The 57,170-nt window shown below is 72.1% G+C and carries 53 protein-coding genes (2 of these 53 running past the window's edge); 32 read left to right on the top strand and 21 right to left on the bottom strand.

Going from position 1 to position 57,170, the window contains the following annotated elements; genetic code table 11:
- Positions 1–1,755, bottom strand: partial view of a M14 family zinc carboxypeptidase gene (locus tag F6W97_RS24700; protein ID WP_155372771.1) — the 5' portion only. Its footprint begins 90 nt before the window's first position; the window shows 1,755 of its 1,845 coding nt (coding positions 1–1,755); the start codon lies at positions 1,753–1,755; its stop codon lies off the left edge, out of view.
- Between the two features lie 180 nt (positions 1,756–1,935).
- On the opposite strand from F6W97_RS24700, the gene F6W97_RS24695 reads away from it, so the two are divergent.
- The 8 genes from F6W97_RS24695 (at position 1,936) to F6W97_RS24660 (ending at position 13,055) form a co-directional block, all read left to right on the top strand.
- On the top strand, positions 1,936–2,733 hold the full coding sequence (locus F6W97_RS24695; RefSeq protein ID WP_155372770.1) for an inositol monophosphatase family protein: 798 nt from the start codon (positions 1,936–1,938) through the stop codon (positions 2,731–2,733).
- Between the two features lie 66 nt (positions 2,734–2,799).
- Positions 2,800–3,069, top strand: a complete 270-nt coding sequence (locus F6W97_RS24690; RefSeq protein ID WP_155372769.1) for a Smr/MutS family protein — start codon at positions 2,800–2,802, stop codon at positions 3,067–3,069.
- Between the two features lie 88 nt (positions 3,070–3,157).
- Positions 3,158–3,631: a hypothetical protein gene (locus F6W97_RS24685; protein WP_155372768.1), complete on the top strand. Its 474-nt coding sequence runs from the start codon at positions 3,158–3,160 to the stop codon at positions 3,629–3,631.
- A 189-nt stretch (positions 3,632–3,820) separates the two neighbouring features.
- Entirely contained in the window at positions 3,821–5,824 is a 2,004-nt protein-coding gene (locus F6W97_RS24680; protein WP_155372767.1) for a tetratricopeptide repeat protein, read from the top strand.
- Positions 5,825–5,953: 129 nt separating this feature from the next.
- Positions 5,954–8,554 carry a fibronectin type III domain-containing protein gene (locus F6W97_RS24675; RefSeq protein WP_230686932.1) on the top strand — a complete coding sequence of 867 codons (2,601 nt, stop codon included), beginning with the start codon at positions 5,954–5,956 and terminating at the stop codon, positions 8,552–8,554.
- Positions 8,555–8,644: 90 nt separating this feature from the next.
- Complete coding sequence (locus F6W97_RS24670; RefSeq protein WP_155372766.1) at positions 8,645–9,667, top strand: AAA family ATPase; 1,023 nt, start codon at positions 8,645–8,647, stop codon at positions 9,665–9,667.
- The gene (locus tag F6W97_RS24665) at positions 9,664–10,845 is read left to right on the top strand and encodes a DUF58 domain-containing protein (RefSeq protein ID WP_155372765.1); all 1,182 of its coding nucleotides are present in this window, start codon (positions 9,664–9,666) and stop codon (positions 10,843–10,845) included. Before F6W97_RS24670 ends, F6W97_RS24665 begins: the two co-directional genes overlap by 4 nt.
- Complete coding sequence (locus F6W97_RS24660; RefSeq protein WP_230686931.1) at positions 10,839–13,055, top strand: transglutaminase TgpA family protein; 2,217 nt, start codon at positions 10,839–10,841, stop codon at positions 13,053–13,055. The genes F6W97_RS24665 and F6W97_RS24660 overlap by 7 nt, the downstream gene beginning before the upstream one ends.
- A 63-nt stretch (positions 13,056–13,118) precedes the next feature.
- On the opposite strand, the gene F6W97_RS24655 is transcribed toward F6W97_RS24660, so the two are convergent.
- The 3 genes from F6W97_RS24655 to F6W97_RS24645 form a co-directional block, all read right to left on the bottom strand.
- Positions 13,119–13,874, bottom strand: a complete 756-nt coding sequence (locus F6W97_RS24655) for a PLL family lectin (protein WP_155372763.1) — start codon at positions 13,872–13,874, stop codon at positions 13,119–13,121.
- Positions 13,875–14,101: 227 nt separating this feature from the next.
- On the bottom strand, positions 14,102–14,380 hold the full coding sequence (locus tag F6W97_RS24650) for a hypothetical protein (RefSeq protein WP_155372762.1): 279 nt from the start codon (positions 14,378–14,380) through the stop codon (positions 14,102–14,104).
- Positions 14,381–14,524: 144 nt separating this feature from the next.
- Positions 14,525–15,151 (bottom strand): hypothetical protein, encoded by a 627-nt coding sequence (locus F6W97_RS24645; protein WP_155372761.1) that lies wholly within the window; start codon positions 15,149–15,151, stop codon positions 14,525–14,527.
- Between the two features lie 130 nt (positions 15,152–15,281).
- Here F6W97_RS24645 and F6W97_RS24640 point away from each other — a divergent pair, with 130 nt between their 5' ends.
- Positions 15,282–15,980, top strand: a complete 699-nt coding sequence (locus tag F6W97_RS24640) for a Clp protease N-terminal domain-containing protein (RefSeq protein ID WP_155372760.1) — start codon at positions 15,282–15,284, stop codon at positions 15,978–15,980.
- A 71-nt stretch (positions 15,981–16,051) separates the two neighbouring features.
- Here the strand turns inward: F6W97_RS24640 and F6W97_RS24635 are convergent, their stop codons facing one another.
- The 5 genes from F6W97_RS24635 to F6W97_RS24615 form a co-directional block, all read right to left on the bottom strand.
- A complete protein-coding gene (locus F6W97_RS24635) occupies positions 16,052–16,804 on the bottom strand; it encodes a hypothetical protein (protein ID WP_155372759.1) in 753 nt (250 codons plus the stop codon).
- Between the two features lie 103 nt (positions 16,805–16,907).
- Positions 16,908–20,138: a lamin tail domain-containing protein gene (locus F6W97_RS24630; RefSeq protein ID WP_155372758.1), complete on the bottom strand. Its 3,231-nt coding sequence runs from the start codon at positions 20,136–20,138 to the stop codon at positions 16,908–16,910.
- A 112-nt stretch (positions 20,139–20,250) separates the two neighbouring features.
- Complete coding sequence (locus F6W97_RS24625; protein WP_155373109.1) at positions 20,251–20,898, bottom strand: DNA alkylation repair protein; 648 nt, start codon at positions 20,896–20,898, stop codon at positions 20,251–20,253.
- A 61-nt stretch (positions 20,899–20,959) separates the two neighbouring features.
- The gene (locus tag F6W97_RS24620) at positions 20,960–21,442 is read right to left on the bottom strand and encodes a hypothetical protein (protein ID WP_155372757.1); all 483 of its coding nucleotides are present in this window, start codon (positions 21,440–21,442) and stop codon (positions 20,960–20,962) included.
- A 68-nt stretch (positions 21,443–21,510) separates the two neighbouring features.
- Entirely contained in the window at positions 21,511–23,001 is a 1,491-nt protein-coding gene (locus tag F6W97_RS24615) for a peptidase M16 family protein (RefSeq protein ID WP_155372756.1), read from the bottom strand.
- Between the two features lie 178 nt (positions 23,002–23,179).
- Here F6W97_RS24615 and F6W97_RS24610 point away from each other — a divergent pair, with 178 nt between their 5' ends.
- Entirely contained in the window at positions 23,180–24,211 is a 1,032-nt protein-coding gene (locus F6W97_RS24610; RefSeq protein WP_155372755.1) for an LPXTG cell wall anchor domain-containing protein, read from the top strand.
- Positions 24,212–24,340: 129 nt separating this feature from the next.
- A complete protein-coding gene (locus F6W97_RS24605) occupies positions 24,341–24,931 on the top strand; it encodes a hypothetical protein (protein WP_155372754.1) in 591 nt (196 codons plus the stop codon).
- A gap of 13 nt (positions 24,932–24,944) precedes the next feature.
- Here F6W97_RS24605 and F6W97_RS24600 read toward each other — a convergent pair whose 3' ends face one another.
- Positions 24,945–25,775: an alpha/beta fold hydrolase gene (locus F6W97_RS24600; RefSeq protein WP_230686929.1), complete on the bottom strand. Its 831-nt coding sequence runs from the start codon at positions 25,773–25,775 to the stop codon at positions 24,945–24,947.
- A gap of 77 nt (positions 25,776–25,852) precedes the next feature.
- Here F6W97_RS24600 and F6W97_RS24595 point away from each other — a divergent pair, with 77 nt between their 5' ends.
- From F6W97_RS24595 to F6W97_RS24535, 14 genes are all read left to right on the top strand, one after another.
- On the top strand, positions 25,853–26,653 hold the full coding sequence (locus F6W97_RS24595; protein ID WP_155372753.1) for a TetR/AcrR family transcriptional regulator: 801 nt from the start codon (positions 25,853–25,855) through the stop codon (positions 26,651–26,653).
- A gap of 82 nt (positions 26,654–26,735) precedes the next feature.
- Positions 26,736–27,455, top strand: a complete 720-nt coding sequence (locus tag F6W97_RS24590) for a hypothetical protein (RefSeq protein ID WP_155372752.1) — start codon at positions 26,736–26,738, stop codon at positions 27,453–27,455.
- Between the two features lie 87 nt (positions 27,456–27,542).
- A complete protein-coding gene (locus F6W97_RS41560; RefSeq protein WP_407924605.1) occupies positions 27,543–27,620 on the top strand; it encodes a putative leader peptide in 78 nt (25 codons plus the stop codon).
- A gap of 161 nt (positions 27,621–27,781) precedes the next feature.
- Complete coding sequence (locus F6W97_RS24585; protein ID WP_155372751.1) at positions 27,782–29,197, top strand: sulfatase family protein; 1,416 nt, start codon at positions 27,782–27,784, stop codon at positions 29,195–29,197.
- A 58-nt stretch (positions 29,198–29,255) separates the two neighbouring features.
- The gene (locus tag F6W97_RS24580) at positions 29,256–30,221 is read left to right on the top strand and encodes a formylglycine-generating enzyme family protein (protein ID WP_155372750.1); all 966 of its coding nucleotides are present in this window, start codon (positions 29,256–29,258) and stop codon (positions 30,219–30,221) included.
- 97 nt (positions 30,222–30,318) lie between these two features.
- Positions 30,319–30,822 carry a potassium channel family protein gene (locus F6W97_RS24575; protein ID WP_155372749.1) on the top strand — a complete coding sequence of 168 codons (504 nt, stop codon included), beginning with the start codon at positions 30,319–30,321 and terminating at the stop codon, positions 30,820–30,822.
- A gap of 70 nt (positions 30,823–30,892) precedes the next feature.
- Positions 30,893–32,248: an MFS transporter gene (locus tag F6W97_RS24570; protein WP_155372748.1), complete on the top strand. Its 1,356-nt coding sequence runs from the start codon at positions 30,893–30,895 to the stop codon at positions 32,246–32,248.
- 82 nt (positions 32,249–32,330) lie between these two features.
- Positions 32,331–32,852 carry a SigE family RNA polymerase sigma factor gene (locus tag F6W97_RS24565; protein WP_155372747.1) on the top strand — a complete coding sequence of 174 codons (522 nt, stop codon included), beginning with the start codon at positions 32,331–32,333 and terminating at the stop codon, positions 32,850–32,852.
- Entirely contained in the window at positions 32,849–34,021 is a 1,173-nt protein-coding gene (locus F6W97_RS24560) for a hypothetical protein (protein WP_155372746.1), read from the top strand. The genes F6W97_RS24565 and F6W97_RS24560 overlap by 4 nt, the downstream gene beginning before the upstream one ends.
- A gap of 204 nt (positions 34,022–34,225) precedes the next feature.
- Positions 34,226–34,786 (top strand): septal ring lytic transglycosylase RlpA family protein, encoded by a 561-nt coding sequence (locus F6W97_RS24555; RefSeq protein ID WP_230686928.1) that lies wholly within the window; start codon positions 34,226–34,228, stop codon positions 34,784–34,786.
- A gap of 26 nt (positions 34,787–34,812) precedes the next feature.
- Complete coding sequence (locus tag F6W97_RS24550; RefSeq protein ID WP_155372744.1) at positions 34,813–35,454, top strand: hypothetical protein; 642 nt, start codon at positions 34,813–34,815, stop codon at positions 35,452–35,454.
- Between the two features lie 95 nt (positions 35,455–35,549).
- On the top strand, positions 35,550–37,250 hold the full coding sequence (locus F6W97_RS24545) for a proline--tRNA ligase (RefSeq protein ID WP_155372743.1): 1,701 nt from the start codon (positions 35,550–35,552) through the stop codon (positions 37,248–37,250).
- Positions 37,251–37,269: 19 nt separating this feature from the next.
- Positions 37,270–38,316 (top strand): GNAT family N-acetyltransferase, encoded by a 1,047-nt coding sequence (locus F6W97_RS24540; RefSeq protein ID WP_155372742.1) that lies wholly within the window; start codon positions 37,270–37,272, stop codon positions 38,314–38,316.
- A gap of 223 nt (positions 38,317–38,539) precedes the next feature.
- Positions 38,540–39,454 (top strand): SDR family oxidoreductase, encoded by a 915-nt coding sequence (locus tag F6W97_RS24535; protein WP_155372741.1) that lies wholly within the window; start codon positions 38,540–38,542, stop codon positions 39,452–39,454.
- Positions 39,455–39,468: 14 nt separating this feature from the next.
- Here the strand turns inward: F6W97_RS24535 and F6W97_RS24530 are convergent, their stop codons facing one another.
- Both F6W97_RS24530 and F6W97_RS24525 read right to left on the bottom strand, forming a co-directional pair.
- Positions 39,469–40,191 carry a hypothetical protein gene (locus tag F6W97_RS24530; RefSeq protein ID WP_155372740.1) on the bottom strand — a complete coding sequence of 241 codons (723 nt, stop codon included), beginning with the start codon at positions 40,189–40,191 and terminating at the stop codon, positions 39,469–39,471.
- Positions 40,192–40,224: 33 nt separating this feature from the next.
- The gene (locus tag F6W97_RS24525; RefSeq protein WP_155372739.1) at positions 40,225–41,388 is read right to left on the bottom strand and encodes an LCP family protein; all 1,164 of its coding nucleotides are present in this window, start codon (positions 41,386–41,388) and stop codon (positions 40,225–40,227) included.
- 176 nt (positions 41,389–41,564) lie between these two features.
- On the opposite strand from F6W97_RS24525, the gene F6W97_RS24520 reads away from it, so the two are divergent.
- Positions 41,565–42,536: a GNAT family N-acetyltransferase gene (locus F6W97_RS24520; RefSeq protein WP_230686927.1), complete on the top strand. Its 972-nt coding sequence runs from the start codon at positions 41,565–41,567 to the stop codon at positions 42,534–42,536.
- Positions 42,537–42,543: 7 nt separating this feature from the next.
- Here F6W97_RS24520 and F6W97_RS24515 read toward each other — a convergent pair whose 3' ends face one another.
- The gene (locus F6W97_RS24515) at positions 42,544–43,101 is read right to left on the bottom strand and encodes a TetR/AcrR family transcriptional regulator (protein ID WP_155372738.1); all 558 of its coding nucleotides are present in this window, start codon (positions 43,099–43,101) and stop codon (positions 42,544–42,546) included.
- A 101-nt stretch (positions 43,102–43,202) separates the two neighbouring features.
- On the opposite strand from F6W97_RS24515, the gene F6W97_RS24510 reads away from it, so the two are divergent.
- Complete coding sequence (locus F6W97_RS24510; protein WP_155372737.1) at positions 43,203–44,348, top strand: FAD-dependent oxidoreductase; 1,146 nt, start codon at positions 43,203–43,205, stop codon at positions 44,346–44,348.
- Between the two features lie 143 nt (positions 44,349–44,491).
- Here the strand turns inward: F6W97_RS24510 and F6W97_RS24505 are convergent, their stop codons facing one another.
- Entirely contained in the window at positions 44,492–45,193 is a 702-nt protein-coding gene (locus F6W97_RS24505) for an MBL fold metallo-hydrolase (RefSeq protein WP_230686926.1), read from the bottom strand.
- Between the two features lie 131 nt (positions 45,194–45,324).
- Here F6W97_RS24505 and F6W97_RS24500 point away from each other — a divergent pair, with 131 nt between their 5' ends.
- The gene (locus F6W97_RS24500; RefSeq protein ID WP_155372736.1) at positions 45,325–45,639 is read left to right on the top strand and encodes a hypothetical protein; all 315 of its coding nucleotides are present in this window, start codon (positions 45,325–45,327) and stop codon (positions 45,637–45,639) included.
- Positions 45,640–45,705: 66 nt separating this feature from the next.
- On the opposite strand, the gene F6W97_RS24495 is transcribed toward F6W97_RS24500, so the two are convergent.
- Positions 45,706–46,344, bottom strand: a complete 639-nt coding sequence (locus tag F6W97_RS24495) for a DUF47 domain-containing protein (RefSeq protein ID WP_230686925.1) — start codon at positions 46,342–46,344, stop codon at positions 45,706–45,708.
- Entirely contained in the window at positions 46,341–47,309 is a 969-nt protein-coding gene (locus F6W97_RS24490; protein WP_230686924.1) for an inorganic phosphate transporter, read from the bottom strand. Before F6W97_RS24490 ends, F6W97_RS24495 begins: the two co-directional genes overlap by 4 nt.
- 123 nt (positions 47,310–47,432) lie before the next feature.
- Between F6W97_RS24490 and F6W97_RS24485 the strand changes: the two genes are divergently transcribed.
- Positions 47,433–48,164 carry a DUF7873 family protein gene (locus F6W97_RS24485; protein WP_155372735.1) on the top strand — a complete coding sequence of 244 codons (732 nt, stop codon included), beginning with the start codon at positions 47,433–47,435 and terminating at the stop codon, positions 48,162–48,164.
- A 387-nt stretch (positions 48,165–48,551) separates the two neighbouring features.
- On the opposite strand, the gene F6W97_RS24480 is transcribed toward F6W97_RS24485, so the two are convergent.
- From F6W97_RS24480 to F6W97_RS24470, 3 genes are read right to left on the bottom strand one after another with little or no spacing between them, the layout of a single operon-like run.
- The gene (locus tag F6W97_RS24480) at positions 48,552–49,757 is read right to left on the bottom strand and encodes a right-handed parallel beta-helix repeat-containing protein (RefSeq protein WP_230686923.1); all 1,206 of its coding nucleotides are present in this window, start codon (positions 49,755–49,757) and stop codon (positions 48,552–48,554) included.
- On the bottom strand, positions 49,754–51,670 hold the full coding sequence (locus tag F6W97_RS24475; protein WP_155372734.1) for a right-handed parallel beta-helix repeat-containing protein: 1,917 nt from the start codon (positions 51,668–51,670) through the stop codon (positions 49,754–49,756). The genes F6W97_RS24480 and F6W97_RS24475 overlap by 4 nt, the downstream gene beginning before the upstream one ends.
- A complete protein-coding gene (locus tag F6W97_RS24470; RefSeq protein ID WP_155372733.1) occupies positions 51,670–52,971 on the bottom strand; it encodes a glycosyltransferase in 1,302 nt (433 codons plus the stop codon). Before F6W97_RS24470 ends, F6W97_RS24475 begins: the two co-directional genes overlap by 1 nt.
- Positions 52,972–53,154: 183 nt before the next feature.
- On the opposite strand from F6W97_RS24470, the gene F6W97_RS24465 reads away from it, so the two are divergent.
- The 3 genes from F6W97_RS24465 (at position 53,155) to F6W97_RS24455 (ending at position 55,200) form a co-directional block, all read left to right on the top strand.
- Positions 53,155–53,886 (top strand): hypothetical protein, encoded by a 732-nt coding sequence (locus tag F6W97_RS24465; protein ID WP_155372732.1) that lies wholly within the window; start codon positions 53,155–53,157, stop codon positions 53,884–53,886.
- Positions 53,883–54,329: an RDD family protein gene (locus F6W97_RS24460; protein WP_155372731.1), complete on the top strand. Its 447-nt coding sequence runs from the start codon at positions 53,883–53,885 to the stop codon at positions 54,327–54,329. Before F6W97_RS24465 ends, F6W97_RS24460 begins: the two co-directional genes overlap by 4 nt.
- A 190-nt stretch (positions 54,330–54,519) precedes the next feature.
- On the top strand, positions 54,520–55,200 hold the full coding sequence (locus tag F6W97_RS24455) for a M23 family metallopeptidase (protein WP_155372730.1): 681 nt from the start codon (positions 54,520–54,522) through the stop codon (positions 55,198–55,200).
- 115 nt (positions 55,201–55,315) lie between these two features.
- Here the strand turns inward: F6W97_RS24455 and F6W97_RS24450 are convergent, their stop codons facing one another.
- On the bottom strand, positions 55,316–56,827 hold the full coding sequence (locus tag F6W97_RS24450) for an MFS transporter (protein WP_155372729.1): 1,512 nt from the start codon (positions 56,825–56,827) through the stop codon (positions 55,316–55,318).
- Positions 56,828–56,854: 27 nt separating this feature from the next.
- Positions 56,855–57,170: the 3' portion of a TetR/AcrR family transcriptional regulator gene (locus tag F6W97_RS24445; RefSeq protein ID WP_155372728.1), read on the bottom strand. It continues 245 nt past the right edge of the window; the window shows 316 of its 561 coding nt (coding positions 246–561); its start codon lies beyond the right edge, outside the window; it ends in the stop codon at positions 56,855–56,857.

The following is a 57,170-nucleotide window of genomic DNA, read 5'->3' as shown; positions in this document are numbered from 1 at the left end:
CTGGCCCGCGTACGCGCTCAGGTTCGCCGTCGCACCGCCCCACGCGCCGTTGCGGTTGCTCGCCGCACCGGTGATCGTGGCCAGCACCGTGGTGCCGCCGCTGTGCACGATCGAGATCCGCAGGTAGTCGGCACTCGACGAGTTCGACCCGTGCGCCAGGTACCACTGCCAGTTCGCGCTGAGCGTGCCGGTGGCCGGCAGCGTGATGGCGGGCGAGCGGATCGAGCTGACGCCGCCGTCGAGGTCGAAGTCACCCGCGGCGGTGCCCGCCGACAGGCCCGTCGCCAGGTCGTTGGCGCCCGCGAACGGGGTCAGCTGCTTGGCGCCGCTGGAGTTGGTCGCCTGGGCCGCGCCGCGCGCCCACTGGCCGGCGGTCGCGGTGTCGGTGCTGCTCGGGTTGACGGTCCAGCCGGTCGCGGTCTCGAACGTGTCGGACCAGACCGTTGTGCCGCCACCGCCGGTGCCGCAGTACGTCGACTCCTTGCCGATCACCCGGTACGGGCAGTCGGCCTGCTGCAGCAGCATCAGCACCGCGGCCCGGTTGCGGGTCGTCTGCGCGGTGATGACCTCGTCGGGCGGGTAGAAGCCGCCGCCGGAGCCGGAGCTGCCCGGGTACATCTCGAAGGTGTACGCCCAGATCTTGTGGGTCCCCCACATCCAGTCGATGGACGTGCCGTCGGCGACGTAGAGGTCGCTGGACTGCTCCGGGGTGTAGCTGTTCGTCGCGGCCATCTGCTGGCCCAGGGTGGCGAACGTGTTGTACTCGTCGGCGCTCATGCCCGACGGGTTGTTGGCCGTCGTGTAGCCGAACGGCCACAGGATGAGCTGCGAGTACGTGTGGAAGTCGATGTTGGCCTTGATCTGCTGGACGCCGCCGACGACCCGGCTGTTGACGAAGTTGCGCAGGTTCGTCGACTCGGGCGCGGAGAACGCGGACGGGCCGCGGTACGTCTCGCTGCTGGTCGTGCCACTGGACCCGCCGCAGCAGCCCCACTGGTAGGACCAGTTGCGGTTGAGGTCGGTGCCGACGTTGCTCGACCCGCTGTTGGGCTGGCGGTTCTTGCGCCACGACCGGTAGCTGCCGGTGGCGATGTCGTACTCGCCGCCGTCGGGGTTCATGTCCGGCACGATCCAGATCTCGCGGCTGTTCACGATGTTCGTGATCGCCGAGTCGGAGCCGTAGCCGCTGGTGAACAGGTTCATCAGGTAGATGGCCATCTCGACCGTGAGGTGCTCACGGGCGTGCTGGTGGTGGTTGAACAGGACCTCGACCTCGTTCTCGTCGGTGGCGACGTTGTCCGAGATCTTGATCAGGGGCATGTTGCGGCCCTCGTAGGAGTTGCCGATCGTCGTCACCCGGAAGATCGACGGGTAGGACGCGGCCAGCGAGCTGATGACGCTGTTCATCTCGCTGTAGTCGTGGTAGTTGGAGTCCGCCGGCGGGAACGCCAGCGGCACCGGGCCCACCGGCTGGACCGGCGTGAGGACCCTGGTGACCGTGAAGCCGAGGGCCTTGATCGCGGCGGCCTCACCCGGGGTGGCGGTGACGTCCATGATGCCGTGGTCGAAGCCGTCGATGGCCGCGCCGGTGCCGGCGATGGCGTTGCGCTGGGCCAGGGTCTTGATGCCCTGGACCGTGTAGTGGCCCGACGAGCTGGTCTCGGGTGCGAGCGGGGCGCCTTCGGCCGGTCCGGTCAGGACCATGGTGCCGGCGAGCGCGAGGGTGGATACGAAGACGGTTAACCGTCGCCGCATGACTGCCTCCAAGCGGGGGTAAAGGAGGCTCACAGCAGACCACCAGGAACATGGTCATTGCAATATGTCAATCTAGCTATCACACGATGTTACGGCCGACCCTGCCGCATCGGATCCGCCGCCGCACTGGGGCAACCGGCCGAGTGGCGCGACCGAGCGCACGCCGATACCATTCGCTTCATGATCCACTCGCCCCCGTCCCGTGACGACGCCGAGGTCGCGGCAGCCGCGGCACACGCCGGCGCGGACGTGGTGCGCAAGATGTACGGCCGCCGGCTGACCCGCATCGACAAAGGCGCCGGGGACTTCGCCACCGCCGCGGACCTGGCCGCGGAGCAGACGATCCTCGATGTCATCCGGGCCGCTCGCCCGGACGACACGATCGTCGGCGAGGAAGGCGGGCGGCAGGGCGCGGCCGACGCCGCGCGCCGGTGGCTCGTGGACCCCCTGTGCGGCACGCTCAACTACGCCGTCGGCAACATGCTGGTGGCCGTCAACGTGGCGCTGCGCGACGGGCCGGCCGCGGTGGCCGACCCGTTCAGCGGCGAGGTGTTCGTCACCGACGGACGGACCGCCTGGGTACGCCAGGACGGCGCGGACACGCGACTGACCCCCACCCCCGCCACCCGGCTGGTGGACGTCAACCTGGACCCGCCGTTTCCGAGCGCCCCCGGATTCCGGGCCGTGGAGCTGCTGGCCCACCCCCGGTTCGGCGAGCACTTCCGGCCGCGCGTCGTGTCCACGACGCTCGCCCTGGCCTGGGTCGCAGCCGGCAAGCGGGCCGCGTACGTCACCGACGGCGGCGACCTGTCCGCAAGCGTGCACTTCGCCGCCGGCATCGCCCTGTGCCGGGCCGCCGGCTGCGTGATCACCGGAATCGACGGCGCCCCGGTCGGCCCCGCCGCCCGCGGGCTCCTGGCGGCCGCCGACACCGAGACCCACGCCCTGCTGCTGTCGATGATCCGCAGCCGGGGCTAGCCCGCGACCCCACCGGTCCGGTCGAGCGAGCCGCCCCACGACCCGGATCGGGTACGCTCGGCGCTGATGAAGCTCGTATTAGACCTGCATGACATCTACAACAAGGGCCGCGACATCGAGCGGGCCTTGAACGACATCATGGCCGAAGCCATCGCCAAGAAGGCTCCCATGATCGAGATCATCCCCGGCAAAGGCTCCGGCGCCCTGAAGAAGACAGTCCTGCGCTACCTCGACCAAAAAGAGGTGAAAGCCCTCTACCACCGCGTGGAGAAGGACTCCAAGAACTTCGGCCGCCTCTTCGTGCACTTCAAGCACGCCAAACCCGGCCGCCGCTGAGCCTCGCCCGCCGCCCGGCCCCGCCGCCGCCGTCGACGCGACCGGACACCGGGCGCGCGTCATGTTCAATGAGCCCATGCTGCGGTGGATGGGCCAGGTACGCGCAATGCAGTGGTGGAACATCGGCCCGATCATGACCATGGCGGTGTTCGGAGCGCTCTCCACCCCGATGCTCCTGGGCGCGGCAGAGATCTTTCTGACCGTCCACGTCGACGGCCTGAAGGGCACCGTGACGGTCGAGTCGTGCGAGCCGTTCATCGGCCGCGGCGGAGGCTCGGCGGGATGGAGGTGCAGCGGACCATTCCGTTCCGACGACGGCACGGTCTCGATCCCCCGAACCGAGATCGAGTCTCCGCTCAGGGACCGGCCGCTCGGACCGGTTCCGGCCATCGTCAGCGACCCGAAGGCCACCAGTGCGATCCTGCCGGACATGCCATGGGAACCGGCCCTGGGAGTGGGGATCACAGCGCTCGCCGTCGGCGCCTACCTGACCTCGCGCTGGTACCCCTGGTGGGCCAGACGCCAGACAACAGCCACCACGCACAGACCCGCCCCGTCCTAAATCTCCCGCACACCTCCCCGCGTAACTCCCCGCCCGGCACCACGCCCGCCCGGCCCATCAGCGATCTTGCGCGGCGCGTGGGGACGACACACTCGTACCGGACAAACCACCAACAGTTCGCGCAAGATCGTCGCGATCTTCGCCGCTGCGGGTGGCGGGAGGTCGGGGGGTGTGGGCAGGATGTGACCCGTGCCGTCACCGACCTCGCTGTCCGACATCCGAACTGAGGCCCTCGCGCGCCGTGACCGCGGCGATCTGAACAGCGCCCGCACGCTGCTGGAGCAGTCCCTCGAAGCGGCCGTCATGGCCGCCGGGGAAGACCACCCCGAGGTGCTGGTCACCGGCCACCTGCTCGCCACCATGCACCGGCAGTCCGGCGACCTGGGCGCCGCCCGCCGGGTGCTGGAGAACGCGCTGTACAACGGCGGCTACCGCTTCGGCGAGGAGCACCCGCTGCTGCTGTCGATGTCGTTCGACCTCGCGCAGATCGCCGACGAGCTAGGCAACCGCCACGAAGCACGCCGCCACTACACCAGGGTCGCCACGCACGGCCCGCAGGCGCCGGGCTTCGACCAGCAGGTCCAGGTCGCCCGCTCCTGGCTCGGCCCGGACGCCCCCGCGCCGGTCGCCCCGGCGCCGGTGACCCCGACGCCGCCGCCCGCACCGCAGCCGCCCGAGGACTCGACCGCGCTGCTCCCGCCGCCGTCGCGGCCGACCACCTACGTGTCGCAGTCCGCCCCGGCCACGCCGGAAGCCCAGGCCCCGGCCGCTCCGGCCACGCCGGAAGCCCGGACCTCGCCCGCCACGCCGGAAGCCCGGACCTCGCCCGCGACGCCGGAGGCCCAGCCGCAGACCGCGCCACCGGTCTGGCCGCTGCCCCCGTCGACCCCGCAGACCACGCCGACGCCGGACCCCGACGACCGCACTGCTCTCGTCATGTCCAGCACTCCGAACACGCAGCAGGCACCCACCGACCGGCCCTCGGTGCTCACACCGCCGAGCACCCCGGCCCCGCCGAACCCGGCCGACGACCGCACCTCGCTGCTCACGCCGCCCGCGCCCGCCACGCCGCAGCGGCCTGACGACCGGACGTCGCTGCTCACCCCGCCCGCACGCCCGAGCACCCCGGCAACGGCCGCCACCCCGGTGACGGCCGACCGGACCCCGCCCTCGCCGCCCGTCGCCCCCGCCAGGGACGCCGAGCCCGCGCACGAGGACGACCGGACCGCGCCGTACGGGCTGACGATTCCGCCGCGGCGCGACCCGTCCGCGACCCGGGCCATGCCCCTCGTGCCGACCCCGCCGGCCGTCCCGCTCCCGCCCGAGCGCACCCGGCCCGCCCAACCTGACCGGTTCCCGCCGGCGCAGACCCGCCAGGACGCGCCGCGCCACGACACCGCGCACCCGGACCAGTCCCGCCGGCAACCGCCCCACCAGGGCCAGCCCGGTCAGGAGCACCCCCACCAGCAACCGGCTCAGCATGAGCAAGCCCGCCAGCAGGCACCGCACCAGGGGCAACCACGCCAGGACCAGCCGCCGCAACAGGGTCACCCGCAACAAGGTCAGCCGTACCAGGGCCAGCCGTACCAGGACCAGCCGCGACGCGACCTGCCGCCCGTCGACCAGACCCGCACCACCGACGGACGCATCCCCGTCGCGCCGCCGCCGCAGACCCCCGCCCGCCACCTGCCGCAGCAGCCCCAACACGTCCCGACACCGACGGTCTTCGCCCCGCCCGCACCACCCGCCGCACCACCGCGCCGCAGCCGCGGCCCCGTCGTCGCCGCCATCGCCGCCGCGATCGTCGCCGTGCTCGCGGCCGTGGCCACCCTGCTCATCGTGATGTGGCCGAACAAGGACCAGGAACCGACCGGCCCGGCCGTCGAACCCCGGCCCGCCAGCGACGTCTTCGTCACCGGCGCACCCAACGGCGACATCACCGTCAGCTGGTTCGACCCGTCCGACGGCTACGCCGCGCAGGTGCTGCTCGGGGCACGCGAAGGAGAGCAGATCGCGACGATGGGCAAGCCCGCCAACGGTGAGACGCAGTACACCGTCACGGGTCTGAACCCCAACTGGGACTACTGCTTCGTCGTCATGAGCATCTACAGCCAGGTTGACCTGCTGCAATCCAAGCAGGTGTGCACCGACCGCTCGACATCGGCGACCGCGTCGCCCACCGTGACACCATGAGCGTCCTCACTCGACTTTCACCGTTGACCTGCAGCGCCTAGGATGACGTCGGCTTCTGGGGAGAACGCCAGTCGGCGAGCGGGGTGAACGCGACAAAAAGCACCCCGCGCTCATGGGGAGGGGCGATCCGTGGCGGATCTGTCACCGAGCGCGATCACACGCAAGGCACGGACCAAGGGTGGCGTCGTCACCATCGTCACGGTGCTGGCGATGCTGGCGGCCATAAGCCTGACCTGGTTCGGGATCAGCGCCAACGACCAGGTCTCGGCCAGCTTCGACAGCAGCTCCTGGCTGTGGAGCCTCAGCCGCGGCGAGATCGCCCGGGTCAACGGACTGACCGGCAAAGTGGACACCCGCTCGCAGGCCCTGGTGGCCTCGCAGGGCCACTACGTGCAGGTCAGCCAGTCCGACCGGTATCTGATCGTGCGCGACCAGCACACCGGCCGCATCAGCGCCCTCGACCCGGCGACGCTGCAGATCACCGCGTCACAGGAGTCGCAGGCAGGCCTGGGTGTGCAGGTGGCGCTGCACAACCAGGCGGCGTTCATCATCGACCCCGTGCAGGGCGTGGTGCGCCAGCTGGACCCGGCGACGCTCCAGCCGATCGGCGAGCCGCTGCGCTACCCGCCGGGCATCACCGGCGGGCACTTCGACGGCACGGGCCGGCTCTGGGTCGCCGTGCCCAGCCAGGGCACCGTTTCGGCGATCACCCCCGCGCCCCTGTCGCCGCCGTCGGGCGGCACCGGCGGCAGCGGCCCGTCGCTGGTGCGCACCGAGCCGGTCGCCGAGGCGTTCCACGACCTGGCACTGTCGGCCCTGGACGACGGCGTCGCGGTGCTGGACCAGACGAACGGCTCGCTGACCCTGCTGCGCGGCGACGACCTGAAGAAGGTCGAGATCGCCGGTGCGGCAGGCGGTGAGCTGCCGGAGCGTACGGCCGGGCAGGACCTCGCGGTGACGGTGGTCGACGGCCGCAAGGTGTATGTCATCTCCGGTGAAAAGGTGCACGAGTTCACGGTGCCCGGCGCCGGGGGGACGGTGCGCCCGGCGGTGGCCTGGGCGGGCTGGTTCTACGTGGCCGACGACGCCGCGGGCAAGGTGTACGCGCTCGACCGTGAGGGCAAGCTGGTCAACACGATCGAGGCGGGCAAGCCCGGTGGGCGGCTCGACCTGGAGGTGCGCGAGAACCAGCTGTTCATCAACGCGCCGGGCTCGTCGACGGCCCGGGTGGTCAACGACAAGCACCAGGTCAAGGTCGTCGACAAGTTCAACGACGACGTCGTGGGCGGCACCCCGCCGCCGGTGATCCCGCCGGCCCCGCCGAAGCCGCAGCCTGGCAAGCCGGGCGCGCCGCGCAACGTCACCGCCGCGTCGGGCGACACGAAGGTGCGGCTGAGCTGGGGCAAGGCTCCCGAGAACCTCTCGAAGATCACCAAGTACGTGGTGGAGGGCGACGGGCGGACCTGGACGGTCGGCGCGCGCAACCGCACGCTGGTGATCGACAAGCTGACCAACGGCAAGACGTACACGTTCACCGTGTACGCGGTCAACGGCAAGGGCAGCGGCCCGTCGCGCAAGAGCAATCCGGTGATGCCGACCGGTGAGGTGCCGGATCCGCCGACGAACCTGAAGGCGGTCGAGAAGCCCGACGGCACCGTCGAGGTGAGCTGGACCGCCGCCAACGGCCAGGGCCGCAAGATCACGAGGTACGAGGTCACCGCGATCAACGCGGGCAGCGGCGCCCTGATCGGCACCACGTCCGGCGCGACGAAGCTGGTCATCAAGGACGGCGAGCTGGACTACGGCACGCAGTACGCGTTCACGGCCGTCGCGGTCAACGACAAGGGCGCGGGCTCGGAGGTGTCGCAGCCGTCGGGTTCGGTGGTGCCGTTCACCAAGCCCGCGCAGGTGGGCAACCTGTCCGCGGCAACCGTCGGCACCGCCAAGGGCTCCATCCGGGTCGCCTGGCAGACCCCGGCCGACAACGGCCGCCCGATCTCCGGCTACAAGGTGACGGCGGGCGGCAAGACGCAGACCGTCACCGGCACGAACGTGACCCTGGACGGGTTCGCGGACGGCGAGATCGTGTCGGTCGACGTGGCAGCGGTCAACGAGGCCGGCACCGGCCCGAAGGACACCACCAGCGCGAAGACCATCACCGACGCGAAAGTGTCGAACGTGTCCGCCGGCGGCGCGACCTACAAGGGCTTCACGGTGAACTTCGCCTACGACGACGGCGGCGGCACCGCGACCTGCACGGTGTCCATCAACGGCGCGGACCGCACGGTCGGCTGCAACACCGGTGCGGGCGGCTACGACGTCAACGAGGTCGCGACCGACAGCGCGTTCACGATCACGGTGTCGGTGAAGAACGCGACCGGCACGACCGCGACGTCGGGTCCGGTGACGGTGCGCACCAGGCGGCTCAACGGCACGATCCGCTGCGTGGGCTGCTCCAGTGGCATCGGCATCTACAGCAACTCCCGCCAGCAGTCCAACGAAGCTGTCGGCGACGCCCAGAACGGCGACACGTTCAAGGCGTTCTGCTGGAAGCAGGGCACGGCCGGCAACCAGAGCGGTGACGCCGAGCTGTTCGCGGCCGGGGAGAACAGCAACAAGCGCAGCGACAAGTGGATCCAGATCACCTACCGCGGCAACCAGCGTTACGTCCCCTTCATCTGGCTCAACCTCGACGACGGCGACGACTACAACGACGTGCCGCAATGCTGATCCACTGAGCTTCCCCGGCACGAGCCTCACCGCGCGTGCCGGGGATTCTCCGTCTCCGCCCCTCTTTCGAGCACAAAGGACACTCCCGTCATGAACCAGCCCCTCCCACCGCTGTCCGCCGGTCAGGTCCGCGCGTTCGCCGACCTGACCGCGAAGCTGTCCGGCGCGATCTCGACCGTGGTGCTCGGCAAGCCGGAGGTGGTCCGGCTGGCGCTGGTCGCCATGTTCGCCCAGGGCCACGTGCTGCTGGAGGACGTGCCGGGCACCGGCAAGACGACCCTGGCGCGGGCGATCGCGGCGTCGGTGCAGGGCGCGTGGCGGCGCATCCAGTTCACCCCGGACCTGCTGCCCTCCGACGTCAGCGGCGTGACCATCTTCAACCAGGCCAGCCGCGGCTTCGAGTTCCACCCGGGGCCGATCTTCGCGAACATCGTCATCGCCGACGAGATCAACCGGGCGTCGCCGAAGACGCAGTCGGCGCTGCTGGAGGTCATGGAGGAGCGCTACGTCACCGTCGACGGCGTACGCCACGCGGTGCCGCGCCCGTTCCTGGTGGTGGCCACGCAGAACCCGGTCGAGATGGACGGCACCTACCGGCTGCCCGAGGCGCAGCTCGACCGGTTCCTGATGAAGCTGTCCGTCGGCTACCCCGACGAGGCCGTCGAGATCGAGGTGCTGCGCGGGCACACGCTGCGCTCCCCCGACGCGATCACCCCGGTCACCGACACCAAGACGATCGGCGAGGCCGTCGCGCTGGCGCACCGGGTGCACATCGCCGACCCGCTGTACGCGTACGCGGTGCGGCTGGCCGTGGCCACCCGCGAGCACAAACACGTCCGGGTCGGCGTCAGCCCCCGCGGTGTGATCGCGCTGACCCGCGCCGCGAGCGCGTACGCGCTGACCGAGGGCCGCGGCTACGTGCTGCCCGAGGACATGAAGGTGCTGATCGAGCCGGTGTTCGCGCACCGGGTGCTGCTGACCCCCGACGCGCAGCTGCGCGGGGTCACCGCGACCGAGGTGCTGCGCGACGCCGTCGAGGCGGTGCCGGTACCGCTGCCCGGCCAGGAGTCCCCGTCCGGCGAACCGGCCGCGGCGGCGCGGCACGCCGGATGATCGTCACGCTGCGGGGGGCGGGCCTGACCGCCGGCGGCGTGGCGCTGCTGGCCACCGGTTTCACCTTCGGCTACCCGGAACTCGCGGTGCTCGGCGCGACCGCCGTCATCGCCCAGCTGCACGCGCTCGTCCACGCGGCCCTGCGGCCGCGGCTGTCGGTGACCCGGTCCGTGGAACCCGACCGGGTCTCACGCGGCGAGGGCAGCACCGTGACCCTGACCGTACGCAACACCGGCCGCTTCGGCGCGGCCACGCTCGTCGCGCATGACCGGTGCGGCCGGGCCGGGCAGGACGGCGCGACCGTGCCCGTGCCGCTGCTGCGGCTGCGCCCCGGCCGTGACACCGACGTGTCCTACCCGGTGCCCACCGACCGCCGCGGCGTCGTCAACGTCGGCCCGTTGCAGGTCACCCGGCGTGACCCGCTCGGGCTGGTGTCGGTGTCGCGCAGCCACGGCGACACCGCCCGCATCTGGGTCTACCCGAAGACGCACCTCATCCAGGCCGTGCCCGCGGGCATCTCCCGCAGCCTCGACGGCCGCCTCGACCGGGTCCCGCACGGCGCGATCACGTTCGACACCCTGCGCGAATACGTCATCGGCGACGAGCTGCGCCACGTGCACTGGCGCACCAGCGCCAAGGTCGGCGAGCTGATGGTCCGCGAACACCTCGACACCAGCCTGCCGCAGCTGGTCGTGCTCCTCGACGACCGGGCCGCCTCGTGGGCCGACCGGACGGCGGCCGGATCGGTGTCGTTCGAGAGCGCCTGCGAGGCCGCCGCGTCGATCGTCGCCGCCGCGACCCGCGAGGACCTGCCCGTGACACTGCACCTGGTCAGCGGCCCCGCCGCGGGCGGCGGCCGGATCCGCGGCGCGGCCCGGGGACTGCTGGACCTGCTCGCCGAGACCGAGCCCGCGCCCGGCGGCGACGATCTGCTGGTCGACGCGACCAGCCGGCTGCGCCAGCACCGCCCCGGCGACACCCTGATCTACCTCACCGGCACCGCCGGGCTCGCCGACCTCGCGCTGGTGTCCGGGCTCAAGGGCCCGTTCCCGTCGGTCGCCGTCGGCGTGCTCGGCCCCCGCCTGGCAGAAGAGCCGCAGCCCGCCGGGGTGCTGCTGCTACGCGCCGAGGACGGCGAGGACTTCGCCGCGGTATGGGACGGAGTCGCGCGATGGTAGCCCGCGCACTGCGGATCCTGTTGCCACCGGCGCTGATCACGGCGATGCTCGTGCTCAGCGGCCTGGTCGCCGACCGCATCTACAACGGCACCCTGTTCACCGTCCTGATCGCGGGCGCGGCAGCCGGGTCGGTGGCGATCAGCCTGGCCATGACCCGGCTGCGGGCCTGGACCGTCGCACCGGTGTCCGTGCTCGGCCTGGCCGCATACCTGGCGTTCGCGCTGAACCTGTCCGCGCAGCGCGCCGGCATCACCGGGGACCTGCCGACGATCGCCACCGAGGCGCTGCGCGACGGCATCCCCCGGCTGCTGGCCGTGCTGGTGCCCGTCGAACCGCAACCGGACACGGTCGCCGTGCCCGTCATCGCGACCTGGCTGGCCGGGCTCATGGCGATGGAACTGACCGTGCGCACCCGGCGCACCCTGGTCGGGCTCACCCCGCCGGTGCTGCTGTTCGCCGGGGCGCTGTGGCTGGTCGGCCCGGCCGCGCCGCGTACACCCTGGCTCGCGCTGGGATTCGCGGCCCTGGCCGTGGCGGCGCTGGCGTTCACCGGCCGGGTCCGCACCCCCGACACCGGCCTGGACCCCGCCACCCGCAGGGCGCTGCGGCTGCGGGCCGCGCTCGCCGGCGGCACCGGCTTCGCGCTGATCCTGGCCCTGGTGGCCGGGGCCGCCCCGCCGGTGGCGCAGCAGGTCACCGCCGCGCCGTTCGACCCGCGCAGCCTCATCGACCCGCCGGTCCTCGACGCCCTCGACGAGAACCCGCTGATCCGGCTGTCCGGCTGGGCACTGCAGCCGCAGGAGAAGCTGCTCGACGCCGACGTCGCCGCCGACACCCGGATCCGGCTGGCCGTGCTGTCCGACTACGACGGCGTCACCTGGCGGGTCGGGGCGACCTACCGCCCGGCCGGGCGCAGCCTGCCCCGCCCGCCCGGCGAGGTCGCCACCACCCCGGTGCAGCAGCGCATCACCGTCGCCGGGCTCACCGGCAAGCTGCTGCCCGCCGCCGCCACCCCGGCCCACGTCGACGGCGTACGCGTCTCCTACGACCAGGCCACCGGCACCATGCTGCGCCCCGAAGGGCTCAGCGCGGGCATGACCTACACCGTCACGTCGCTGCACAGCGAACCCGACATCAACCTGCTGCCCGTCGCCGACGTGCCCGCGGGCATGGCCCGCTACATCACGCTGGGCCCGAACGTGCCGGACAACCTCAGCCGGCTCGCGCAGCAGCTCGGCGCGGACAACGGGGCCCCGTACCAGCGGGCCCTGGCGATCGAGCAGTTCCTGTCCGAGCACTACAAACTCGACCCGCAGGCGCCCAGCGGGCACGCGTACCCGAACCTGAACTTCTTCCTGTTCGGCCCGCCCGGCACGGGCGCGGGCAAGGGCACGTCGGAGCAGTTCGCGGCGTCGTTCGCGGTGCTGGCCCGGCTGCTGAACCTGCCCAGCCGGGTCGTCGTCGGGTTCACCGCCCGCGCCGGCAGCCACGCGGTCACCGCCGGCGACGCGCTGGCCTGGCCGGAGGTGTACTTCACGGACCTGGGCTGGGTGCCGTTCCATCCGTTGCCCGAACCCAACGCCGAGACCAAGCCCCTGGAAGACGAGTTCAAGCCGAAGCCGCCGCCGTCGGAACCGCCGCCGTCGGACGAGCCGATCCCGACCCTGGACCCGACCACCGACGCGTCCACCGCCGCACCTGCGGCCAGCGCAACGGCTGCTGGCGGCGCGAACGTGGCCTTGGTCGCCGGTGCGGGCGGCGGCGGGCTCGTTGTGCTGCTGCTGGCCGCGTTCGTGGTGTTCGTGCTGGTCGCCCGCGGTGCGCTGCGGCGGCGCAGGCTCGATGAGGGCAGCCCGGATTCGCGGATCGAGGGCGCGTGGCTGGAGGTCGGCGACGCGCTGCGGCTGGCCGGGCGGCGCGCGCCGGAGCATCTGAGCGCCGCCGAGGTCGCCGCGCACGCGGCCGAGGCCGCCGCGCCGGTACGCGGCAAGCATGAGGTGCGCCTGGCCGCGCCGACGCTGGACGAGCTGGCGGTCGCGGTCAACCAGACGGTGTTCGGGCCGGGCACGGCCGGTGACGCCGAAGCAGAGGCGGCCCGCGGCCGGGCGGTGGCATACATCGATGAGCTGAAGGCCCGCCGCTCGTGGTGGCGGCGGCTGCTGTGGACACTGCACCCGGGCCCGCTGCGCTGGCGGCGGCCCCGCCGCTAGCGCAGGAACCTGGTCTCGGGCCGGCACCGCGGCACCGCCGCCTGCCGGCCCGGGACCCGCTCGTCAGGCGGACGCGAACTGCCGGTAGATGCGGTCGTCGGTGCCCCGCACGAACAGCTCGATCGCGTTGCCGAAGACGGTGGCGCCCGGCCCGGACAGCGTCCTGCCGCCGCCCTCGACCTCCTGCCACCGGTCGGCGAACCCGCTACCGGCGGACCTGTTGCGGTAGATGCGGTCGTCGGTGCCCTGCACGAACAGGTGCAGCTGGTTGTTCAGGACGACGGCGCAGGGGCCGTCATGCGTGAGCCCGCCGCCTTCGACCTCCAGCCAGCCGCCGAACGTGCTGCCGTCGGCGCTGACGTTGCGGTAGATGCGGTTGTCCGTGCCGCGCACGAACAGATTGAGCCGGTTCTGGAACACCACCGCGCAGGGTGCGGACAGCGTCTTGCCGCCGATCTCCCGCCACCGGTTGCCGAAGGACCCGCCGGAGCTGCTGTTACGGTGGATTCCCTGGTCCGTCCCGCGCACGAACAGGTGCAGCCGGTTGCCGAAGACGACCGGCGCGGGTGCGGAGAAGGTGAGGCCCCCGCCCTCGACCTTGAGCCACGTGCCGAAGCCCGCACCGCCGGAGCGGTTGCGGAGGATGCGGTCGTCGGTGCCGCGCACGAACAGGTTCAACTCGCCGTTGAAGTTGACGGCGTTCGGGGTCGACTCGGTCTTGCCGTCGCCCTCGACCTTGGTCCAGGGCCCGAACGGGAAGTTGCCGGTCCGGTTGCGGTAGATGCGGCTGTCGGTGCCGCGCACGAAGAGTTCGAGCACGTTGGCGCCGGAGACCGTGACGCCCGGTCCGGCGATCGTGCGTCCCCCTCCTGGTACCTCAACCCACGTGCCTGCCCTGATTAGCTGATCTGTGTAGGACATCGCTTCCCCTTTGTCCGAGACCGAACGATTGCCCCTTCCTCCATATCGTCCTCGCCTCGGCCGCAGACCGCACCGGCTCGGGGCCTGCCCATTCCCACCACAGGCCCCATCACGCCGCAGCAGCCTCAGGCGAACCGTTCCCCGCGCATCACGGCCCGCGCCACCTCGCGCAGCTTCGCCTCGTCGGGCTGGAAGCCCTCGGCGATGTCGGGGTGCAGGCCCGCGCGGGCCTCGCGGAGGATCCAGTCCGCGACCTCGGCCTCGCCCTGCCCGTCGTACTGGTCGGCGACGCGGTTGGCGGCCTGCTCCAGCGCGGAGGTCAGCTGCGCCTCCAGGGGCACCTGGAGCTTGCGCTCCACGGCGTTGAGGTCGTCGCTGTCGAGCGACACGTGCATCTCGGGCATGGTCACATCCTTAGGTCGTCGGCCCTGCCCTACCCAGGACGCGGCTGCGCCTAGCATGGCGCACACCGGCCACCGGACGACCGTGGCGAGTGTCGTGTCCGGCACCGAAATGCCGTGGGCGGCGTCAGCGGCCGACGGGCCGGGTCACGGGCAGTCGGCCAGCTCGGTGCGGTAGAAATCGCCGTGCGGCGGAACCTGGACGCTGGCGCTGATGCCCCGGCCGAGCGGGGTGTCCGGGTGCGCGCAGACCGTGCTGAGGCCGACGCTGGTCGAGACGGTCTTCACGGACTGGCTGCCGGTGCCGTTGACGGTGACGTAGCGGACGATGTCGCCGGTGCCCACGCCGCCCGTCGGGTAGTTGAAGTCGACCCGGATGCGGACCGGCCCCGTGCCGGTGACGGTCGCGGTGAGCGTGGCGGTGAACTTCGAGCCGTTGACGGCGACCTGCAACGAGAGCGCCTTCAGCTTCGCCGTGGGCTTGGGGCTGGGCTTGGGGGTGGGCTTGGCCGCGGGCGTCTTCGACGGGCTCGGTGAGGGCTTGGCGGTCGGGCTCGACACGGCACTCGGGGTCGGACTCGGCGAGGAGTCGCCGGTCGGGCTCGGCGACACCGCGGCGACGGCCGCCGGGTCGGCGGCGGGGCTGCCGGCTCCGGTCACGGCCCACACGGCGTATCCGCCGCCCGCACCCGTGAGCAGGATCAGTAGTGCCGCGACGCCGATGAGCGTGTTGCGCAGGGCGGGAGCCACCGGTCGGCGGGCGGGGTCGGTCATCGAGAGCTCCCGGATAGGGCGGCGCGGTCGCCAAACCGTAAGCCGGTCGTCCACTCACCACAAGATCGGCCGAACGGCCACCGTCAACCCAAGGTTGACGCCCTAGGGACCGTCAACCTAAGGTTGACGCATGGCTGAGACACCTCGACTCGACGACCTCATCGACGTCATCAAGAAGCGCCACCCCGACGGCGACACGCTGGAGCAGCTCAGCGACGCCGTCGTGCTGGGCCAGCACCTCGGCGAGCTGGCCGACCACCTCATCGGGCACTTCGTCGACCGGGCCCGGCACTCCGGCGCGTCCTGGACCGACATCGGCCAGAGCATGGGCGTCACCAAGCAGGCCGCCCAGAAGCGCTTCGTGGCCAAGGAGTCCGACAACAGCTCCGAGTCGGACCTGCGGACCTTCGCCCGCTACGACGACGCCGCCCGCCAGGCCCTGGTGCTCGCCCAGCAGGAGGCCATCGCCGCAGGGCACGAGCACATCGGCCCGCAGCACCTGCTGTCGGCGATGCTGCGCAACCCCGCGGCCCTGGGCACCCGGGCCGTCGAGGCCACCGGCACCGTCGAGGCGGTACGCGCCGCGCTGGCCGAACACTTCCCCGCCACCGGCGCCCCCGGCACCGGCCCCGTGCCGTTCGCGCCCCAGGGCAAGAAGGCCCTCGAACTCACCCATCGCGAGGCCCTGCGCCTGGGCGACGAGCACATCGGCACCGAACACCTGCTGCTCGGCATCCTCGACCTGGCCGACGGCGACACCGTCGGCCTGCTCACCCGCTGCGGCGTCACCCGCGACAGCGCCGAGGCCGCGCTCGCCGGGCTCCGCTGACCCCCGCAGGCACGCCGCCGAAGCAGCGGCGACGTCCGGCCCGTCCCACGCAGGGCCGGACGTCGTAGGCATCAGCAGGAGGGCAGCCGGCTCGGTTGGTGTGCACCGTCGAAGAAGTACAGGTTCGCGGACCGGCCGAGGTCGGCGGCGTACTGGCGCAACGAGGCGCAGGCTTCGGCCGCCACCGCAGAGTCTTCGCTGTCCAAATACACGCGGAAGGAGCCGTGCGAGGTGTCGGCGGCGACCAGGTGCGACACCCACCCGCTGGACCCGAAGCGCGCCTGCAGGTCCTCGTGCGTCGCCCGCTCATCGAACACGTGCGGGACGAACAGCCAGGTCGCGACCAGGGCAGCGCCGAAGACGACCGAGCCGGCCATCCACCACCGGCGTGCCGCCACGGACTCCACCGGCCGCGCATCGACGGGCATCCGGTCGCGTCGCAGCACGGCGTACCCCAGAATCGCCGCGGCCGCGCTGATCCACACACCGTTACCGGCGAACGTGCGCTGGAAGTCCGCCTCGTCCGTCACGCCCCCACTCGAGACGAAGAAGTTGACCAGCGCCCCGATCAGCAGCACCGCCCCGGCCGCCTTGACCGGCGGCGGCAGCAGCCGCAGCAGCGGCCACATCCTGGACATCGGCAGCCGACCGAAGTAGCTGCCGGTCAGCGCGTTCATCACGCCGAGGAAGCAGACGAAGGCCAGGGCGAACGGCACGAACACCACGCCCATCGGGATGTGCGGACCGCCCGGCAGCAGCGTGTCCAGCACCATGAGGAGGAACAACCCGGAACCGGCGAGCGAACCCGCGATCAGCTTGTGCACGAGCGGATCGTAGGCGTCGCGGCCGGTCCTGTCCGACCCGTCGACGGCGGATACGACGTGGGGCCGGGGCGCTCGCGCGCACCCGGCCCCACGTGCCCCACCGCTAGCCTGTGATCGTGCCCTGGCCGGTGATGTCGGCCAGGTCGACGACCCGCGGATCGGCCACGACGCCGAGCCACAGCTTCTCAGCCGGCTCGCTCACCTTGTCCGTCCTGGTCTCGACCGGGAAGACCACCGACACCTGGCCCGCCGGGATGGTCCGGCAACCCAGGTACGGCGTGAAGTCCAGCAGGAGTTTGGCAGTGTCGGGGACCGTCGCGGCACAAACGCTCAGATCCTGGGACAGCGGCCGCGACAGCGTCACCGTGAACGCCAGCGGCTGGCCCTCGACGGCGGTCGTGTCCGAGACCCGCAGCGAAGCACGGGTACGGAACACGGCCACCTGCGGGTCGTGGTCGCTGGCGCCGCGGGCGCCGTCGCCCTCGTAATCGGCGGCCCAGTCGGCGTTGATGTGCGCCGCCCGGATCTTGACCAGGTCACCGTAGAGCTCGTCGTTGACGAACAGGTGGTCCAGCGTCTGCGCCGAGCCCTGGAACACGTACGAGTACGCGCTGCCGGGGACCTGCGCCGCCAGGTCGTTCCACAGGTTGTGCAGACCCAGGTCGTACAGCGGCTTGAGCTGGTCGGACGGGGTGTCTGCGTCGGACATCGCGATCGGGTCGTCCGGACGCGGGAACACGTTCAGGTCGCCGCCGTAGACCACGCGGGCGTGCGGGGACGCCGCCTCGATCGCGGCGACGATCGCCGCGCCGTAACGGGCCTGCTCGGTACGCTGACCGACCCGCGCCTGCGGCGTCGACGAGTAGTGGTTCGACACCGCCCACAGCTCGTAGGACTCGGCGCCGCCCGGCTGGGCCGCGACCGTGAACCGGGCCACCTGCGGGGCACGGGTGAACACGTTCGACCCGTCCACACCGGTGGACTTGTCCACATCCGACGGGAGCACCGCGTTGAGCGACTTCGGGTTCTGGACGTCGGCGTTGTAGTCCAGCGCCGCCGAACGGAACTCCACCCCCGGCGTGGCCGTCAGCACCGCCGACGGGGCGGCCAGGGTGAGCCGGTCCGTGCGGTACAGGAACCCGGCGACGATGCCGCGCACGTCCGCGCCGTCACGGTCGTACGCCGCGTCGTAGGCCGGACCGCCCGCGGCCGCGACCGCAAGCGCCAGCTCCTGCAACGTGTCCGGCTTGCCGTCGGCGTTGTTCACATCGCCGCAGACCAGCGCGCCGCCGGTGACCGCGCAGATGTCCTGGTCCTCGGCCTCCTGCACGAGCAGCAGGTCCGGGGCGTGCAGGTCGCCGGCGATCTGCGACGCCAGCGCGCCCAGGTGCGCCTGGTAGTCGGCCTCGTTGAGCGGCACGTAGTCGAACGGCGGCGACACCCCCGGGCAGCCGGAGTTGCCCAGGTAGTCGCAGCCGTCGAACGGGTCGTCGCGGAAGTCGTACAGGTTCTCCACGTTGTACGTCGCCACGGCCAGCTCACGGTCGCGGTTGATCGGCGCCGGCGGGTTGTTCGCCGACGGGTCAGCGCCCGCGCCGAAGTCCGCGGAAGCGACCTGGATGCCGTACTTGTCGAACGAGAAGTTCAGACCACCGACCGCGTCTGCGGCCAGCACGTCGAACGTGTGCGCCGGCGGCAGCATCGCCGCGGTGTCCTGCGCGGTCCACTTCACACCGGTGGTGCCCAGCATGATCCGGGTGCCGTTGCCGTCGTCGAAGACGTGGGCCGTGTCGTTGTCCATCGGGTGCGCGTCGCGGTACACCCGCCGGGTCAGCGGGTCCGTGCGGTCCAGCAGCGCGTCGTCGACGTCGAGGACGTACACCTCGGAGTCGGCGGTCGAGGCGAACACGTCACGGCCGCTGGCCGCGACACTGCCCGCACGCACGCGCAGCTGCTCGCCCTCGTGGCGCTCCCAGAACCGGTTCGCCGCGGTGAGGTCCTGCGGCGGCGTGGCGTTGGTGACCGCGGTGTCGGTGACGCCGGAGGCGATCACGCGCACCAGCGACGCCGAGGAGAGCTGGGTCATGAAGAAGTACTCCGACACCCGGGCCCGCAGCACGACCTCGTCGCCGACGGTCGGCACGTAGCCGCCGATCAGCGAGCTGAAGCCGCCCATGAACACGAAGATGCCGTCGGAGCTGGTCGGGTCACCATCGGTGGCGCCGGTGCGCGACTGCAGGTAGAAGCCGTACTGGGCCACACCGGCGGCGGTGCGCGCCAGGGTCCGCTGGGTGATGACGCCCTGCACGTCGACCAGGCCGCTGGTGCCCGAGGCCGGGGCCAGCGGCGACCGGTCGGTCACGCCGTTCTCGGCGTCGGTGGTCGGGCCCTGCACCTCGCCGACGGTCAGCACCCGGTTGACGGTGACGGTGAACCCGCACGTCGAGGTGGTGCCGTCGAGGTCGGTCGCGGTCATGGTGACCGCGTACGACCCGGACGGCAGGCCCGCGTCGGCGGTGACCGTCGCGGTCGCGGTGCCGCCCGCGGCGGTGGCCGGGGTGAACGCGGTGCGCGTGATCGAACCCGCGGCCGGGGCCGGGACGACGTTCGTGACGGCGAGGTCGACGATCGTGTCGTCGGCGTCGGTCGCGGTCACCGCGCGCGTGCCTACCTCGCCCTGGCCGACCGTGAGCGCTCCGCCACAGGTCAGAGTCGCGGGGGCGTCGACAGGGCCGCCGCCGGAGCTGTGCGCGCCCAGGCCGTCGACCGTGTCGGTGGCATACCCGACCCAGCCGGTCGCCGGGTCGAACGCGTCGCCGGGCTCGGTGTCGCCGAGCGACACGGCCGCGTCGCGGCGGATCGTGTTGTCGGCGGTGCTGGAAAGGCCCGTGCCCCACTCGGTGCCGGGGTCGGTGCCGATCTGCCCGAGGGAGTCCACGACCGTCCCGGACGCGCCGCCCTTGCGCAGCACGATCGCGTCGTCGCCGTTGTAAAAGCTGGCCGCGCTGGTCAGGTCGGCCTGCGCCAGGATCGCGGCGTTGGCGCTGGCGTGGGCCAGCACGAACACGTCACCGTCGGCGACCGAGCCGGTCAGCGCGATGGTCCCGCCGGCGGTGGTCGCGCCGTTGAAATAGAACTGCACGACGTACTGCCCGGCGGCCAGGTCCACGGCCGAACCGGTGCCGTTGTAGAACTCCAGTGCCTTGTTGTTGGAGCTGCCCTCGACATACTCGGAAATGAGCAGGTCGGTCGGCGCGGCCAGGGCGGCGGGTGACGCCGCGGTGAATCCGGCCAGCACGGCAAGCACAACAGCGGCGCGCAAAGTGCGACGCATCGATTTCCTCCTGGGGTTAGGAGGAAGACCCTACTGGCCGGTCACGAAGAGGTAAACCCAACCCGATGACCCGCAAATGAATACTGTGCACGCGCGGACAAAAGCAATCCGATCACGACGGTGCTGCAGCTCGGCGAACCATCTCGGTGATCCAGACGGGCGCGAACGGAGACGTGCAGCCCGGCGGGGTCGGGTAGTCCTTGAGCACCTGCAGGCGCTCGCCGATGCCGATGGCACGGGCACGGAGACCGGCGTGCTCGATGCCGATCTGGGCCAGGCAGTGGTTCATCGCCCACTGCAGCCGGTCGGGGGCGTCTTTCATCTGCGCCTCGATGACGTCGAGCAGTCCCGCCAGGTCAAGGCCCGCGGGCTGCTTGGCGACCCGTTCGGTGGTCAGCGCCCAGCCCGCGCTGGCGACGACCGGATCCGGATCGGCCGACCAGGCCACGCGCAGCTCTTCGGCGTGCGGGCTCTTCTTCACCACGTAGTTGACGAGCCAGTCGTGCACCTTGGGGGTGCGCGCCTCGCGCAGCATGGCGTCCAGCTCATCGCGCCCGAACGCCTTCGGGCGGCAGACCAGCAGGGCCAGCAGCCGTGCCGCGGTGTCACCGGTCGCCCAGAGCCCGCGCGCGAGTTCCTGCTGCGTCTTGAGCCGCTTCGCGATCGCGCGCAGCTTGCCGAGATTCACACCGTGATCGTCGCCGTGCCGCTCGTTCACCACGCGCGCCTTCGGGTCCTCCAGCGCGGCCAGCTCGGCCATCACCTCAGCCACCGTCGTCTCAGTCACCGCAGCCTCCTGTCCATCACGTGCGCGATGCAGCCTACGACGGAACCCGGCCGCCAGTCGTGGCCGGGCGAAGCGGGCCGGCTACGTCGGCCTGCTGGTCCCGGGCCAGTGCCCGGTACGTGAGGGCCCCGGTGACAGCGAAGTAGAAGGCCGCCGCAGGAAACATGCGGACGGCGACATCCGGACCGGGGATACCGGGCTCCAGCACGGTCAGCATGGATGCGACCGCAGCGGCCAGCGCGAGGAACCAGACTGCCGCCGCCCAGCGCGGCGCGTCGCGCAGGAACCAGCGCACGTGGTGCCACATGGCCAGCGGGCTGTTCCGGTTCGGCTGGCGACGGCTCGACACGAGCATTCCAGGCAGGATCACCATGATGACGAGACACATCGGCAGGAAGATCATCAGGCTGTCGCCGCCCGTGCGCGTCGGCCACCAGCTCCACACTGCCAGCGCGGCGCTTACGGCGGCCGCCGCGACCGAGGCGCGATACAGCCAGGTGATGTTTGTCGAGGTCACGGGCATGATCGTACGAACGATGTCAAATCCTCGGCGGCCCGCGCAGCCGGGCTGAGCTGCGGCTGGGCTCAGTCGTGGGCGATCCGGTGGCGCTGCGCCGGCACCCGGGTGACCAGCTTGTCGACGCCGGTGAACCCGCTGACGTCGACCAGGCAGCCGTGACCGATGTTGCCGAGCAGGGTCTCGCCCCGGCGCTGGACCAGCATGACATCGCGCATCGGAAAGGTGTGCACCGTGCCGTCGGCCGCGACGTGGTGGCAAGCGTAGTCGCCGAGCACGAGGCGGTCCTTGGCGCCGCGCAAACGCCGGGCCAGCGACGGCCGCAGCGGCTCGCCCTGCGGGGTGTACGAGCTGACCGGGCAGCCCGTGCGGGCCAGCCCGGCCACCTCCACGCCGGTGGGTACCACCAGCAGCGCCGACGGCAGCCACGACGACGCCGCCGCCCGCACCTCCGCCGGGCTGAGCCGGGCCGCGGCGGTCACCTCGGCCTCGCCGAACTCGTCGGGCACGTCGAACAGCTCCCGGTGCCCGGCGTCGACCAGCGGCGCCTGGGCGTGGGCCTGCTCGGCGGCGGTGAGGGCACCGGCCCGTTCCAGGTGGCCCCGCAGCTGCGGGTCATCGGCCGGGTGCCGCAGGTAGCGGGTGACGATGTCGTCCAGTTCGGCAGGTGTCGGCTCGTCGGCGGCCAGCCGTTGCAGCTGCTGCCACAGGATCCGAGCCGCGGTCGTGCTGTCGCGCTGCCGGGCCTTGCCCAGCAGGTGCAGGCTCAGCCCGAGTTCCAGGCGGTCGCCGCCGACCGGTGTGGACCACTCGTTGGACCAGGATTTCACCCCGGCCTGTTCCAGTGCCGCGTCGACCCGTGTGCCGAGCAGGCGCAGCAGCAGGAACGCGTGCGGGCCGGCGGTGGCGCTGACGGCGATGCCGGGCGCGACCACCTCGTCGGCATACCAGGCCGGTCCGGTGGCGGCACCTGGCGGGCACGACGCGTGTTCGGCGCGCGGGCCGGCCGGCAGCGGCAGCCGCAGCCCGGCCGGGGGCGGGCCGGTGCAGGTGAGCACGGCGTTGCCGGCGGTGAACCAGCGGGCCAGGTGGGCGCGGACCTCGTCGGCGGTGTGCCGGCGCGGGTCGACGGGCGGCCAGCGCAGCAGTCCGGGGCCGGTCGGGCCGAGGCGGCGGGCCAGCAGCGACCCCCACGGGTCGCGGACCGCGTCGTCGACGTCCAGCCCCAGCTCGGTCGGCCGGTCGGCGGCGTCGAGCTGCTGCGCGGTCAGTACGAGACCGGCCAGGTCGGGGTTCGCGACGAGCGCCGCGAGGTCGGCGAGGTCTTCGGCGACCCGGGTCGGCTCACCGGTCAGGGTGAACGACGTCTGCAGCAGTCCGGCCGACTCGTCGGGCTCGGCGAGCAGGCTCAGCAGCAGGTGCCGGGTGACCAGAAGGGTGATGCCGAGCTGGTCGACGTCCTCGTCCCGGCAGCCCACCGCGAACGTCAGGGTCGCGGTGAAGTCACCCGGCATCTCCTGCCAGAGCACCCGTACGGTGTCGATTTCTGCCCGCCGCATGCGCGGATGGTATGAGCCCGGGTCAACCGTCGGTCGAGCTGCATGTTGCCTGAGCTGGCCGAACGGTCGGGCAGGGCGGCCTGTCGGTCCGCGAGGTCGGTCCGTCGACGTGATCTACCGGGGTCGCCGACCGGGCAGGATCACCGTGCACACTGCTGACCAGACCCTCGGAGCAACAATGAACAAGCGCGGGCGCATCGCGATCATCGCGGGCGCGGTGCTCGCCACCGGCACCGGCTTCGCCGCGATCCCGGCGCTGGCCGACGATCAGCCAGATGCTCCCTACAACGTCGTGTTGCAGGAGTCTCACCGGGGCAGCGCGGCCGAGGACTTCACCCGGGACTGCACCGAGGTCGGTGCCATCGGCGACACCAAGGACGGCTGGGTCTTCAACTCGCCGGCGACCGAGTTCGACCAGGTCGTGGGCGTGAAGGCGACGTTCTCCGACGGCGACGGCGAGATCGAGACGTTCATCCGCACCGGCGATGCCGACGCCTACCCGGACGGCTTCGCCAACGCCGCGAACCCGCACCTGGCGTGGGTCGTCGTGCCGCACGGCTGGGAACTGGTGACCGCCCAGGCCAAGCTGACCGCCAAGACGAACGGCAAGGGCAAGGGCGACAACGGCCAGGACAAGCTGAAGCTGGTGGTCACGCACACGTGTGCCGGCAAGGACGTGCCGCCGCCGGCGCCGAGCCCGTCGCCCTCCCCCGCGCCGCAGCCGAGCGTCTCCGCGTCGGCGTCGCCGCAGGCCACCCTCTCGCCGTCAGCGGAGGCGAGCGCCTCGCCGTCGGCCGAGACCGGCGCGTCGCCGGAGGCCACCCCGTCGGCCGAGGTCACGCCGCAGCCCGAGGAGTCGCCGTCGGCCGAGATCAGCCCGTCGCCGGAGACGTCCCCGTCGCCCGAGACCTCGCCGGAGATCACCCCGGAGCCCGAGCAGTCCCCCGAGCCGAGCAGCTCGCCTTCGCCGGAGGTGAGCACGTCGCCCTCCGCGCAGGTCAGCGCCTCGCCGTCGGCGCAGGTCAGTGACTCGCCGCAGAGCAGCCCGTCGCAGGTCGTCACGACCTCGGCGAGCCCGTCGCCGGAGTCCGGCACGCTGCCGCGCACCGGTGCGCCGCTGGCCGGCGTCGCGCTGGCCGGTGTGGCGATGGTCGGGCTGGGCGCGGTCCTGCTGGTGATGTCGCGTCGCCGCCGCGAGCGCATCGGCTGAGCCGTCACCTTCGGCTGAAGGTGGGCTCCCCGCTTGTCGGGGAGCCCACCTTTCCTGCGTACTCGCAGGTGGAAAGACTGCACGTCCGGCCAGGGCACGTGATCGGGCCCGGGGCCTTACCCTCACGCCATGCGAAACCCCCTCCGGGCGCTGCACCCCCGGCAACTGCGCGGCCTTCGGCTGTTCCTCGTCATCACCGTGGCCGCCCTCGCGGCGGGGCTGGCGGGCTCCGCGCTGCTGCCCGCCGAGCACCGAGGGCTGGCCGTCGGGCTGATCCTCGCCGCGGGCCTGGCCGCGGGCTGGTTCGCGGTGTCCGGGTTTCGTCCGGTGTGGACGGCAGTCGCCGCGGTGATCGGTTTTCTTTTCGTCGTGATCGTGGCGCGCGAGACCGGTCCGAGCCTGCTGCAGCTGCGCGGCGGCCAGGCGGAGGCGCAGGTCATGTCGGTGCGGGAGAGCAGCGGGCCTACCGACCGTTACCACTACGCGCTGGCCGCCCATTCCGGGCGCGCCGTCGGCGGCGAACTCACCGCCGACTCCGACGCCTACCGCATCGGCGAGTCGGTGACGGTGGTCGAGGACCCGGACGGGCTGGCGCATCCGATGCTGCCGAGTGAGCTGACCGAGCACCGGCAGAGCTGGCTCGCGGTCACCGTGCTGTATCTGGCCACCGCGGTGCTGTGCCTGCTCGCGGGACGGCCCCGCCGGGTGGAGGAGGACTGATCGGCTCCGGCCGTCAGAGGCGGGATTCCAGCCACGGGCGCAGCACCGGCAGTACGGCCGCGGCCTGCATGGCCTGCATGTGGTCGAGACCGTCGAGGACGGCCACGTCCCAGCCGAGCGCTTCGAGGGCGGCCCGCTCGCGTCGCACGGGGCCGGCGATGTCGACGGTGACGCCGCCCCACTGCTCGTCGTAGGAGATGGTGTCGGCGGAGCCGACGACGCACAGCCGCGGGCAGCTCAGCGACGGCTGGGCGGCGCGGTCGTCGAAGTCGCGCAACGCCTCGTAGAGGGTGACGAACTGCCTGGTCTGGTCGACGGTCGTGGTGACCGAGACGGTCGACCAGTCGCCGGGCACGGTCTCGGTCGGCGCGGGCGGGTTCGCCACGGCCGCCAGGGACGCCGCGTGGGCGGCGCGGGTCACCGCGAGCATCGCCGGGTACGGGCCGCCGACCGGCGGGTAGCCGCCCATGACCAGTGCGGACAGCCGGTCGGTGCGCAGCGCGAGCTGCTGGCCGAGCAGGCCGAGCCAGGAGTATCCGTAGTAGGCGAACCGGTCGGCTCCGGCCGCGTCGGCGACGGCCAGCAGGTCGAGGGCGGCGTTGCCGGGGGTGAGGGTGCCCGGCTTGGGGTGTGCCATGACGTGGCCCTCGTAGTCGACGGCGACGACCCGGAACCGGTCGCGCAGCCCGTCGATCAGCGACTGGCCCAGTGCCGGGTCTGCGCCCCAGGCGCGCATCGCGTCGGCTTTGGGGCCCTGGGCCGGGGCCGGGTCGACCGGCAGCAGCACGACGGGCCCGTCGCCGTGCGCCTCGAATTGGATCGTGCTGCCGTCGTGCAGCTCCACGCTCGCCAACATCATCTCCGTATGCCGTAAAGTGATCCGGGACCCAGACATTAGCTTACGGCGTACGGAGTTGCCATATGACGTTGTACGGCGGCCAGGGCGACCCGGCCCGAACCCTGGCCCTGCTGTGGCGGGCCCACTCCCCCGAGGCCGCCGCCGAGCAGGCGACCGGCCGCCGGACCGGGCGCACCGCACCCGGCCCTAAGCAGGGCCTGACCGTCGACGCGATCATCGAGGCCGCCATCGGGCTCGCCGACACCGACGGGATGGAGCGGCTGTCCATGCGTGCCGTCGGCGAGCGGCTGGGCGCTTCGGCGATGGCCCTCTACACCTACGTGCCGAGCAAGCGCGAACTCGTCGACCTGATGTACGACCACGCCCACGCGGACCTGTCGCACGCGTACCCCCGCGACGGCGGCCTCCGGCCCGCGGTGCTGGCCTGGGCCGACGACCTCTGGAACTGCTACCTGCGCCACCCCTGGCTGCTGCAGGTCTCCTACGCCCGGCCGGTGCTCGGCCCGCACGAGCAGGCCGTCCTCGAATCGCTGCTGGCCGTCCTGCACCCGGCCGACCTGCCGGCGCGGCGGCTGCGGCCCACCGTCAGCGCGCTGTTCCACCTCGTGCGCGGCGCCGCGCAGACCGCCGCCGAGGGCCGGGCCGCCGCGGCCGCGACCGGCACCTCCGACCAGCAGTGGTGGACCGAACGCTCCGCGCTGCTCGCCCGGCTCGCCCCCGACTTCGCGCAGCGCTTCCCGCACTCGACTCACCTGGCGGGCTCGTCGACCGACACCGACTACGACCCGGTCCGCCAGGCCAGACAAGCCCTCGACGGCGGCCTGCGCCTGCTGCTCGACGGCCTGGAGCAGGTCACGGGGTGAGGCCGCGCAGCACCCGGCCCCGGCAGACGGCGGGAGCACACCGGCCGCCGGGAGGCGGGCACGGCACGTACGATGCCGAGCCATGCACATCTCCCGGCTCGCCCGCGTCCGCGGCCTGATCGTGCTGACCGTCGTGCTGACGATCGGCTGGCGCGTGATCGCCGCCGCCGTCCCGGACCGGCCGGTGCCCGTCGGACTCCTGATGGAGCTGGCCCAGCTCGGCGTGGCCTGCGCGTTTCTGCTGCTGATGGTGCTGCGTCCCAGCGGGGAACGGACCACGTTCGATGTCAGGGCTGGCGCTTTCACCGTGTCGTCGCGGATGTGGCTGGGGTTCAGCCTCTTCTGGATCCTGATCTGCGGAATCATGGTTGGTCCCGCCACCGGTGACACATGGGCTGAGCTCGGGCTGTTCGAGGTTCTGGTCGACATTCCGCTCATGCTGGTCGCGGTCGGGGGCGCGCTGCTGGCCTGGTTCGACCTGCCCCGGCTGGAGCTGCGAGCCGAGGGCGTGCGCGTGCGGAACATGCGGTCAGTGACCACGCCCTGGGACGCGCTGCGCCGCGGCACCCCGCTGCGGCCGCGCCGCAACGATCAGCACCTGGCCCTCCTCCTGGACCGCCCCGACCTGGTCGCGCCGTCGTTCGCGAAGTACCCGCGTCTCCCGCTCGGCTGGGAGGCCGACCCGTGGTTCGTCGCCGACACGATCCGCTGGTACGTCGACCACCCGCACGACCGGCCCGCCATCGGGACCAGGGCCGGGCTCCAGCACCTGCAGGCGCGGCTCGCCGGCCATGGGGAGTGAGCCCGCGGCCGTTTAGTTAACACGGTTTCGGAAGACGAAATATCGAGTTTCTTGAGATCCTCGAAAGCCTTTCCTAGGCTCGGGGACATGGAGCGCAGGCCCTTGTTCACGGCCCGCCGGCACGTCGATCTCCGACGGCAGGCGAGCTCGCTCTGTCTGCGCTGACCCGCGCGCTCCGGCCGCCCACGGGCGGCTGACCTACCGCGCTGCGTTTCGCGGCCGCGTGGCACCGCCACCGCCGCCCGCTCCCCCACCCGACCGGCGGCACGCCGGGCGGTTCCTGCTGCGCGGCGTGAGGCTGCCGTGCGCGTACGAAAGGAAGGTCCATGTCCGAGACCACCCCCTCGCTCAAGCGGCGCACGTTCCTCGCGGCGTCCGCCGCGGCGGGCGCGACCGCGGCGGCCGGCTGGCCCGCGGCCGCCGCGCAGGCCGCCGACACCAGGCCCAACGTCCTCGTGATCGTCACCGACGACCATCCGAAGCAGACCGCCTGGGCGATCCCGAAGACCCGGGCCTGGCTGACCGGCGGCGGCGTCGAGTTCACCCGCGGGCACGCGACCACCCCGCTGTGCGCGCCGGGCCGCTCCTCGATCTTCACCGGCCAGTACGCGCACAACCACGGCGTACGCGGCAACCAGCACGCCGCGAACCTCAACCACCACTCCACCGTGCAGCGCTACCTGCAGCAGGCCGGCTACCGCACCGGCCTGTACGGCAAGTACCTCAACGGCTGGGACGTCGACGACAACCCGCCCTACTTCGACGAGTTCGCCGTGCTCGCCCCGCCGACCTACACCAACGGCACCTGGAACGTCGACGGCACCGTGCAGACGATCAACAACTACACCACCACCGTGGTGAAGAACCGGGCGCTGAGCTTCCTCGACCGCAGCACCGCCGACACCCGCCCCTGGTTCCTCTACCTCGCCCCCTACGCCTCGCACGGCCCGAACACCCCCGAGGGCAAGTACGCCGACACCCCCGTCCCGGCGTGGGACGGCCGCCCGTCGGTGCCCGAGGCCGACCGCTCCGACAAGCCCGGCTTCATCCAGGACGCCACCGGCACCCTGGCCGACGGCCGCAACATCCGCACCAACCAGCTGCGCACCCTGCTGTCGGTCGACGACGCCGTGCAGGCCGTGCACGACAAGCTCGAAGCCCTCGGCCAGCTCGACAACACGCTGGTGTTCTTCATCGGCGACAACGGCTTCGCCTGGGCCGACCACGGCTGGACCAAGAAGTCGGTGCCCTACACCCCCGTCGTCGAGGTGCCGTTCTTCGTGTCCTGGCCGGCCGGCGGCCTGGACACCGGCACGAACGACAGCCGGCTCGCCGCCAACATCGACATCGCGCCGACCATCCTCGACGCGGCCGGGATCACCCCGGATGCGCAGTACCCGCAGGACGGGCACTCGCTGCTCGGCTCCCACCGCCGCACCCGCGTGCTGACAGAATTCTTCAAGCACGGCACCGGCGCGGGCGGCCCGCACACCTGGGCCTCCTACATCGGCGCGAACAAGCAGTACACCGAGTACTACCAGCTGCACACCGACGCCAACGGCCTGCCGACCGGCTCGGGAGCGGTCCTGTTCCGCGAGTACTACGACCTGGCCAACGACCCGCACCAGCTGGTCAACAAACTCCACAACGCCACCCCCGCCCAGGAGCAGGCACTGGGCATCCCCGCGCTGGCGGCGCAGCTGGCCGCCGACCGCGTCAGCTCCGGCAGCACCGCCCCCTGACCTGACCGGCCGCCCGGCGGCGGGCTCTTCCGCCGCCGGGCACCACGAAGGGACCACCATGACCGCACACCCTCAGGCCTGCTGCGCGCCGTCGGCCGACAGCAGCGGACCGGCCCTGCTCACGCTGGCTGCACGGCCCGCGGCCACCGCTGCACCCCGCACTCCGTCGCGGGCCGCCGCGCGCACCGTCGCCATACCCGGCGGCCGGTTCCTGATGGGCACCGACGACGCCGAAGGCTTCCCCGCCGACGGCGAGGGCCCGGTCCGCGAGATCGAGCTGCGCCCCTTCCGCATCGACCCGACCACGGTCACCAACGCCCAGTTCGCCACGTTCGTGAAGGCCACCGGGCACGTCACCGACGCCGAGCGGTTCGGCTTCTCGTTCGTGTTCGAAGGGTTCCTGTCGCCGCAGTTGGCCCGGCAGGCGCAGCGGGTGCAGGGCGCGCCGTGGTGGGCCGGAGTGCCCGGGGCCGACTGGCGGCGCCCGCACGGGCCCGGCTCCGACGTCGGCGCGTTGCAGAACCATCCCGTGGTGCACGTGTCCTGGCACGACGCCCAGGCCTACTGCGACTGGTCGGGGACCCGGCTGCCGACCGAGGCCGAATGGGAGCACGCCGCCCGCGGCGGCCTGGCGCAGGCCCGCTACCCGTGGGGCGACGAGCTGACCCCCGGCGGGCGGCACCTGTGCAACATCTGGCAGGGCGAGTTCCCGACCCGCAACACCGCCGCCGACGGGCACCTGGGCACCGCCCCGGTGAAGTCGTACCGCCCCAACGGCTACGGCCTGTACAACGTCGCGGGCAACGTGTGGGAGTGGTGCGCCGACTGGTTCAGCGTCGACTTCCACGTCACCGGCCCGCGCGTGGACCCGGCCGGGCCGCCCGACGGCAGCGCGCGGGTGATGCGCGGCGGCTCGCACATGTGCCACGAGTCGTACTGCAACCGCTACCGCATCGCGGCGCGCTCCTCGAACACGCCCGACAGCTCCGCGGGCAACGTCGGCTTCCGGGTCGCCGCGGGCTGACGAACCCGCCGGTCGCCGTCGCGCAGCCCACCCGCGGCGTCGGCGCGCCCCGCCGCAGCGCACCCCGGGACGCCGGGCCGTCGGCGACAATACCGACATGTCGGTCGTTCGGCTGCACCCGCTCGCGCAGGCGCTGCTCAACAGCGCGCTGCTGCTGGCCGTGTACTTCGTCATCCCCACCGACATCGGCCACGGCACCTGGTCGCTGCTCGCCCGGACCATCGCGACACTCATCGGGCTGACCGTCGCGGTGGCGCTGATCCTGCGGCAGGTCAGCCGCCAGATCAACGCGGATCAGGCCCCGCTGACCGGGCTGCTCACCGCACTGGTCGCCGGGGTGCTGTTCTTCGCACTCGCCGACTACCTCGTCGCGATCAACGCCCCGGGCCAGTTCGTCGACCTGAACACCCGCATCGACGCGCTGTACTTCGCGATCTCCACGCTGGCCACGGTCGGTTTCGGCGACGTGCACGCCCAGGGCCAGGCCGCGCGTGGCCTGCTGTGCCTGCAGATGCTGTTCAACGCCGTCATCATCGCCACCGGGCTGTCCGTGCTGTCCAAGCAGATCTCCGCCCGGGTACGCGAGCGCCGCGGCAGCTGACCCTCTCCCCGCTGTCGCGCGGGGGTAAATGGGGCGACAACCGTCGTACCATCCCTACAGAATCCCCCGGGTGACGCTCTCCTCCCTCCTGCGCCGTGCCCGCCCACCGTCGCCGCTGGCCGGCCGCCTATCCGTGCAGTCGCTGCTGTTCGCCCTCGGCCAGGGCTCGTTCATGACCGGATCGGCGGTGTTCTTCACCAAGATCGTCGGGCTGTCGGCTGCCCAGGTCGGTCTCGGACTGACGTTCGCCGGCATCGCCGCCTTCCTGGCCGCCGTGCCGATGGGCAAGCTGGTCGACCGCTACGGGCCGAAGCGGATGTGGGCGGTGAGCGCCGCCGGGCAGGCGGCGATGTTCGCGGTCTGGCCGTTCGTCACCGATTTCCAGGGCTACGTCGTCATGGCCGTCGGGATGGAGGTGATCGGCGCCCTCGGCGGCGCCGCGTACGGGGCGTACACGATCGACGTGCTGCCACCGGACGAGCGGGTGAAATCACGGGCTTACATGTACTCCGCGCTCAACCTCGGCTTCACCCTCGGCTCCGTGATGGGCGGCATCGCGCTCGCGTTCCACTCCGACGACGTGCTGCATGCGCTGCCCTGGTTCACCGCCGCGGTATTCCTGGTCAACGCGGCCTCGGTCACCCGCCTGCCGCGGGCCCCGCACGACGAACGCAGCCCGCAGGAGCGCAAGGTGCGCATCCCCGGCCCGGGTCCGCTGCGCAACCCCGGTTGGCTGCTCACCACCTTCTTCGGCGGGGTGTTCTGGACCAACCAGGTGCTGCTGAACGTCGTCATCCCGCTCTGGCTGGTCGAGCAGACCGACGCCCCGCGCGTCGTGCTGGCCTTCCTGTTCGCCACCAACACGGTGATGTGCATCTTCCTGCCGATGGTCACCTCCCGCGGCGTCAAGGACCTGCCCACCGCGCTCAAGGCGACCCGGCTGTCCGCGACCTTCTTCGTGCTCTCCTGCCTGATCACGCTCGCGACGCACGACACCGTCGGCTGGGTGACGATCTTCCTGGTCTGGCTGGGCCACGTCACGGTGACGGGGGCCGAGCTCTACCTCTCGGCGGCGAGCTGGTCCTTCGAAGCGGAGCTGATGGACCCGCGCCAGCGCGGCGCCTACCAGGGCGCGGCCGAGCTGAGCGGCACGCTGGGCAAGGTCTGGGCACCGGCGCTGTACACCTTCCTCGCGTTGAACTGGGGAGCTGCCGGCTGGCTGGTGATCGCCGGCATCATCGTGGCGGCCACCATCGGCATCCACCCGTCGACCCGGCTGGCCCGGCGCTTCCTCGAACGGCACGTCCCCGCGGACGCGCTCGCCGACGCCCGCGCCTCCGGCGGCGACGCCGAAGACGGAACCGGTGCACCGTCGCCCCGCCAGGGCGACGACGTCTCGCTGCCGGAATCAGCCGGTAGCCGGTAAGCCCCGCCCTTGGTCACACCGTCCACCCAACCGGAGCCGTCGCCGCGCCCGTCGACCGGATGAGTGCGACTACGGAGGTGGAATGAACGGGGAACACGAGCGGGAGTACGTCGCGTACGTGACCGCCCGGCTGCCCGCGCTGCGGCGGATCGCCGCGCAGCTGGCAGGCGACCCGCATCGGGGCGACGACCTGGTGCAGCAGGCCATCACCAGGCTGTATGTGAAGTGGCGGCAGGCGAGCCAGGCCCGCAACCTCGACGCGTACCTGCACACGATCCTGGTGCGGGCCTTCCTGGACGACCGCCGCCTCGCCTGGAGCCGGGTCGCCCTGGCCTCGGACGCGGGCAGCGACCGGGTGGCCGCCGCCACGGACTCCGACACCCGGATGGTGCTGCAGGTGGCACTCGGCCAGATGCCGCCGCGGCAGCGTGCCGCGGTGGTGCTCCGCTTCCTCGCCGACCGCTCGGTCGAGGAGGTCGCGGAGATCCTCCAGGTCTCGCCGGGGACGGTGAAGAGCCAGACCTCCGACGGCCTGGCGACCCTGCGGCGGCTGCTCGGCGAGCACCCCGCCACGGCGACCACAGCGAAGGGAGCGGACCGATGAATGACGAGGATGTGCTGAACGCGTTCCGGGAGGACCCGCTGCCGCCCTCGGGCGTGGACGTGGCACGGGCGGTGCGCACCGGCCGCCGGCAGCGCCGGGTGCGCGCGGCGGGCGCGGCCGGGGCGCTGGCGCTGCTGCTGGCGGGCAGTGCTGCGGTGCCCGCCTGGTTCACCGCTGCGAACGGCCCGGCGAACCTGGGGGCGAGTCCGGCGGTCACGCTGGGACCTCCGCCGCCGCCCTGCCCGACCCCCGAGCCGACGCCGTCGGTGTCGACCTCTCCCCGCCCGGCCGGGACCGCACCGGTCGAGTTCGACGTCATGCGGCACTGGGTGGACGTCAGCGGCGTGTCCGGCATGCACGTGCAGGACTTCAGCACGGCGCGGTACTGGCAGTCCGTCACCCTCTACGACGCGGCCGAGCGGTTCACCGTCGAGGTGATCGTGTTCGCCGCGGGCGGCAAGCCCGTGTTCTCGTCGGCCGCCGCCGACGACTTCGCACCGGTCGACTTGACCGGGGCGGAGAGCGCCGGCCAGGTCGGCGGCAGGCCCGCGTCGTGGCTGCCCGGTGGGCAGGGCGTGGTCGGCCGGGACGCGGCACGGCTGGGCTGGCAGTGGGCCGACGGCGGGTGGGCGTTCGTCGCGGCGGCCGACAGCAGGCAGGAGCCCGGCTCGCCGCCGACGGGCGAGGCCATGGCCGTGCTGCGGGCCATCGCGGCGCAGGCCGCCGGGCAACTGGTGATCGGGCGTGGGACCGCGGTGACCATGCCGTTCACGGTCCCGGGCGTGCCGGAGTGCTCGCGGCTTACCGGAACCACCGTCTACCGGGGCACCCACGCCAACGGGACCCCGTTCGTCCGGCCCGGTCTGGTGTTCAGCCGGGCGGACAACACCGACCCGCTGCTGTTCCCTCCGGACGTGACGACGACGGTGATCGCGGACTCGGTGGCGACCCCGGCGGACAAGCCCGGCCAGGCCAACGAGCAGGTCGACGGCCGTCCTGCGGTGGTCGGCGACGCCTTCGTGATGCTGCACGGGCTGGACGGGTTCGCGCTGGAGGTCAGTGCGCCGCTGGGCCGGGACGCGCTGCTGGCGTACGCACGATCGGTGCGGATCGTCGACGGTGCGCACGGGGACGAGAGCAAGTGGACGGACCGGCCGATCCGGCCGTGACCGTCGTGCGACGACTCCGCCCCCGCAAGCTCCGGCTGCGGGGGCGGTGTCGTTCGATCGGGCGAACCTTGTGGGGCAAATCGGCCCAATATGCACGATCCTTTTGACATGGCATGTGCACCCCTCGATAGGTTCGAGGCGGCCCCGGTCCGCGCGAACGTGGCGACCGGTGCCCGACCCTGTTGCCTACGGAAGGTCAGCGCCTTGCCCGGCCGACATTCACTGCCCCGTAAGCCCCGTCGCAAGCTCGCCCCGTTCGCCACCGCCACCGTCGCCACGGCCGTCCTGGTCGGAGGCGGCCTGATCGCCGCCGAGGTGGCCGCCGAACCCCAGCAGACCGACCCGACCGCGACCGCCGGAGAGTCCACCGCGACCGCGTCGCCGTCACCGGATGTAACCGCCGCCCGCCGCGCCGCGCCGCAGCGCCCGTCGCGCGGCAACCGCAACGCCCCCGCCGCGCCGACCGAGACCGTCACGGTGCTCGACACCGGCACCTGCAAGGCGTCCTTCTACGACGAGCCGCAGGGCACCGCCAACGGCGAGACCTTCGACCCGGACGCGCTGACCGCGGCGCACAAGTCGCTGAAGTTCAACACCCGGGTCCGGGTCACCAACACCGCCAACGGCAAGTCCGTCGTGGTACGCATCAACGACCGCGGCCCCTACATCAGCGGCCGCTGCCTGGACCTGTCCCGGGCCGCCTTCGCCGAGATCGCCAACCTGAGCAGCGGAGTGACGACTGTCCGGTACGACATCCTCGCTTGACCGTTCGGACATGCCAGGATGTCTATGTGACGTCGGTATACCTGGAACTCGGCTCAAAACGGATCTTCGCGTGCGCGCTGGAGTGGCCCGGCTGGTGCCGCTCCGGCCGCGACGCGGAGCGGGCCCTCGCCGCACTGACCTCCTACGCGCAGCGGTACGCGGTCGTCGCCGAGCAGGCGAAGATCCCGTTCGAGCCCGGTGACGTACGCGTCGTCGAACGGGTCCGCGGCGGCTCGACGACCGACTTCGGCGCGCCGGAACGGCCCGCGACCGCCGACTTCGCGCCCCGCGACGCCGACACGGCGCAGCGGCAGGCCACCCTCGTGCAGGCCGCCTGGGACGTCCTCGCCCAGGTCGCCACGACGACCCCAGCCGAGCTGCGCAAAGGTCCGCGCGGCGGCGGGCGGGACCGGGACAAGATGATCGACCACGTGATCGGCGCCGAGGCGGCCTACGCCCGCAAACTCGGGATCAAGCACGCCGCGCCCGCCCCCGGCGACACCGCCGCGATCGCGGCCCTGCGCACGGACATCCTGGACGTGCTCGCCGCGCCGTCGGACGGCACACCGCCGCCACGTGGCGGCTGGCCCCCGGCGTACGCGGCCCGGCGCATCGCGTGGCACGTGCTCGACCACGCCTGGGAGATGCAGGACCGCGCCACGCCGTAAACCGCTCGTGCCGCATACCCGCTGCTCATAGGATCGGCGGATCGCCCGGCGGACTCACCGCCGGTCCGACGGCAGAGAGTGCAGGTGTACGTGTCATGCGCTGGTCAGAGCTCTACGTCCCGACCCTCCGCCAGGACCCGGCGGGGGCGGACGCCGTCAGCCACCGGCTGCTCCTGCGCGCGGGCTACATCCGCCAGCTCATGGCAGGGCACTACTCGCTGCTGCCGCTGGCCGTGAAGGTCCGCGCGAAGATCATCGAAGTGATCCGCGAGGAGATGTCGCGCATCGGCGCGCAGGAGTTCCTGCTGCCCACCATGCAGCCGGCCGAGGTGTGGCAGAAGAGCGGCCGCTGGGACAAGATCGGCGCGGAGATGTTCCGCCTGACCGACCGCAAGGGCGCCGACCTCGCCCTGGGCATGACCCACGAGGAGATCTTCACGACCGTCGCCCAGGAGCTGCGCTCCTACCGCGACCTGCCCCAGCGCTGGTACCAGTTCCAGACCAAGTTCCGCGACGAGCCCCGCCCCAAGAGCGGCCTGATCCGGGTCCGCGAGTTCACCATGAAGGACTCCTACAGCTTCGACGTCGACACCGCCGGGCTCGACCGCTCCTTCGACCTGCACCACGAGGCGTACACGCGGATCTTCGCCCGGCTCGGCATCCCGGCCATCGCCGTCGAAGCGTCCAGCGGCATCATGGGCGGCAGCGACTCGGTCGAGTTCATGTCCCCGACCGCCGCCGGCGAGGACCTCGTCGTGCACTGCGCCTGCGGGTACGCCGCGAACGTCGAGAAGGCCACCTCGCACCTGCCGGCGATCGCCGACGGCGACGGCCTGCCCGCACCCGAGGCGTTCGACACCCCCGACGTGCGCACCATCGAGGACCTGGTCACCGGCTTCGGCGTCACCGCCGACCGCCAGGTCAAGACCCTGGTGTACGTCGTCGACGGCCAGCTCACCCTCGTCCTGATGCGCGGCGACCACGCCCTGGTCGAGCAGAAGCTCATCGACACCCTCGCCGCCGTCGAAGTGCGCCCCGCCCACCCGGAGGAGATCCGCGAAGCCCTCGGCGCGCTGCCGGGCAGCCTCGGCGGCGTCGGCGTCACCGGGCTGCCGATCCTCGCCGACCTCGCGCTGCGCGACCGACGCGACATGACCACGGGCGCCAACCGCGACGGCGTACACCTGCGCGGCGTCGACGTCGCCCGCGACCTCACCGTGGACCGCTGGGCCGACCTGCGCGAAGTCGTCGCCGGCGAACCCTGCCCCCGCTGCGAGCAGCCCCTGGACGTGCTGCGCACCGTCGAGATCGGGCACATCTTCAAACTCGGCCGCCGCTACACCGAGACCCTCGGCGTCACCGTGCTCGGCGCGGACGGCGAACGGGTCAACCCGGTGATGGGCAGCTATGGCATCGGCGTCGAACGCGCCCTGGCCGCGATCGTCGAGACGCACCACGACGACAAGGGCATCGTGTGGCCGGTCGCGGTCGCGCCGTTCGAGGTCGCGATCGCGGTGCTCGGCAACGCCGACGACGTCGTCGCCGCCGCGGAGTCGCTCTACGCCGGGCTGCGCGGGCAGCGCATGGACGTGCTGCTCGACGACCGGGCCGAGCGGCCCGGGGTGAAGTTCAGCGACATCGAGCTGATCGGGGTGCCGTACCGGATCACGGTCGCCGCCCGCGGCCTGGCCGAGGGCACCGTCGAGTTCACCGACCGGGGCACCGGCCACACCGAGCGCATCCCGCTGTCCGGCGCGATCGCCCACGTCACCGCCGCGGTCCGCGCCACCGACTGACCACGAGCCCGAGCGCGCCGTGCCGTTCATACTGAACGGGCGGCGCGCATCCGGCCACGAGGAGGCACCTGCCGTGCACCTGCGCATCCGGCGGCACCACACCGGCAGCGTCGAGTCCCGCGAGCTGCGCCGGGAGTTCGTCGCCGAGCTGGCCCGCCGCTACCCGGAGCAGGACTTCAGCGCCGACGCGGTGACCGACGAGTTGCCGGTGCTGGACGCGCCGGGGGCGGCCTGGTTCGTGGTGTACGACGGCAAGCACCCGATCGGCTGCGGCGGTCTGCGCGGCCTCGACGCGCACACCGGCGAGATCAAATGGGTGTACCTGCGCACCGCTGCCCGGGGCCGTCAGGTGGGCCGCTCGCTGCTGGCCGAGCTGGAGGACACCGCACGCGGGTTCGGCTACACCCGGCTGCGGCTGAGCACCGGCGACCGCCAGCCCGAGGCGCTGGGCCTGTACCTCTCCGCGGGCTACCGGCCCATCGACGACGGCGTGCCCACCCCGCACCGGCTGGAGAAGGATCTGAGTCCGCGGCCGGACGACGTTCACGTGGACGTCTACAAGTACGACGGCTGCAGGTACTGGAACACCATCCTTCGCCGTCTCGGCACCGATGAGCACGGGACATGGCTGGGCGCCACCCCGCACACACCGTGGCGGCACGGCCGCCGCGCGGCGCACTTCGCACCGGCGGCGCATGTGACACTCGTGCCGCACGAGGGCGGCTGGGTCGCCGACTTCCGCGCGCCACCCCGGCGAACCGCCGTGTACGTCGACGTCACCCTTCCCCCGGTGTGGACCGGACCAGCGCACATCACCATCCACGACCTGGACCTCGGCGTGGTCCGCCCCCGCGACACCGGCGCGGTCCTACTGCGCGACCGCAACGGGTTCACCGATCGACGGGCCGGCCACGGGTACCCCGACGACGTGGTCGCCGAGGCCCTGCGTGCCGCCGACGAACTACTGGCCGCGGTGACCGCCGCCCGCGAACCCTTCGGCACCGCCCACCTGCCCTGGCTGGCGCGGCTGACAGACCCGCACCGCGGTTATGAAGATGTAGCATGAAGTTACGGCTCGGTCGGCGTTCCCGCGCCCGTCTTCGCCGATACCTATCGCATCGGTCACGCAGACCCGCAGGCATGCAGCGTCGCCGGCGACCTTCGACCCCGGCGCAGTACGCGGCGACCTCGACGATTACGACGTCCTCAACCTGAACTGAAGTGCTCCGCAGATCGTGCGCTGGAAAACATGACAGGATCTGTCAGGGTTCGCTGCCAGGATTGATCTCATGGACGACACGTTGACAGGCAAGGTCGCCCTGGTCGCGGGTGCGACGCGGGGTGCGGGGCGGCAGATCGCGGTTCAGCTGGGCGCGCAGGGCGCGACCGTCTACCTCACCGGGCGCAGCACCCGCGCTCATCGCTCGGAGATGGACCGCGACGAGACGATCGAGCAGACCGCGGAACTGGTCCGCGCCGCCGGTGGCACCGCGGTCCCGGTGCAGGTCGACCATCTGGTGCCGGAGCAGGTGGAGCGGCTGGTCGCGCAGATCGACGCCGAACAGGGCCGCCTCGATGTGCTCGTCAACGCGATCTGGGGTGCCGAGACGCTGTTCAGCTGGGACAAGAAGCTGTGGGAGGACTCGCTGGAGACGGGCCGGCACATCCTGCGGCTGGCGGTGGACACCCACATCATCACCAGCCACTACGCGCTGCCGCTGCTGATCCGGCGGCCGGGCGGCCTGGTCGTCGGGATGACCGACGGCACCGAGGAGTACAACCGGACCAACTACCGGGTCTCCTTCTTCTACGACCTGGCCAAGACGTCCGTGCTGCGGATGGCCTTCGCCCAGGCCAAGGAACTGGAGTCGTACGGCGCCACCGCGGTCGCGCTCACGCCCGGCTGGATGCGCTCGGAGATCATGCTGGAGCACTTCGGCGTGACCGAGGCGAACTGGCGCGACGCGCTCGCCAAGGAGCCCCACTTCGCGATCTCGGAGTCACCGGCGTACGTCGGCCGGGCCGTCGCCGCGCTCGCCGCCGACCCCGAGGTGGCGCGCTGGAACGGTCGCTCGGTGTCCAGTGGGCAGCTGGCGCAGGAGTACGGGTTCACCGACCTCGACGGCAGCCGCCCGGACTGCTGGCGCTACCTGGTGGAGGTGCAGGACGCAGGCAAGCCCGCCGACGTCACCGGCTACCGCTGACGTCCGGTGCAGGCTCAGCCCACATCGCCGGTGACCACGGCGTAGAAGAACCACACGGGCTGCGGTTGGCCGTTGGCGACCTCCCGATGGGCGAGATTGTGCCCGGTCATCAGGGCAGCCCAGCCCGCCGGGAAGGATCCCGCGAGCGCCAGCAGCGCCACCAGCACGAGCACGGCCAGCCGACCCCGCGACGGGGCTCGACGCAGCAGCAGCCGGATCAGGCCCCAGCCTGCTGCCGCTCCGGCGAGCCAGCCCAGCACGGTGAAGACCGAGATCCGCAGCGGTTCGTGACGCCAGAACCACCACCCCACCAGGCCGTCCTCCAGGGTCCACTCTCCGTTGACCCCGTCTCGGCTGGCAACGAAGAAGTGGCCTCGACCATCGCGGGTGGTGACGTCGCCGATCTCCCAGCCTGCCGCGGCGAGGCGGTCCCGGGCCCGGGTGAACTCCTGCTCGCCGAGCTGGTCGGGATAGCTGCCGCCGGTGAGCTGGGCGGGCAGGTTGTAGGCCGTGAGCGGGATGTCGTCCGGCAGGCCGAAGTCGTGGGCGTCGTCGTGCCAGCCGAGCGGCTCGGCGGGCCGGTCGGGAAGACCTGCCCGGATGGCCGCCTGAGCTTCGGCCATGGTCACCGGCGGGGGCGTTTCGGTACGCCAGCCCGCCCAGTTGCCGACCGCGGCGAGAGCTCCGCCGATCGCGAACCCGACCAGGGCGACGAGTGGCCAGTGCCGTAGGCGCATGGCGGCGACCGTACCAGTGGGTGCCACGCCGGGTCAGACCTTCTTGTTGACGAAGTCCGGGTTCATCAGGACGAACTCGCCGAGTTTGTCGACCGAGGCGGCCTTGAACATCAGCTTGGACCGGTCGTTGAGGTCCTCGAACGACTCGCCGTCGATCTCGAAGCCGTTGAACCAGCCGGAGTTCGTCTTCAGCGACAGCAGGTCGGCCGCGGCGATGTCCTGCATGGCGAAGAAGAAGTCGATGACGTCCATGCCCCGCGGCAGGCTCAGCAGCATGGACTCCCCTGCCGCCCGGATCAGGTTGTTCACCTTGCCGACGTCGGTCAGCACCCCGGCCGAGGTCGCCTTCGCCACCATCGCCTGGATGAGCTGCTGCTGGTGGCGCTGGCGGCCGTAGTCTGTCGAATTGTCGGGCAGGTAGCGCTGGCGGGCGAAGTCCAGCGCCTCCCAGTCCTGCATGTTCCGGCAGCCCTTCTTGTGCACGAAACGCCGGTTTCCGGTGCGGGCGGAGTACGCGTCGGCCTCCTTGGCGTCCTGCATGCCGCCGACGTACCTCGGTTTGCCGTTCACGAAGAAGTGGTGGATGGACTTCGTGTCGGCCTCCACGCACATGCGCACGCTGCCCAGCGCCTTGATGACCTTGTTGAACCCGCTGAAGTCCACGACCGCCGCAGCCTCGAACGTGATCCCGGTCAGGGTGCTGATCGTCTTCGAGGCGACCTTCAGGCCGCCCGCCCAGTCGCCCTTGGGTCCCACTCCTGCCGTGAACGCGCCGGTGACCTTGGTGTAGCCGTGGCCCGGCACGTTCACCCGCAGGTCACGCGGCACCGACATCATGTACGCCTCCCGGTGTGTACCGGACACGTGCACGATGATGATGGTGTCCGAACGCGCGTCACTGGCCTTCTGGCCCGGCCGGGTGTCGATGCCGAGCAGCAGGATGTCGAACGCGCCCTTGAGCGCCGTGGCACCGGGCGCGGCCTGCTCGGAAGGCCCGGCGAGCACGCCCGGTTCGGCCAGTTTGACGCTGTCGCGCAGCGTGTCGGCGAAGGACTTGACCGCGATCAGGCTCCCCCCGGAGACCATCATCAGCAGCGCCCCGACCGTCACGGCGAGCTTGCTCCACAGCGGCGCGCGACGGCGGCGCGCGGCGGACGGGGCGGCTTGCGTGGAGGCACTCCGGCGGCGCTTGGACACGGTCGCTCCTCTCGACGGCGAGGCGCCGCCTGCTCCACCTCAGGACGGGCACACCACCGTCAGACGTTGCCCGCGAGTCCGGAAAAGATTCCGTCCACACCGGAACGCCGGGGCGGCGGGGGCTGACCGGCGTGAATACGGCATCCTCGACCTGGAGCCGGACGAAGGAGAGCGACGTGCCGCAGGTGCGCATCACGGTGCAGGACCCCGACGACGACGTGTCGCGGGCGCTCACCGCCGAATTCCTCGCCGACATCGGCAACCGGTACGAGCGCTTCGGCGCCGGCTCGGCCCCTTCGCTCGACCTCGCGGAGCTGCGCGCGCCGGACGGCACCTGGCTGGTGATGTACGACGGTGACGCACCGATCGGCTGCGGCGGCCTGCGCCGGTGCGACGACCACACCGCCGAGGTGCGGCGGGTGTTCGTGCGCCCCGCCGCGCGCGGCCGCAACCTGGCCCGCACCATGATGGCCGAGCTGGAGGACGTCGCCCGGCGGCGCGGCTACCGGCGCATCCGGCTCGACACCGGCGACCGCCAGCCCGAGGCGCTGCGCCTCTACCGGACCGGCGGCTACCAGGAGATCGCCGACTACAACGGCAACCCGTACGCCCGGCACTGGTTGGAGAAGGACCTCGCGGCGCGGCCGGGTGACGTGCGGGTGGTGGCCCGCAAGTACGACGGCCGCCTGCACTGGCACGCCACCCTGCCCCGGCTCGGCGAGGACGAGCACGGGGTGTGGCTGGGCGCGACGGCGCACACGCCGTGGCGGCGCGGCGCCGAGCCGGCCGTGTTCATCCCGGCGACCCACGTGGTGCTGATCCCGCACGAGGGCGACTGGGTGGCCGCGTTCAACGCGTTCCCGCACCGCACCGAGATCTACATCGACGTCTCCGACCGGCCGGTGTGGCACGGCACGGACGAGGTCGTCTCCATCGACCTGGACCTGGACGTGGTACGCCGCCGCCAGGGCGGCGAGGTGCTGCTGCTCGACGAGGACGAGTTCGACGAGCACCGGGTCATGTTCGGCTACCCCGACGACGTCGTCGCCGGGGCCCGGCGCACCGCCGAGGAGCTGCTCGCGGCGGTACGCGCGCACGCCGAGCCGTTCGGCAAGGCGAGCGCGCCGTGGCTGGACATGATGCGGTGAGTCCGCGTCAGCTCGGCCGTTCCTCGATGAGGTAGCGCTGGATCGTGGGGCCGAGCCAGGACACGAGGTCCTCCTCGGACATGGCCACGACCGGCGGGAACTGCAGGATGTAGCGGGCCAGGCCGATGCCGAGCATCTGTGCGCTGATCATCGCGGCGCGTACGGGCGCGGTCTGCGGGTCGCCGGTGAGCGCGGCGATCCTCGGCGCGAGCTGCCCGGCGAAGATCTCGCGCATGCGCTCGGCAGCCCCGTCGTTGGTGATGCCGGTGCGCAGCAGCACCTGCAGCGCCTCGCCGGCTTCCCACTGGCGCAGGAAGTGCCGGACGAAGGCCGATCCGAGCTGCTCACGCGGGACGTCGGCGAGAGCGTCGAAGCGCAGGTCGAACTCGGCCGCGGCGGCGAACAGCTTCTCCTTGCTGCCGAAGTAGCGCATGACCATGGCCGGGTCGATCTTCGCGTCTGCGGCGATGGACCGGATGGTGGCGCGCTCGTAGCCGTCGGCGGCGAACCGCTCACGAGCCGCCGAGAGGATGATCGACTTGGTTTCCGTCGAGGTACGCCGCATGCCAACAACTGTAGGCCAACACCTGTTGACAATCAACTCCGGCCGGGTCTACGGTCTGAGTCAACAAGCGTTGGCCAACAATCGTTGACCTGGAGGAAGCCATGTCCACCACCCCCGACGTCCTGATCGTCGGAGCCGGCCCCGCCGGCCTCACCGCCGCGGTCGTGCTGACCCAGCGCGGACACACCGTCACCGTCGTCGACACGCAGGCCGAGGGCGCCAACACCTCCCGCGCCGCCGTCGTGCACGCCCGCACCCTCGAAGTGCTCCAGCCATACGGCATCGCCGCGGCACTCGACGCCCAGGGCATCCGCGCGTCGCGGTTCACCATCCGCGACCGGGACCGGCTGCTCGTCCCGGTGCCCTTCGGCGGGCTGCCCACGCCGTTCCCGTACACGCTGATGATCTCCCAGGCGCAGACCGAGGCCGCGCTACTGGCCCGCCTGCACGAACTCGGCGGCACCGTGCTGCGCCCCGCCACGGTCACCACCGTCGAGCAGGACAGCAATGGGGTCACCGCGACCCTCGCCGACGGCCGGCAGATCCGCGCGGCCTACCTCATCGGCGCCGACGGCATGCACAGCACGGTCCGCCAGAGCGCCGGCATCGGCTTCACCGGCAGCACGTACGCCGAGTCGTTCTCGCTGGCCGACGTCCGGCTCGACGGCGGCGTCCCGGACACCGAGGTGGTCCTCTACTTCTCCCCGGCCGGCATGGTGGTCGTCGCACCGCTGCCCGACGGCACGCACCGCATCGTCGCCACCGTCGACAGCGCACCCGAACAGCCCGACGTAGCGTTCGTGCAGCACCTGCTCGACACCCGCGGGCCGAACACCACACCGATCACCGTCCGCGAGGTCGTCTGGGGCTCGCGGTTCCGGGTGCACCACCGCATCGCCGACACCTTCCGCGACCGCCGGGTGCTGCTGGCCGGCGACGCCGCCCACGTCCACTCCCCCGCCGGCGGGCAGGGCATGAATCTCGGCATCGACGACGCGGCCGCCCTCGGCGAGCGCCTCGCCCGGGTCCTCGACGGCGCGTCACCCGACGTGCTCGACGAGTACGCCGCCACACACCGCGCACACGCCGGCAAGGTCGTCGCGCTGGCCGACCGGCTCACCACCCTGGCCACCGTGCCCGCATTCTGGCGCCCGCTGCGCAACCTGGTGCTCGGCCTGCTCGGCCGCAACGCCGCCTTCCGCCGCCGCCTGGCCTGGCAGCTCGCCGGCCTGGATCGCCGCCGGTGACCCGCGCCGGGGCCCGGCCGGCACCCGGGCGAGCGGCACGCCTTCGCGACGCTCCCGGGCACTCCAGGACATGCCCGAGGTTGGGAAGGGCACCTTCTACAACGCATAGCGATGTGAAGGTGCCCTTCCTTTCTGCAGTGCGGTTACAGGCGCAGGCGAAGGCCCGGGTGGGCCAGCACCACCGGGCAGCCGGCGTGGCGGGCGGCTTCGTCGAGCAGGCGGCCGTGGTCCAACCAGGAACGCAGGTGCGTCAGCACCAGCAGCCGTGCACCGGACCGGGCCGCGAGCCGCCCCGCGTCGCCCGCGGTGAGGTGCCGCGGCACACCCGTGTCGTCGAAGCCCGCGCCCTCGGCCAGCAGCACCTCACAGCCCTGAGCCAGCTTGTCCAGAGACTCGCAGGGCGCGGTGTCGCCGGTGTAGCACAGCGCGTCGCCGACCCGGAAGGCGTACGCCTCGATGCCGTGCTCGACCGGTGCGACGGTGACCGTATGCGGCCCTGAGCGCAGCGGCGCCGTCGGCAGCCCGTGGAAGACGAACTGCGGTGCCGGGTGCCGCCAGTTCAGCTCGTCACGCAGGTTCGACGGCCCGTACACGTCCAGCGGCGCGGCCTTGACCCGGTCCCGCAGGTACGCGATCGAAGCCAGGTCGGAGCAGTGGTCGCCGTGCGCGTGCGAGATCAGCACCGCGTCCAACAGCGCCGGGTCGCAGTGGCGCTGCAACGGCCCGGCCGCGCCGGTGCCCACGTCCAGCAGCAACCGGTGCCCGTCCTGCTCCACCAGGTAACAGGACCCGGCACTGTCCGGGCCGGGCACCGAACCCGCGCATCCCACCACTGTCAGCAACATCTTCGACCTCCCCGTCGGAACATCATGATGCCGCAAGCCGCGCTGTCACGTGACCGTCGTCATCGTGACCGGGTGTGGACGATGTCGCACCAACGCCGCACAATGGACCACCCAGCGAAAGGACCTAGATCATGTCCCGGTTCCCTGAGGTCGTCGAGCGGATGGCGATCGACCCGGAGTTCGCCGCGCACGCCCGGAACAACCCAGACGAGGTCAGCGCCGAGTACGGCCTGAGCCCAGAGGAGGCTGCCCAGATGCTGGCGTTGACCGACGCCGGTGTGGGTGGCCCGACCGAGCTCGACCAGCGCCTGTCCAAGAGCGGGATCGGCAGCGGCGGGCTGGCCGGGCTGCTGGCGGCCGTCGACAAGTCCAAGAAGGACGACGACGAGGACGCCACCGGCCGCCCGCTGGGGCGCTGGGTCGGGCCGGGCGCGAACGACAAGTGACGTACCTGATCTAGGTTCCGTGACCGGGGTTCCGTCCGAGCAGGGACGGAACCCCGGCGGCATGCTTCACAGGCTGCGTTTGAGCATCGCGTCGGCCAGCGCGTCGGCGCACTCGGCCAGCCGCAGCCCCACCACGTCCAGGCGGCGCAGCAGCTCGCGCTGCTTGAGCACCGGGCCGGTGACCTCGCCGCTGAGCAGCTCGGCCAGGCCCTGGGCGTAGAGGTGGCGTACCCGGCCGGAGCGTTTGTGCGCGGCCAGGGCGGCTTCGGCGGCCTCGGCCGGGCGGTCCACCAGGCGGTCCAGCGCCCGGCGCAGGTCACGCAGGCCGATGGCGACCTGCTCCAGCATCGCCACCGCGTTGTGGTCCAGGCGAACGCCGTAGAGGTCCGTCTCGCGTACGTAGTCGCGCAGGTGGTCGAGCACGTCGTCGACGGAGCGCGACAGCCGGAACAGGTCCTCCCGGTCGATCGGGGTGGTCAGCGTCGCGGCCAGCTCGGCGACCAGCCGCCCGCGGTGGGCGTCGCCGTCGTGCTCGATCTCCGCGATGCGCAGCCGGGCCAGCGGCGGCTCGATCTCGCCGATGGTCACCGTCACCGCCAGTGCCACGCCTTCGAGGGCGGCGTCGATCTGGGCGATCACGATCGCCAGCACCCGCTTCGGGGCGCGTCCCGCGAGGTCGTCCAGCACCCGCCGCAGCCGGATCACAGCGTGCTCCGCAGCGCGAGGCCCGCGGCGTACCCGAGGGTGAGGCTCGCGGGGACGGTGACCAGCCAGGCGGTGAGCACCGGGGTGGCGAACTGCCAGCGGATGCGGCGCACGCCGGTGCTGGCTCCCGCCCCGACCAGCCCTGCCGTGGCGGACTGGGTCATGCTGACGGGCACGCCTATGCCCGCGCTGCCGAACACCGCGGTCGCGGACGCGACACCGGCCGTGATCAGCGTCCACGGGCGTTGCGGGGTCAGCCCGCCGGTGGCGCCCTGGGCCATGCGCCGCAGGCTCAGCACGGCGCCTGCGGCGAAGACCATTGCCGTCGCGCACAGCAGCAGCAGCGGCGGGGCCTGCATGCCGGGGGCCCGGTGGGCGACCCCGAGCGCGACCCCGACCACGGCGAACATCTTCTGACCGTCGTTGGCGGCGTAGGCGAGGCTCTGCCCGGCGAACGCGGTGACATGCGCGTACCGCATCGCGCGGGGCAGCCGGGAGGTGGTCGGCAGGCGGCGGGCGGCCATTCCCAGCAGGTAACCCAGGCCGCCGCCGAGCAGCGGCGCGACCGCGGCGACCGCGAGCACGACGGCCAGGGTGGACCAGGCCGGCGGCACGCCGAGCCCCGCGCCGACACCCGCGAGCCCGCCGAGCACGGCGAGCGTGACGCTGGTCGGCACGCCGCGCCAGGCCAGGGTAAGCACCAGGGCCAGGGCGACGCCGACGCCGGCGAGCACGACCAGCGGCCCGCGGGAGCCGCCGGAGTCGACCAGCCGGTCGGTGAAGGTGTGCGCGACGGCCAGCCCGAACAGCGCGGGACCGGCGATGATCGCGGCGAGCAGCACGGCCAGCACCCCGTAGAGCGGCAGTTCGCGCTGGCGCAGGGCCAGGGCGAGCAGCGCCGCGCCGTCGTTGGCTCCGCAGACGAAGACGAACCCGGTGGCCAGCATCGCAAAGCCGATCACCACGGCCGACCACCCCCGACTCCGCCAGGAGTTCACCGTACTTGATCAACAGAGTTCGGACGGTCGGAATCCGGATTGCCGCTCGACCGGGTGATCCTCTAGCGTCACTCGGTGGGAGGAACATCAATGGCGAAGCTGAACCAGATCATCGCGGTCGAGAAGGGCATCAAGAGCCGCTCGTTCCAGGACCTGACCGAGGCCCACCACGCCGTGCAGAAGCCGGCGCTGCTGTCGGGCATCTCGCGGACCTACCAGGCCAAGGACGAGGAGGGCGAGCAGCTGCCGCCGGAGTCCACGAAGGTGCAGACCCGCGCCGAGGACGTGCTGCGCCAGATCGGCACCACCCTGACCCGGCTGTTCGACGTGACCGCGACCAAGGACGCGACCAACTGCGTGGCCCGCGCCGACGTGGTCGTCGACGACCGGGTGCTGGTGTCCGACGTGCCGGTGACCTACCTGCTGTTCCTGGAGAAGCAGCTCACCGATCTGCACACCTTCGTCAAGAAGCTGCCGGTGCTGGACGCCGCCGAGTCGTGGGTGTTCAGCGACTCCGCGGACTGCTGGTCCACCGAGCCGGTGCGCACCATCCGCACCAAGAAGGTGCCCCGCAATCACGTCAAGGCCGAGGCGACCGAGAAGCACCCGGCGCAGGTCGAGGTGTACTACGAGGACATCGCGGTGGGCTACTGGACCACGGTGAAGTTCTCCGGCGCGCTGCCGGCCAAGCGGGTGTCGACGCTGCTGGAGCGGGTGGAGAAGCTGCAGCAGGCGGTCAAGTTCGCCCGCGAGGAGGCCAACAACGCCGAGGCGGTCGACAAGCACGTCGGCGACCGGGTGTTCGGCTACCTGTTCGCCTGACCCCACAGACTCCCCCGCCGGAGGGCGGGGGTGCGCGAGGAGCGCAAGCTGAAGCTGAAGCTGAAGCTGACGAACGCGGTAAAAGGTGCGGGTTCGACTCCCGCCCTCCGCACCACATGCGGAGGTGGCCCAAATCGGCAGAGGCAGCCGCGTATCAATCTCAGACTCTCGCTCCAGGCTCAGCATTCGCCGCCGATCGCCAGATCGAACGCGTACGGGCATAGGCCCCTGAGTTGCCGGTTCGAGTCCGGCCCGCGCCTCTTCACGGCGCGGTAGTCCAAAAGGCAGGACGCAGGGGATGATCAGACTGACCTGTGCGCTTAAACGTGCTGGCGTGTGCAATTCGGTGGCACACCGAGGCCCGGGAGATGGACATGCTCCCGGGCTTCACCATGTGCCGCGGCAGGCGGTGTTGGCCAGGCCCTTCGCCGCTGCGGTGACGGTGTTGTCGCAGGCGACCACGTTCGCGGCGACGGGCGCGAGGTGGAAGCCCCAGCCGGGCCCGCCGACGTCGGCGGTGTTGGCGGTGAACACGTTGCGGTCGCCCCAGCCGTCGGCGACGCGGTGGGTCTGGAAGCCGTCGCCGCGCGAGTGCCGGCCGGTGTTGCCTTTGATCAGCCAGCCGTTGCCCTTCACGTCGACCCACGAGTCGGCGAACGAGCCGGTCATGGCCGCGCCGTCGAACGTGTTGGCCTCGACGGTCCCGCCGGTGGTGCCCTCCTTCACGTCGACGGGTTCGGCGGTCACGGCGCTGATCCGGTTGCCGCGGATCACGTTGCGGTCGCTGCGGTCCGGCTCGCATGAGGTGACGTCGCACCAGTTGCTGTTCGCGGTGCCGACGTAGACGCCCTCGCCGAACTGCGCCTTGCGCAGGCCGGTGTCGCGGATCACGCTGTGTTGCACCACGTTGTCGGAGCTGAAGGCGCGCAGGTGGACCGCCTCGTCGCCGACGTGTTCCACGGTCAGGCCGGTGAGCACGGTGTGGATGGTGCGGTCGAGCATGACGCCCTTCTGTGCGTTGCGGACCGTGAACCCGGTCAGCCGCCAGTGGTCCGCACCGTCGAGGTGCAGGGCGTACCCGTGACCGGTGCCCCCGCCGTCGAGCACCGCGGCGGGACCGCCGCACAGGTGCACGGGTCTCGCCGCGGTGCCGGGGGCGGTGACGGCGAAACGGCCCTCGTACACCCCGTCTTCGAGTCTGATGCTGTCGCCGGGCCGGGCCCGTGCCAGCGCAGCGACCAGAGCGCGCGCGTCGCCCACGGTCACGGTGGCGGGTGGGCAGGCGCGCTGGGCCGGGCTCCGGCCCGAGGCGCCGCTCGCCGACGGTGCGGGGGTGCCGGGCACACCGGCCGTCGTCGCCCCGGAGATGGCGGAACCGGCAGCGGTGGACGGTGACGGACCGGAACCGGCGCTGTCGTCCGGCTGCGGTCCCTGGCACGCGGTCAGGGCCATGAGCAGCAGGACGAGCATTCCGGCCAGCAGCGACGTGGCCGCGAACGGCAGCAGCAGCGCGAGCCCGCGCGGGCGCGGACGCCCGGGGCACGCCGCGGTCCGCGCCTGCTCGTCGTCGAGCGGCGGGTATGCCTGTCTCACTCGGCCATCACCGGCACCCTGGCCCGGCCGCGGGCCACGTCGCGCGGGCCCGGCCGGCCGGGCTCGGGCCGCGCCCCGGACGGCTCCCCGCCGTCGCGGGGGAAGAGCGGTTTCGTTCCCGCGTACGGGTGGCCGTGGTCGTCGCGGCGGCGGCGGAACGCCAGCACGACGATCAGCAGCAGGATCGCGGCCCACAGCAGCGTCATCGGGCTGGCGTAGTGGCGTACCCTCGCCCAGAGCGTGCTGGTGTCCAGCCAGGCGTCGGTCTGGTTGTCGCGCAAGGTGACCTTCCCTTCGGCGCGGCCGGTGTCCAGCGCGCTGGGTCCGATGCCGGTGATCGCGTTGCCCGCGGCGACCGAGCCGCCGACCGCGCCGACGAAGGTGACGCCGTGGCTGTTCGCGTCGTGGACGGTGTTGCCGCGGACCTCGGCGACGGAGTCACGCACGTACACCCCGGTCTCGGTGCTCTCGATGAGGTTGCCGGTGATGCGGGCCTTGGCGACGCCGTCGCGGATCGCGATCGCCTGGCGGCTCTGGTTCTTGAGCCGGTTCGTGCTGATGGTGAGGTCGCGCGCGCCGAGCCGGGCCACGATGCCCATGTCGCCGCCCTCGATCTGGTTCTCCTGGATGCTGACGGCGATGCCGCCGAGGATCTCGAAGCCGTAGTGGCCGTTGCCGCGGGCGGTGCTGTGCGAGACGGTGTTCGCGCCGTAAGCCGCGGTCGACTGCCCGGACGCCGAGGGGCCGTCGGCGAGCGGGCGGCCGCTGAGGGTGAAGCCGTTGCCGCCGTTGTGCTCGGCGGTGGTGTTGGTGATGCGCACCTGCTGGGTGGCGCGGGACAGCAGGAATCCGTCGCCGCCGTTGTGGGCTGACACGGTCCGTTCGATGACCGCGTTGGTGGCGAAGCGGTGCAGCACCACCCCGTGCTGGAGGCTGTCCCGCACCTTCGTGTCGGTGATCTTGATGCCGTCGGCGCTGGACACGAACAGCCCGTACGCGTTGCCGATGAGCTCGCTGTCGCTGATCGTGCCGGAGACGTAGGACAGGCTCGGCACGGTGAAGCGGCTGTCGGGGCTGGCGACGCGCCCTTCGGACAGCACGCGTACCTCGCCGGGCAGCAGCCTGCCGGGCGTCGCGGCGTCGGGACCCTCGACCGCGCCGGTGTCGGGCCGGTCCGTGCCGGTCAGGCTGACCCCGCCGGTCCGGCCGCTCCAGAACCCCAGGTGGGACACGCGGGTGTGGCTCATGGCGAAGGTGCCGCCGATGGCCCGCAGGTAGGCCCGGCCGTCGCCGACCTCGGTGTCGGGTTTGCCGGTACGCGGATCCCAGCTGGTCACCCGGACCGGCGCCTGCTTGGTGCCGGCCAGGGTCAGGCCGCCGCCGAACGACACGATCGCCACGAAGCCGCTGCTGCGGCTGGCCAGGCGCAGTTCCAGGCCGCCCGGGTGGGCCAGCTTCAGCCGGGCCCCGGAGTTGACGTAGATGTTCTCGGTGAGCAGGTAGGCGCCCTGCTGCTGGCGGACGAAGGTCTGCGGCGCGAGACGCAGCAGGTCGTCGACCGTGTACGAGGCCGTGCGCGCGGTCAGCACCAGCGTGTACCCGCCGGCGGTGTCGAGCCGGTAGGGCTTGTCCCATTTCTGCGTGGTGCTGCCCGGCGGGCGGCTGAGCAGGTCGCGCAGCGGGGCCACCGCGGTGACCGCCCGGACCTGGTTCAGCCAGCGGTCCTCGGCGGCCACCAGCGCGGCCTGCCGCTCGGCGTCGGCCGCCGCGGCGTCGGCGGTGGCGGCGCGGTGGGCCGCGGTCCAGGCCGGGGACGCGGACGCGGCGGCCGCGCCCGGTGTGCCGGCCGCGGTGAGCAGCAGCGCGGTGAGCAGCAGGGCGAGCACGGCCACTGCCGTGCGGACGGGCCGCATTACGCCACCTCCGACGGCACGGGCACGGCCCGCCGCCCGGCGGGGGTGGGCGGGGACGACGACAGCGTGCTCGCGCCCTGGCCGTCGCCGCCGATGCGGTCGGCGCCGCGGGTGAGCCAGCCCTGCCGGTTCATGGTCGCGAACGCGTACAGCTTGATCGGCAGCGAGATCGTGATGACGACCGCCGCGACCAGCGGCAGCATCAGCAGTTCCCGGGGATGGCGGCGCAGGTGCGACCAGCCGCGGATGCCGCGCCCGGCCAGCAGCCAGAACAGCACCACCACCGCGCCGCGCGGGCTCAGCTCCAGGCGCGACAGCAGCAGGTAGCCCAGGGCCATGCCCATGGTCACCGGGGTCAGCAGGATCTGCAGCACGGTGATCTTCGTGACCAGCGGGGTGCGCCACAGCCAGCCCTTCCACAGCGCGGTCAGGTAGCAGCGGTAGGAGTTGCGGCTCCAGCGCACCCGCTGCTTGACGAACGCCGAGAGCGTCGCCGGGAACATCGACATCGCCCGCGCCGAGGACTGGTGCACGGTGCGGTAGCCCGACGCCAGCACCAGCCAGGTCAGCCTGCCGTCGTCGCCGGCCACGCAGCGCCGGCCCAGGAAGAACTCGTTCTCCAGGTGGTCGAGCACCGGCATGACCACCGAGCGCCGGTACGCCGCGGTGCGCCCGGACAGGCAGGCCACCGCCCCGGCCCGGCCCATCGCCGGCACGTAGTCGTAGTAGCGCAGGTTGACCAGCCAGTCCGCGACGCGCCGCCAGACGCTGGTGCTGCGCTGGTGCACGTTCTGCTGGGTGCCGACGCCGCCGACGGTCGGGTCGGCGAACGGCATCTGCACGGCCGCCAGCAGCCCGCGCTGCCAGCGCGTGTCGGAGTCCACCAGCACCACCAGCTCGCCCCGGGCGGCGCGGATGCCGACGCCCAGCGCCGAGCGCTTGCCGCGGTGGGCGAACGGCAGCACCCGCAGCCGCGGGTCCTCGACGGCGGCCAGCCGCCGCAGCACCTCGGTGTCGCCGACGTCGGGCACGATGACGACCTCGTCGGGGTCCTGGCCGAGCCAGCTGCGCAGGCATTCGAGCAGGATGTCCGGGTCCTCCCGGTAGGACGGCACCACCACCGACACCGAGGTGCGGAAGTCGTTGAGGATCGGCCGGTCCAGCCGGGACAGCAGCACCCGGTAGAACCACAGCCCCCACACGAACGCGCCGGCCAGGCCCAGCGGCATCAGCTCGCGCCACGAGGTCTCGGCGGCCGCGGCGACCAGCCACGACCAGGCACCGTCGAAGAACCGGGACAAGGGCCGCCTCCAGCGTTCCGGGCGGGCCGCCACGGCCCGCTCCACCGCTGTAAACCGGCGGGCGAGCGGAAACGGGCCGCCCCGACCGGGCGTTTTCTCCGCCCCCTGCCGGACCGCGCGGGCCCCTGCTCGATTTAGAGGCATTGGACCCGCTTTACGAGCTGGTTGCCGTAAATTCAAGTAATGACCGATCCCGCGAGGGCGCGGCATGGCGTGCCGGAACTCGCCCTCGGCGCCGCGATGCTCGTCGCCGAACGACTCCGCCGGCTCACCCGCCCGGTCGACCCTGCGGAGCAGGCCCGCGTCGAGGACCTGCTCACCAGCGGCGTCGAGCCGTCCCCCGCCGACGCCCACTCCCCGGTCGCCATCGCCGTCGGGCTCACCCAGCAGAGCTACGACCTCGCCAGACGCGCCGGAGCGCGGGTCGGTGAGGCCGGCCGCAGCCAGGCCCGGCGACTCGCCGGCGCGACCCGCGCCGCGCTGCCCGTCAACTCCCCCATCGACACCGCCCGCGACGTCGTCACCGCCGCCGGGCTGCGCGGCCGCGACACCCTGATCTCCAGCCGCGCCGCCGCGGCCGTCGCGCTGCGCGACACCGTCGACGAGAGCCTGACCTGGGTCGAGAAGTCGATCGTGCCCCGGATGATGGACAACCTCATGCCATACCTGATCAACAGCGTGGTGCCACGGCTCGTCGAGGGCGCCATCCCCGAGATCAGACGCAAGGTCATCCCCGTCGTGATCGACGACATGACCCGCGACCCCCGGCTCCAGGAACTGATCACCGAGCAGAGCCGCGGCGTGCTCGCCAACGCCACCGACGAACTGCGGGAGACCTCCGCGACCGCCGACGACCGGATCGAATCCTCGTTCCGGCGGGTCTTCCACCGCCACCACACGAACGGTGAGCGGTGACCGCGGCTGGCCAACACCCGCCGTACGCAGGCATGGTCTCCCGGCTCTCAGGACTGGCCATCGACGCCGGCCTGCTCGCCGTCGCTTCGTCGCTGGCCGTGTCCGGCGTGCCCGCGGTCTGGTCCGCGCTGGCCGGGGAGCCTCCCGGCTGGCTCAAGGCCGCCTCGGCGGTCGTCGCCGCGGTCCTGCCGGTCGTCTACTTCACCGGCTGCTGGTGGATGACCGGCCAGACCTTGGGCTCCCTGCTCTTCGGCACCGTCGTACGCCGCACCGACGGCCGCCACGTCGGCCTGTGCCGCGCCCTGCTGCGCGCCCTCGTCGGCCTGGCCATCCCCGTCCTCTGGCTGATCGGCCTGATCGGCGTCCTCACCGACGACAAGCGCCGCGCCTGGCACGACCGCCTCTTCGGCACCGTGGTCCGCTACATCGACCGCGGCCCCTGACCGAGACGAGGGCACCTTCCTGCCCCGCTGCGCGGCAGGGCGGGGTCGGCGGGTCCAGCGCAGGGACCGGCCGGGTGCCGTCGGGCTTCCGACCGCTGGAATGCCATGTGGACGCCTCCGGCATCCGTTAGCCGATGCCCCGGGTCTGACGCGGGCGGCCGCGCCCGGTGCGCGGGAGTAGGGTCGGCGGGTGCGTTCCCCCCTCGTAGCGGCCGGCCTGGCGACCGCGCTCGCGCTCGCCGCCTGTTCCGGGCCGACGCCCCAGCCCGCCTTCGTGCCGGTCGCCGCCCCCACCACGCCACCGTCGGCCTCGCCCACGCCGTCGGCTGCCGCGTCCCCGTCCGCGGCCGCGCTGCGCCACGTCTTCCCCGTGCTCGGCAAGAGCTCGTACGGGCGCACCCACCACGACTACCAGGCGACCGACATCATGGCGCCGTGCGGCGCGACCATCGTCGCGGCCATCGACGGCGTCGTGCTGGAGATCTCGCCGGTGGACCTGTACGACCCGAAGACCGACGACGGCGCGCTCCGCGGCGGCAAGTCCGTGTCGCTGCTCGGCGACGACGGCGTGCGCTACTACGGCTCGCACTTCTCCGCGATCGACGCGAAGATCCGTGCCGGGGTACGCGTCAAAGCCGGCCAGCCGCTCGGCAAGGTCGGCCGCACCGGTCTGGCCAGCGCCTGCCACCTGCACTTCGGCATGTCGCCGGAGTGTGCGAGCACCGGCGACTGGTGGATCCGCCGCGGCGTGATCTGGCCCTGGCGCTACCTCGACGCCTGGCGCAAGGGCACCGCCAAGTCCCCCGTCACCGAGCTGGCCGCCTGGCAACGCAAGAACGGCTGCTCCACCAAACCTCCCAAGGGCGCCTGACACGCGGGCCCGCCCCACCCCCACCCACGCAAAGACGTTGGCCTATCTGGATGGAAATTCGGCGATCGAACTCATCCAGGTAGGCCAACGTCTATAAAAAGCGGGGTGTCAGGCGTCAGCCGACGTGGACCGCGCCCTCCGTCGGCAGATCCGACTTGCGGACCTTGATCAGCACCGTGATCACGATCGCGGACACCACCAGCAGCCCACCACCCCACGCGAACGCCGTGGCGAACCCGTGCACCGCCGCCTCAGCCTGCACGAACCCGGCCACCTGCGGATCCATCCCCGGCTTGAGGTGCTCGGCCGCGTAGTCCGTGGTCGCGTTGAGCGCGAACGTGCTCAGCAGCGCCGCGCCCAGCGAGCCGCCCACCTGCTGGGTGGCGTTCAGCGTGGCGCTGGCCGCGCCGGCGTCGTGCTGCGGCACCCCGACCAGCGCGAGGCTGGACAGCGGCACGAACGTGAAGCCGAGGCCCAGGCCGAGCACGATCGCGCCGGGCAGCACGTGGCTGGCGTACGACGTGGTCACGCCGATCTGGGTGAGGAACAGCATCGAGCCCGCGGCCAGCACCGCACCGGCGATCATCAGCGGCTTCGCGCCCAGCTTGGGCAGCAGCTGGCTGGCGATGCCGGCGGAGATGAACACGCCCGCCGAGATCGGCAGCGAGGCCAGACCGGCCTCGATCGGGGTGTAGCCGAGCACGCCCTGGAAGTAGAACGTCAGGAAGAAGAACGCGCCCATCAGGCCGGCACCGGTCAGGGTGCTGGACAGGTAAGCCCCGCCACGGTTGCGGTCGAGCAGGATGCGCAGCGGCAGCAGCGGGTTCTTCGAGAACTTCTGGATGACCACGAACACGACCAGCAGCGCGACGCCGCCGCCCATGTAGGCCAGCGCCTCCGGGGAGTCCCAGCCGTGCTCCGGCTCGGCGGCCTTGGTCAGGCCGTACACCAGGGCGACCAGGCCCAGGGTGACCGCGATCGCGCCGGGGATGTCGTAGCGGGTGTTGCCCTCGGCCTTGCTCTCCGGCACGAACGGGATCGCCGCCGCGATGGCGATGATCGCGATCGGGATGTTGACCAGCAGGCACCAGCGCCAGTCGGCGTACTCGGTGAGCACGCCGCCCAGCAGCAGGCCGACCGCAGCGCCGCCGCCGGCGATGGCGCCGTACACGGCGAACGCCTTGGCGCGCTCCTTGGCGTCGGTGAACAGCACCGTCAGCAGGGCCAGGCCGGCCGGGGCGAGCAGCGCGCCGAACGCGCCCTGCAGGCCGCGCGCGGCGAACAGGCTCAGGCCGTCCCAGGCCAGGCCGCCCAGCGCGGACGCGGCCGCGAAGCCGATCGCACCGGCGATGAAGGTGCGCTTGCGGCCCCAGTAGTCGGCGATGCGGCCGCCGAGCAGCAGCAGGCCACCGAAGGTCAGCGTGTACGCGGTGAGCACCCACTGCCGCTCGGCGTCGGTGATGCCGAGGTCGCCCTGCATGGCGGGCAGGGCGATGTTCACGATGGTCGCGTCGAGCACCACCATCAGCTGCGCGATGGCGATGATCGTCAGGGCGAGCCAGCGCCGCGGATTCGGGGCGGCGGCGGAGGGCTCCGCTGCCTCGGGTCGGGAGACCGTGGTGGTCATCGTGGTGCCTTTCGGGTGGAGGGTGTTTCAGCGGGCCAGGACGGGGAGCAGGACCTCGTCGCAGACCCGGGCCAGGTACTCGTCGTCGAGCGGCCGGCCGTGTCCGAGGTGCCTTGCCATCAGCAGTGCCGTGACGAGGTCGGGGAAGAGCGTGTCGTAGGGCTGCGGCTTGATCTCGCCGCGCTGCACGGCCCGCTCCAGCAGCGCCTCGGTGTACCGGTGGATCTCGGGGTACACCTGGCCGCGGACGATGCCGGCGAGTTCGGGGTCGGTCTGCATCGCGAAGGACAGCGCGTGGATCAGCGGACCCTCGTCGACCACGCAGCGGGCCGCGGCGGCGAGC

Source organism: Catellatospora vulcania (assembly GCF_009720385.1).
Taxonomy (GTDB): Bacteria; Actinomycetota; Actinomycetes; order Mycobacteriales; family Micromonosporaceae; genus Catellatospora; species Catellatospora vulcania.
Note: the sequence above shows the minus strand (reverse complement) of the source record. Positions and strands in the feature narration are given on the sequence as shown.

Coding starts and splice junctions, on each gene's coding strand:
- F6W97_RS24695 (WP_155372770.1), top strand. CDS start 1,936: ATGATCCACTCGCCCCCGTCCCGTGACGACGCCGAGGTCGCGGCAGCC.
- F6W97_RS24690 (WP_155372769.1), top strand. CDS start 2,800: ATGAAGCTCGTATTAGACCTGCATGACATCTACAACAAGGGCCGCGAC.
- F6W97_RS24685 (WP_155372768.1), top strand. CDS start 3,158: ATGGGCCAGGTACGCGCAATGCAGTGGTGGAACATCGGCCCGATCATG.
- F6W97_RS24670 (WP_155372766.1), top strand. CDS start 8,645: ATGAACCAGCCCCTCCCACCGCTGTCCGCCGGTCAGGTCCGCGCGTTC.
- F6W97_RS24665 (WP_155372765.1), top strand. CDS start 9,664: ATGATCGTCACGCTGCGGGGGGCGGGCCTGACCGCCGGCGGCGTGGCG.
- F6W97_RS24660 (WP_230686931.1), top strand. CDS start 10,839: ATGGTAGCCCGCGCACTGCGGATCCTGTTGCCACCGGCGCTGATCACG.
- F6W97_RS24650 (WP_155372762.1), bottom strand. CDS start 14,380: ATGCCCGAGATGCACGTGTCGCTCGACAGCGACGACCTCAACGCCGTG.
- F6W97_RS24645 (WP_155372761.1), bottom strand. CDS start 15,151: ATGACCGACCCCGCCCGCCGACCGGTGGCTCCCGCCCTGCGCAACACG.
- F6W97_RS24640 (WP_155372760.1), top strand. CDS start 15,282: ATGGCTGAGACACCTCGACTCGACGACCTCATCGACGTCATCAAGAAG.
- F6W97_RS24630 (WP_155372758.1), bottom strand. CDS start 20,138: ATGCGTCGCACTTTGCGCGCCGCTGTTGTGCTTGCCGTGCTGGCCGGA.
- F6W97_RS24625 (WP_155373109.1), bottom strand. CDS start 20,898: ATGGCCGAGCTGGCCGCGCTGGAGGACCCGAAGGCGCGCGTGGTGAAC.
- F6W97_RS24615 (WP_155372756.1), bottom strand. CDS start 23,001: ATGCGGCGGGCAGAAATCGACACCGTACGGGTGCTCTGGCAGGAGATG.
- F6W97_RS24610 (WP_155372755.1), top strand. CDS start 23,180: ATGAACAAGCGCGGGCGCATCGCGATCATCGCGGGCGCGGTGCTCGCC.
- F6W97_RS24605 (WP_155372754.1), top strand. CDS start 24,341: ATGCGAAACCCCCTCCGGGCGCTGCACCCCCGGCAACTGCGCGGCCTT.
- F6W97_RS24595 (WP_155372753.1), top strand. CDS start 25,853: ATGACGTTGTACGGCGGCCAGGGCGACCCGGCCCGAACCCTGGCCCTG.
- F6W97_RS24590 (WP_155372752.1), top strand. CDS start 26,736: ATGCACATCTCCCGGCTCGCCCGCGTCCGCGGCCTGATCGTGCTGACC.
- F6W97_RS41560 (WP_407924605.1), top strand. CDS start 27,543: ATGGAGCGCAGGCCCTTGTTCACGGCCCGCCGGCACGTCGATCTCCGA.
- F6W97_RS24585 (WP_155372751.1), top strand. CDS start 27,782: ATGTCCGAGACCACCCCCTCGCTCAAGCGGCGCACGTTCCTCGCGGCG.
- F6W97_RS24580 (WP_155372750.1), top strand. CDS start 29,256: ATGACCGCACACCCTCAGGCCTGCTGCGCGCCGTCGGCCGACAGCAGC.
- F6W97_RS24575 (WP_155372749.1), top strand. CDS start 30,319: ATGTCGGTCGTTCGGCTGCACCCGCTCGCGCAGGCGCTGCTCAACAGC.
- F6W97_RS24565 (WP_155372747.1), top strand. CDS start 32,331: ATGAACGGGGAACACGAGCGGGAGTACGTCGCGTACGTGACCGCCCGG.
- F6W97_RS24560 (WP_155372746.1), top strand. CDS start 32,849: ATGAATGACGAGGATGTGCTGAACGCGTTCCGGGAGGACCCGCTGCCG.
- F6W97_RS24545 (WP_155372743.1), top strand. CDS start 35,550: ATGCGCTGGTCAGAGCTCTACGTCCCGACCCTCCGCCAGGACCCGGCG.
- F6W97_RS24535 (WP_155372741.1), top strand. CDS start 38,540: ATGGACGACACGTTGACAGGCAAGGTCGCCCTGGTCGCGGGTGCGACG.
- F6W97_RS24530 (WP_155372740.1), bottom strand. CDS start 40,191: ATGCGCCTACGGCACTGGCCACTCGTCGCCCTGGTCGGGTTCGCGATC.
- F6W97_RS24515 (WP_155372738.1), bottom strand. CDS start 43,101: ATGCGGCGTACCTCGACGGAAACCAAGTCGATCATCCTCTCGGCGGCT.
- F6W97_RS24510 (WP_155372737.1), top strand. CDS start 43,203: ATGTCCACCACCCCCGACGTCCTGATCGTCGGAGCCGGCCCCGCCGGC.
- F6W97_RS24505 (WP_230686926.1), bottom strand. CDS start 45,193: ATGTTGCTGACAGTGGTGGGATGCGCGGGTTCGGTGCCCGGCCCGGAC.
- F6W97_RS24500 (WP_155372736.1), top strand. CDS start 45,325: ATGTCCCGGTTCCCTGAGGTCGTCGAGCGGATGGCGATCGACCCGGAG.
- F6W97_RS24485 (WP_155372735.1), top strand. CDS start 47,433: ATGGCGAAGCTGAACCAGATCATCGCGGTCGAGAAGGGCATCAAGAGC.
- F6W97_RS24475 (WP_155372734.1), bottom strand. CDS start 51,670: ATGCGGCCCGTCCGCACGGCAGTGGCCGTGCTCGCCCTGCTGCTCACC.
- F6W97_RS24465 (WP_155372732.1), top strand. CDS start 53,155: ATGACCGATCCCGCGAGGGCGCGGCATGGCGTGCCGGAACTCGCCCTC.
- F6W97_RS24450 (WP_155372729.1), bottom strand. CDS start 56,827: ATGACCACCACGGTCTCCCGACCCGAGGCAGCGGAGCCCTCCGCCGCC.